General features: G+C 32.7%; 46 protein-coding genes, 1 pseudogene and 2 riboswitches (1 of these 49 running past the window's edge). Of the genes and pseudogenes, 36 read left to right on the top strand and 11 right to left on the bottom strand.

Going from position 1 to position 57,671, the window contains the following annotated elements:
• The 9 genes from JCM14822_RS02480 to JCM14822_RS23450 form a co-directional block, all read left to right on the top strand.
• Window positions 1-4,827, top strand: the 3' portion of a protein-coding gene (locus tag JCM14822_RS02480) for a non-ribosomal peptide synthetase (protein WP_054739337.1). 306 nt of this gene lie to the left of the window's left edge; the window shows 4,827 of its 5,133 coding nt (coding positions 307-5,133); the start codon falls outside the window, past its left edge; the stop codon is at window positions 4,825-4,827.
• 24 nt (window positions 4,828-4,851) lie between these two features.
• Window positions 4,852-8,073, top strand: coding sequence for a non-ribosomal peptide synthetase (locus JCM14822_RS02475; protein ID WP_054739335.1), 3,222 nt, complete (start codon window positions 4,852-4,854; stop codon window positions 8,071-8,073).
• Window positions 8,074-8,076: 3 nt separating this feature from the next.
• Window positions 8,077-12,543, top strand: a complete 4,467-nt coding sequence (locus JCM14822_RS02470) for a type I polyketide synthase (RefSeq protein ID WP_054739334.1) — start codon at window positions 8,077-8,079, stop codon at window positions 12,541-12,543.
• 2 nt (window positions 12,544-12,545) lie between these two features.
• On the top strand, window positions 12,546-15,185 hold the full coding sequence (locus JCM14822_RS02465) for a condensation domain-containing protein (protein ID WP_054739331.1): 2,640 nt from the start codon (window positions 12,546-12,548) through the stop codon (window positions 15,183-15,185).
• Window positions 15,186-15,188: 3 nt separating this feature from the next.
• Entirely contained in the window at window positions 15,189-16,340 is a 1,152-nt protein-coding gene (locus JCM14822_RS02460; RefSeq protein ID WP_054739329.1) for an HlyD family secretion protein, read from the top strand.
• Window positions 16,341-16,374: 34 nt separating this feature from the next.
• Complete coding sequence (locus JCM14822_RS02455; RefSeq protein WP_054739327.1) at window positions 16,375-16,923, top strand: hypothetical protein; 549 nt, start codon at window positions 16,375-16,377, stop codon at window positions 16,921-16,923.
• Entirely contained in the window at window positions 16,923-18,848 is a 1,926-nt protein-coding gene (locus tag JCM14822_RS02450; protein WP_054739325.1) for an ABC transporter permease, read from the top strand. Before JCM14822_RS02455 ends, JCM14822_RS02450 begins: the two co-directional genes overlap by 1 nt.
• Window positions 18,849-18,860: 12 nt before the next feature.
• Window positions 18,861-19,028: an ATP-binding cassette domain-containing protein gene (locus JCM14822_RS23455; protein WP_330377252.1), complete on the top strand. Its 168-nt coding sequence runs from the start codon at window positions 18,861-18,863 to the stop codon at window positions 19,026-19,028.
• 226 nt (window positions 19,029-19,254) lie between these two features.
• Entirely contained in the window at window positions 19,255-19,557 is a 303-nt protein-coding gene (locus JCM14822_RS23450; RefSeq protein ID WP_334291636.1) for an ATP-binding cassette domain-containing protein, read from the top strand.
• Between the two features lie 83 nt (window positions 19,558-19,640).
• Here JCM14822_RS23450 and thiT read toward each other — a convergent pair whose 3' ends face one another.
• On the bottom strand, window positions 19,641-20,330 hold the full coding sequence (gene thiT / locus JCM14822_RS02440) for an energy-coupled thiamine transporter ThiT (protein WP_054739323.1): 690 nt from the start codon (window positions 20,328-20,330) through the stop codon (window positions 19,641-19,643).
• A 745-nt stretch (window positions 20,331-21,075) separates the two neighbouring features.
• Between thiT and JCM14822_RS02435 the strand changes: the two genes are divergently transcribed.
• On the top strand, window positions 21,076-22,788 hold the full coding sequence (locus JCM14822_RS02435; RefSeq protein ID WP_054739321.1) for a proline--tRNA ligase: 1,713 nt from the start codon (window positions 21,076-21,078) through the stop codon (window positions 22,786-22,788).
• Window positions 22,789-23,176: 388 nt separating this feature from the next.
• On the opposite strand, the gene JCM14822_RS02430 is transcribed toward JCM14822_RS02435, so the two are convergent.
• On the bottom strand, window positions 23,177-24,157 hold the full coding sequence (locus tag JCM14822_RS02430; RefSeq protein ID WP_054739320.1) for a patatin-like phospholipase family protein: 981 nt from the start codon (window positions 24,155-24,157) through the stop codon (window positions 23,177-23,179).
• A 195-nt stretch (window positions 24,158-24,352) separates the two neighbouring features.
• A complete protein-coding gene (locus JCM14822_RS02425) occupies window positions 24,353-24,700 on the bottom strand; it encodes a winged helix-turn-helix transcriptional regulator (RefSeq protein WP_054739319.1) in 348 nt (115 codons plus the stop codon).
• Between the two features lie 137 nt (window positions 24,701-24,837).
• Here JCM14822_RS02425 and JCM14822_RS02420 point away from each other — a divergent pair, with 137 nt between their 5' ends.
• A complete protein-coding gene (locus tag JCM14822_RS02420) occupies window positions 24,838-25,233 on the top strand; it encodes a pyridoxamine 5'-phosphate oxidase family protein (protein WP_054739318.1) in 396 nt (131 codons plus the stop codon).
• A gap of 160 nt (window positions 25,234-25,393) precedes the next feature.
• Here JCM14822_RS02420 and asd read toward each other — a convergent pair whose 3' ends face one another.
• Window positions 25,394-26,479 (bottom strand): aspartate-semialdehyde dehydrogenase, encoded by a 1,086-nt coding sequence (gene asd / locus JCM14822_RS02415; protein WP_054739317.1) that lies wholly within the window; start codon window positions 26,477-26,479, stop codon window positions 25,394-25,396.
• A gap of 261 nt (window positions 26,480-26,740) precedes the next feature.
• Here asd and JCM14822_RS02410 point away from each other — a divergent pair, with 261 nt between their 5' ends.
• The 3 genes from JCM14822_RS02410 to JCM14822_RS19900 all read left to right on the top strand — a co-directional run bounded on the left by JCM14822_RS02410 (window position 26,741) and on the right by JCM14822_RS19900 (window position 29,301).
• Window positions 26,741-27,193: a DUF6882 domain-containing protein gene (locus JCM14822_RS02410; RefSeq protein WP_054739316.1), complete on the top strand. Its 453-nt coding sequence runs from the start codon at window positions 26,741-26,743 to the stop codon at window positions 27,191-27,193.
• Window positions 27,194-27,295: 102 nt separating this feature from the next.
• A complete protein-coding gene (locus JCM14822_RS02405) occupies window positions 27,296-29,071 on the top strand; it encodes a M3 family oligoendopeptidase (RefSeq protein ID WP_054739314.1) in 1,776 nt (591 codons plus the stop codon).
• Window positions 29,072-29,157: 86 nt separating this feature from the next.
• Window positions 29,158-29,301 carry a hypothetical protein gene (locus JCM14822_RS19900; protein WP_157047594.1) on the top strand — a complete coding sequence of 48 codons (144 nt, stop codon included), beginning with the start codon at window positions 29,158-29,160 and terminating at the stop codon, window positions 29,299-29,301.
• Between the two features lie 54 nt (window positions 29,302-29,355).
• Here the strand turns inward: JCM14822_RS19900 and JCM14822_RS23445 are convergent, their stop codons facing one another.
• Window positions 29,356-29,640, bottom strand: a complete 285-nt coding sequence (locus JCM14822_RS23445) for an FAD-dependent oxidoreductase (protein WP_334291638.1) — start codon at window positions 29,638-29,640, stop codon at window positions 29,356-29,358.
• A gap of 62 nt (window positions 29,641-29,702) precedes the next feature.
• Window positions 29,703-30,593, bottom strand: coding sequence for an FAD-dependent oxidoreductase (locus tag JCM14822_RS02400; protein WP_330377249.1), 891 nt, complete (start codon window positions 30,591-30,593; stop codon window positions 29,703-29,705).
• 195 nt (window positions 30,594-30,788) lie between these two features.
• Between JCM14822_RS02400 and JCM14822_RS02395 the strand changes: the two genes are divergently transcribed.
• The 7 genes from JCM14822_RS02395 to JCM14822_RS02365 all read left to right on the top strand — a co-directional run bounded on the left by JCM14822_RS02395 (window position 30,789) and on the right by JCM14822_RS02365 (window position 36,534).
• Window positions 30,789-31,118 carry a hypothetical protein gene (locus JCM14822_RS02395; RefSeq protein ID WP_054739312.1) on the top strand — a complete coding sequence of 110 codons (330 nt, stop codon included), beginning with the start codon at window positions 30,789-30,791 and terminating at the stop codon, window positions 31,116-31,118.
• 100 nt (window positions 31,119-31,218) lie between these two features.
• The gene (locus JCM14822_RS02390) at window positions 31,219-32,103 is read left to right on the top strand and encodes a YitT family protein (protein WP_054739310.1); all 885 of its coding nucleotides are present in this window, start codon (window positions 31,219-31,221) and stop codon (window positions 32,101-32,103) included.
• Window positions 32,104-32,157: 54 nt separating this feature from the next.
• Window positions 32,158-32,406, top strand: coding sequence for a hypothetical protein (locus JCM14822_RS02385; protein WP_054739308.1), 249 nt, complete (start codon window positions 32,158-32,160; stop codon window positions 32,404-32,406).
• A gap of 267 nt (window positions 32,407-32,673) precedes the next feature.
• A complete protein-coding gene (locus tag JCM14822_RS02380; protein ID WP_054739306.1) occupies window positions 32,674-32,973 on the top strand; it encodes an ATP-dependent Clp protease adaptor ClpS in 300 nt (99 codons plus the stop codon).
• Between the two features lie 2 nt (window positions 32,974-32,975).
• A complete protein-coding gene (gene clpA, locus JCM14822_RS02375) occupies window positions 32,976-35,276 on the top strand; it encodes an ATP-dependent Clp protease ATP-binding subunit ClpA (RefSeq protein WP_054739304.1) in 2,301 nt (766 codons plus the stop codon).
• Window positions 35,277-35,317: 41 nt separating this feature from the next.
• Window positions 35,318-35,890, top strand: a complete 573-nt coding sequence (locus JCM14822_RS02370) for an NUDIX hydrolase (RefSeq protein ID WP_054739303.1) — start codon at window positions 35,318-35,320, stop codon at window positions 35,888-35,890.
• A 143-nt stretch (window positions 35,891-36,033) separates the two neighbouring features.
• Window positions 36,034-36,534: a GNAT family N-acetyltransferase gene (locus JCM14822_RS02365; protein ID WP_054739301.1), complete on the top strand. Its 501-nt coding sequence runs from the start codon at window positions 36,034-36,036 to the stop codon at window positions 36,532-36,534.
• Window positions 36,535-36,591: 57 nt separating this feature from the next.
• On the opposite strand, the gene JCM14822_RS02360 is transcribed toward JCM14822_RS02365, so the two are convergent.
• From JCM14822_RS02360 to JCM14822_RS02340, 5 genes and pseudogenes are all read right to left on the bottom strand, one after another.
• Entirely contained in the window at window positions 36,592-37,470 is an 879-nt protein-coding gene (locus JCM14822_RS02360) for a TPM domain-containing protein (protein ID WP_054739300.1), read from the bottom strand.
• Complete coding sequence (locus JCM14822_RS02355) at window positions 37,467-38,540, bottom strand: hypothetical protein (RefSeq protein WP_054739299.1); 1,074 nt, start codon at window positions 38,538-38,540, stop codon at window positions 37,467-37,469. Before JCM14822_RS02355 ends, JCM14822_RS02360 begins: the two co-directional genes overlap by 4 nt.
• 224 nt (window positions 38,541-38,764) lie before the next feature.
• Window positions 38,765-39,136: a class I SAM-dependent methyltransferase gene (locus tag JCM14822_RS02350; RefSeq protein ID WP_054739298.1), complete on the bottom strand. Its 372-nt coding sequence runs from the start codon at window positions 39,134-39,136 to the stop codon at window positions 38,765-38,767.
• 176 nt (window positions 39,137-39,312) lie between these two features.
• Window positions 39,313-39,873: pseudogene (locus tag JCM14822_RS18955) on the bottom strand (aminotransferase class I/II-fold pyridoxal phosphate-dependent enzyme).
• A 277-nt stretch (window positions 39,874-40,150) separates the two neighbouring features.
• Window positions 40,151-41,527 carry a hypothetical protein gene (locus JCM14822_RS02340; protein WP_054739289.1) on the bottom strand — a complete coding sequence of 459 codons (1,377 nt, stop codon included), beginning with the start codon at window positions 41,525-41,527 and terminating at the stop codon, window positions 40,151-40,153.
• A gap of 189 nt (window positions 41,528-41,716) precedes the next feature.
• Window positions 41,717-41,832: riboswitch (SAM riboswitch) on the top strand.
• 109 nt (window positions 41,833-41,941) lie between these two features.
• Here JCM14822_RS02340 and JCM14822_RS02335 point away from each other — a divergent pair.
• The 15 genes from JCM14822_RS02335 to JCM14822_RS02265 all read left to right on the top strand — a co-directional run bounded on the left by JCM14822_RS02335 (window position 41,942) and on the right by JCM14822_RS02265 (window position 57,620).
• The gene (locus tag JCM14822_RS02335) at window positions 41,942-43,099 is read left to right on the top strand and encodes a pyridoxal phosphate-dependent aminotransferase (RefSeq protein ID WP_054739287.1); all 1,158 of its coding nucleotides are present in this window, start codon (window positions 41,942-41,944) and stop codon (window positions 43,097-43,099) included.
• 17 nt (window positions 43,100-43,116) lie between these two features.
• Window positions 43,117-44,136 (top strand): methionine ABC transporter ATP-binding protein, encoded by a 1,020-nt coding sequence (locus JCM14822_RS02330; protein WP_054739285.1) that lies wholly within the window; start codon window positions 43,117-43,119, stop codon window positions 44,134-44,136.
• The gene (locus tag JCM14822_RS02325) at window positions 44,133-44,789 is read left to right on the top strand and encodes a methionine ABC transporter permease (RefSeq protein ID WP_054739284.1); all 657 of its coding nucleotides are present in this window, start codon (window positions 44,133-44,135) and stop codon (window positions 44,787-44,789) included. Before JCM14822_RS02330 ends, JCM14822_RS02325 begins: the two co-directional genes overlap by 4 nt.
• Before the next feature lie 55 nt (window positions 44,790-44,844).
• Window positions 44,845-45,729, top strand: coding sequence for a MetQ/NlpA family ABC transporter substrate-binding protein (locus JCM14822_RS02320; protein WP_054739283.1), 885 nt, complete (start codon window positions 44,845-44,847; stop codon window positions 45,727-45,729).
• 330 nt (window positions 45,730-46,059) lie between these two features.
• A complete protein-coding gene (locus tag JCM14822_RS02315; protein WP_054739282.1) occupies window positions 46,060-47,625 on the top strand; it encodes a nitrogenase component 1 in 1,566 nt (521 codons plus the stop codon).
• Window positions 47,625-48,989, top strand: coding sequence for a nitrogenase component 1 (locus tag JCM14822_RS02310; protein ID WP_054739281.1), 1,365 nt, complete (start codon window positions 47,625-47,627; stop codon window positions 48,987-48,989). Before JCM14822_RS02315 ends, JCM14822_RS02310 begins: the two co-directional genes overlap by 1 nt.
• Window positions 48,990-49,147: 158 nt before the next feature.
• Window positions 49,148-49,275: riboswitch (SAM riboswitch) on the top strand.
• A gap of 95 nt (window positions 49,276-49,370) precedes the next feature.
• The gene (locus JCM14822_RS02305; RefSeq protein WP_054739280.1) at window positions 49,371-50,687 is read left to right on the top strand and encodes a phenylacetate--CoA ligase family protein; all 1,317 of its coding nucleotides are present in this window, start codon (window positions 49,371-49,373) and stop codon (window positions 50,685-50,687) included.
• A gap of 3 nt (window positions 50,688-50,690) precedes the next feature.
• On the top strand, window positions 50,691-51,254 hold the full coding sequence (locus JCM14822_RS02300) for a 2-oxoacid:acceptor oxidoreductase family protein (protein ID WP_054739277.1): 564 nt from the start codon (window positions 50,691-50,693) through the stop codon (window positions 51,252-51,254).
• Window positions 51,255-51,557, top strand: coding sequence for a 4Fe-4S binding protein (locus JCM14822_RS02295; RefSeq protein WP_054739274.1), 303 nt, complete (start codon window positions 51,255-51,257; stop codon window positions 51,555-51,557).
• Window positions 51,554-52,762, top strand: a complete 1,209-nt coding sequence (porA, locus tag JCM14822_RS02290; protein WP_083461222.1) for a pyruvate ferredoxin oxidoreductase — start codon at window positions 51,554-51,556, stop codon at window positions 52,760-52,762. Before JCM14822_RS02295 ends, porA begins: the two co-directional genes overlap by 4 nt.
• Before the next feature lie 2 nt (window positions 52,763-52,764).
• The gene (locus JCM14822_RS02285; RefSeq protein WP_054739273.1) at window positions 52,765-53,649 is read left to right on the top strand and encodes a thiamine pyrophosphate-dependent enzyme; all 885 of its coding nucleotides are present in this window, start codon (window positions 52,765-52,767) and stop codon (window positions 53,647-53,649) included.
• A gap of 226 nt (window positions 53,650-53,875) precedes the next feature.
• Window positions 53,876-55,072 (top strand): class I SAM-dependent rRNA methyltransferase, encoded by a 1,197-nt coding sequence (locus JCM14822_RS02280; RefSeq protein ID WP_054739272.1) that lies wholly within the window; start codon window positions 53,876-53,878, stop codon window positions 55,070-55,072.
• Window positions 55,073-55,331: 259 nt separating this feature from the next.
• A complete protein-coding gene (locus tag JCM14822_RS02275; protein ID WP_054739271.1) occupies window positions 55,332-56,156 on the top strand; it encodes an amino acid ABC transporter substrate-binding protein in 825 nt (274 codons plus the stop codon).
• Window positions 56,157-56,214: 58 nt separating this feature from the next.
• Window positions 56,215-56,919, top strand: coding sequence for an amino acid ABC transporter permease (locus JCM14822_RS02270; protein WP_330377246.1), 705 nt, complete (start codon window positions 56,215-56,217; stop codon window positions 56,917-56,919).
• An 11-nt stretch (window positions 56,920-56,930) separates the two neighbouring features.
• The gene (locus tag JCM14822_RS02265) at window positions 56,931-57,620 is read left to right on the top strand and encodes an amino acid ABC transporter ATP-binding protein (protein ID WP_054739270.1); all 690 of its coding nucleotides are present in this window, start codon (window positions 56,931-56,933) and stop codon (window positions 57,618-57,620) included.
• Window positions 57,621-57,671: the final 51 nt, after the last annotated feature.

Below are 57,671 nucleotides of genomic sequence, written 5' to 3'. Positions count from 1 at the left end.
ATAAAAGAATTTGAAAAAGCAAAACCTAGATTGGTTGCTGAAGATCATAAACAAGATGAATTAACATTATTTGTTGCATGGTTATGGTCAGAGACATTAGGATATGAAGAAATTAAACTTGAAGATGATTTCTATATGTTGGGTGGGGATTCGATTAATGGAATTAAGATTTTACAAATACTTAATTGTGTTTGTGAAGTTGATGTACCGTATTCACTAATATTAACATCGACAGTATTTAAGGATTTTGTTGAAGTATTACGTACGCAATATGGATTAAAAGAAATACTTAATAAGAAGGATGAAGTTAAAAGTGAGCTTGTTAATATAAATAAATATGAAAAAGATATTGTAGTACCATTAACTTCATCACAAAAGAGTATGCTTTTATCTTCAAGTATTATGAAAACTTCAGTTGCTTATAACATCACAGGAATTATAAAAAATGAAGAGCAACAAACTATTGAGGAAGTAGAAAATATTGTAAGAGAATTAATTGCACGTCATCAAAGCTTAAGAACTTCATTCCATTTTGAAAATGGGAATATGGTACAAAGGATTCATCCAAAAGTAGAGTTTAATGCAGAAAGCTATTATTATAAAAATCTCTTAGATGATGAAGTAAGACAACAAGCAATAGAAAAGTTTGTTAGACCGTTTGATTTAGAAAAAGCACCTCTCATACGTGTAGGATATCTATACGATGAAGAAATTTCATATATTGTGTTAGATATGCATCACATTATTTCCGATGGAACTTCAATGGGTGTATTAATTGAAGAATACTTAGCAAAATCTAATCATAAGAGATTAGCACCACTTTCTTATCAATATGTAGATGCAGTAAAGTGGATTAATGAGCAAGTATCAAAACAAGCTTATGCAACACATAGAGAATGGTGGCTTAATCAATTTAGAGATGAAATACCAGTTTTAAACTTATATACAGATAGGCCAAGAAAGAAAGGTAATACTTATAAAGGTTCACGTTTCTTCCGCATTGTTCCAAATGAATTATATAAGAAGGTTAAACTTTTAGCACAAGCTACAAAGACAACACCATTTACAGTATTGATTGGAGCTTTATATATTGCCTTAGCAAAATTAAGTGGAGAACAAGAGGTAGTGATAGGAACACCTACTGCAGGACGAGCACGTTTAGAAATGCAAAAATTAATAGGTATGTTTGTAAATACATTAGCAATACCTATGAAGATAGATATGGAAAAAAGCTTCTTAGCATTTCTAGAGATTTTAAAGAATCAAGTAATTGATGCATTTGACCATGCAGAATTTACTTATGAGAATTTAGTTGATGAATTAAATTTAGAGAGAATAAATGGCAGAAATCCATTATTTGATGTGTACTTTGTATTCCAAAATGTAGATTTAGGATTAGGAAAGGATACTAGTCGATTAGTACCATTTGATTCACATACTGCTAAGTTTGACTTAACAATTATAGCACGAGAAGTTGAAGAAGGACTCTTAATGGAATGGGAATATTCACAGATGTTATATGACCATGAAACAGTAGAACGAATTGCAGATCGCTATGAGACATTGTTAGGGGAAATGATAAAGGACACTCAAGTATCTTTAAAAGAATTAGAAATAATGAATGCTTCTGAGAAAATGCAATTAGTAGATGTATGGAATAGATTAAGTACAGATTATCCAGGTGATAAAGGAATTGCTAAGTTATTTGAAGAGTATGCTGAGCAGACACCTAATAAGATTGCACTTAGAATGGAAAATAAGGAACTAACTTTCAAAGAATTAAATGAAAAGGCTAATCAAGTGGCTAGAATTATTGTAAAAAATGGCATAAGGGCTAATGAACCAGTAGCATTGTTATTTGAACGTTCTTTTGAAATGATTATAGCAATATTAGGTACATTAAAAGCAGGTGGTTATTATATTGCTCTAGATCCAGAAAATCCTAAGGAGCGATTGATGGGATTTTTAAGACAGACAAATGTACACATAGTACTTACACATGGAAATTTAGAAGAACTCATTAAAGATGATAGTAATACAGCATTAAATATCGTACATGTGAATCAAATTGATGAAGATATGGATAAGGAGAATTTATCTATATCAACAAGTGGTGATAATTTTGCATATATGATTTACACATCAGGTAGTACAGGAAAACCAAAAGGAGTACTAGTCCGTCAACGAAGCGTTATTCGTGTTGTAAAGGATACAAATTATGTAAGTTTAACACCAAATGACATATTTTTAGAGTTATCAAGTTATTGTTTCGATGGTTCAGTTTATGATATCTTTGGCGCATTATTAAATGGTGCGACACTTGTAATTGCACCTAAAGAAGTTGTTATGGATATTACAAAGTTAGCTAATTATATTAGAGATTATAAAGTAACAACCTTTTTTATAACAGCAGCATTATTTAATGCCTTAGTAGATTATGACATAAATTGTTTAAGGGATACACGTAAGGTATTATTTGGGGGAGAAGCAGCATCAGCTTATCATGTAAAGAAAGCATTTGAAGTATTAGGGCCTAATAGACTTATAAATGGATATGGACCAACTGAAACTACAGTTTTTGCTGTAACTTATGTAGTGGATTGCTTACCAACAGGTGACACTATCCCTATTGGAACAGGTATATCTAATACAACATTGTATATTTTTAATAATGATATGAAGCTTCAACCGATAGATGTACCAGGAGAATTATATATTGGAGGAGCAGGAGTTGCAGCTGGATATTTTGCCAATGAAGCATTAACTAAAGAACGCTTTATAGAAAATCCTTATAAACCTGGGGAAGTTTTATATAAAACAGGAGATTTAGTTGTAAGAAGATCTAATGGATTAATTTATTATTTAGGGCGATTGGATAATCAAGTTAAACTTCGTGGTTTTAGAATAGAGTTAGGAGAAATAGAAGCAGCTGTACTTAGACAAGACAATATTAAAGAAGCTTATGTAAATATATATACAGATGAGCAAAATCACAAGAATCTTTGTTTATGGTTTGTGCCAGATAGTAACACACAAGAAGTAAATCAAAAGCTATTAAAAGATGCACTTAGTAATGTATTACCAGCTTATATGATTCCAAACTTTATGGTGCCTATAGAAAAAATGCCATTAAATAGAAATGGAAAGATTAATAGAAAATTGCTGCCAGATCCTATTATTAGTCATGAAGATATCATTAGTGCACGAAATGAAAAAGAAGCATGTTTAGAAAAAGTATGGTCAGAAGTTTTAGGTATTTCTAATATTAGTATGGATGATAATTTCTTTGCTTTAGGTGGAGATTCCATTAAGGCAATACAGATTATTGCTAAACTTCAACAATTCAACAATATTATTAGTGTAACAGATATATTTGAATATCAGACAATAGAAAAATTAGCTGAAAAACTTGAAGATCAAAGTAAGATTGTTAAGGTCACTGCAGAACAGGGAGAAATTTCTGGCAAGTGTGAAATGAGTACTATTCAACAATGGTTTTTAAAAGATGAAATCAATAGAAATAAGCGCTTTACCCAAGCTATGATGATTTCTAATGATGAATACTTTAATAAACAACAGATTGAAAGTGCATTAGAAAAACTTTGTGCACATCATGATATGTTAAGAGTAGCAGCAACAGAAGGAGAAGGGCTTTATATAAGAAAAATAAATGAAGGTAATTTCTATGAAGTAAGAGAAGCAACAGAGAATCTTAAAAGGGAAGAACTAGAACGTTATTTAATTAAAGCTCAAGAATCAATTGATTTATTTGGAGGACCTCTCATAGTAGCTGTTACAGGACTTGGTGATAATAGAAAACAAATATTTATAGCTATTCATCATATAGCAGTAGATGTTGTTTCTTGGCATATTATTTTAGAAGATTTAATATCACTCTTGAAAGATGGTAATACCAAATTACCAATGAAAACAACAGCCTTTACAGACTGGATAAGTTTAATGAAGGAATGGATTAAAGCAGGTAATTTGAAAGAGGATTTAGCTTATTGGCGTAACTTATCAAGAAAAGTATCTGAAAAGGATATTGCTTCTAGTGATAGGCGTTACTGTCAAAAGGATAGAAAAGTTATTTCATGTTGGATTGCAGGTGAAGAAGCAACAGCATTAAAAGAACAGGTTCATAGAGCTTATCATACAAAAGTAGTACATATATTACTAAGCATTTTAACAAAGGCAATTAGTGAATGGTTAGGAAAATCATCGATTTTAGTAAATATGGAAGGACATGGTAGAGAAATATTCGATGAATCTATAGATATTGTAAGGACAGTAGGATGGTTTACTAGTACATTCCCTGTTTTATTTGAGCTAGCAGGAGAAACTGGTGAAAATATTAAAAGGGTGAAGGAATCAGTAAATGGGGTACCAAGGAATGGTATAGGCTTTGAATTGCTAAAACGATTTGATCAGACGCTAAGTATAGATGATCGTATGCTTTTAGAACAAGTGAAACCTGAATTTAGTTTTAATTATATTGGTAAGCAAGAGGGAATTAATAAAGATGGAATAGGTGTACAAAGTGTAGGATCAGTAATCACAGTAGATGAGACATATGAGAGCAGTTGGCTTTTGGATATAGTAGCTTATGAAGAAAACAGTAAATTCTGTGTAGAAATTAATTATCCTATTCCATTATTTGAAGATAGTATAGATAGTTTACTTGATTTAATTAGAAAGCATACAACAGAAGTAATTTCACATTGTTTGCATTGTAAAGGTGAAGAGCGAACAGCATCAGATTTTGATGTAACAAAGATAGAGCAAGATGAATTAGAAGATATATTTGATGATTTAATGATTGAATAATAAACAAGTATAAGGGGATATTATATGGTCAATAAAGAAAATGTACAAGATATTTATGGTTTATCAGCAATGCAAAAAGGAATGTTAATAAATTATGCCCTAGATCCATCATCTGTGGCTTATGTGGAACAGTTTTCTTTTAAGATAAGAGGCAATGTAGTACCAGAACGTATGGCAGAGGCATTAAAGAAAGTGTCTCAAAGTTATAGTATACTGAGAAGTATTTTTTCGTATAAAAAGACAAATCAACCAAGACAAGTAGTATTAAAAAAATGGGATCCACAGCTTATTATAAAGGATTTTAGAAATCAAGAAAATGCTAATGAGTTAGTAGAAACTTTTAAGAAAGAAGATAAAGAGAAAGGATTTGATTTATCAAAAGATGTATTAATAAGAGGTGCATTATTACAAGTAGAGGATCAAGTCTGGCAATTTGTATTAACCTTCCATCATATTTTAATGGATGGATGGTCATTATCACCTATATTTAGAGATATAATTAGCTATTATTCTGCTTCATCTGAAGCAGAAATAGCAAAGGAACGTTATCCATATAAGGAGTATATACGTTGGTACGAAAAACAACCTACACAGGAAGCCGCTGATTATTGGAAAAAGTATTTAAGTGATTATGAAAAAAGTGCAGTCGTTCCAGCTTTAGCTGATCATACAATAAGTGGTCATGATAGACATATTTTTTGCTTATCATCAGAAATTATTGAAGGAATGAAAGAACTTGCAAAACAAATGCATGTTACTATAAATACTATATTTATAGTAGCATGGGGTATTTTATTACAAAGATATAATTATACAACAGATGTAGTATTTGGAAATGTTGTATCTGGGCGACCAGCAGAATTAAAAGGTGTAGAAAGTATGGTAGGTGTATTTATTAATACACAGCCTGTTAGAGTAAAAACAGAAGAGCAAGATGACTTTGAAACATTATGTCAAAGAGTACAAGAAGAAAATACACAAGCTAAACCTTATGAGTATTATCCACTTTTTGAGGTACAGAGTCAGAGTAAATTAAAGAATAAGTTAATCAATCATGTGATTGCTTTTGAAAACTATCCGCTAGATGAACAGTTAAAATTAGAAGGACAAAAGTCAGGTCAGGAATTATGTTTTGAGGAAGTTGAAATTTTTGAACAAGCGAACTATGACTTTGATGTAATTGTTAATCCAGGTGAAACGTTTAAGGTGACTTTTGGATATGAATCTAGTAAGTACACAAAGGAAACGATGGAATATCTAGAGAGAAGCCTTGAAACTATATTAAAAGCAGTATGCCAAAATCCACATCAATTGGTAAATGAAATACCAGTTTGTTCAGAAGTAGATAGAGAGAAAATTATAGAGCATTTTAATAATAGAACATATAGTTATCCTAAAGATGATACAGTAGATGGTGTATTTAATAAGGTTGTTCAAGAGTATAAGGATAAAGTGGCTATTAACTTTAATGAAGAGAATATTACATATGGTGAATTGGACGAATGGTCTAATGTTATAGCTAAGCAATTGCAAGAGAATAAAGTAAGAACAGGTGATATTGTTGGCTTATTTATGAAACGTTCGCCTGAGATGATAGCAACTATTATTGCAATTCTAAAGAGTGGTGCAGCATATATGCCACTTGATATTAAAAATAGTAAAGAACGTTTGGATTTTCTGATTAAAGATGGTGGTGTAAAAGTAATTTGTACAACATCTGATATAGACGGAGATTTACTAGAAGTAGCAGCAAACCTAATATTAATAGATGAGCTAGAAAGAATTCAAAGAGAGGAAGCTAAATTAGCTAATCATGGGCCATTAGATTTAGCTTACTTAATGTATACATCAGGGTCAACAGGATTACCTAAAGGATGCTGCATTACACATCAAAATATACTTAGATTGATATTTAGTGAGGATTATTTACCATATGGACCAGAACAAGTTATTTTGTTAAGTAGTGCGATTGCTTTTGATGGTAGTACAGTTGAAATATGGGGTGCATTACTTCATGGTAGTAAGCTAGTGTTAGCAAATGAAGGGGATCAAAGTGAAGTATTAGATGATAAACGATTAAATAGATTAATACAAGAACAAGGAATAACTTGTATGGCACTTACTACATCATTATTTAATAGAATAAGTGATCAAAATCCTAATACCTTTGAGAATTTACGTGCTTTAATTGTGGCAGGAGATGTCTTATCAGTAAAACATATTAGCCGTGTTAAGAAAGCTATTCCTAAGTTACGTTTATTAAACTGCTATGGACCTACAGAAAATACTACTATTTCAAGTACTCATGTTATACAAATGAAAGATTTAGATAAGGATAGGATTCCAATAGGAAAGCCACTTACAAATTCAATGGTATATGTAGTAGATCAACAACTAAATTTATTACCTGTAGGCGCAATAGGTGAATTATGTGTTGCTGGTGATGGTGTGGCAAGAGGATATCATAAAAGGGCAGAATTAACAGAAGAGAAGTTTTTAGATAACCCATATAAAGAAGGAACACGACTTTACAGGACAGGAGATTTAGGTTGTTGGTTACCAGATGGGACTATAGACTTTTTAGGAAGATTTGATTCACAAGTTAAAATTAGAGGATACCGTGTAGAACTTGGAGAAATTGAACGTGTGATGTCAGACTTACCAGGTATAAAAGAGGTAACTGTACAGGTAAAAGAAATCAATGAAGATAAGCAGATTTGTGCTTATTATATACCAAATCAAGAAGTGGATATTAAAGTATATAGAGATATGTTAGGTAAGAAACTACCTAAGTATATGGTGCCTACATTCTTTATAGCATTAGAAAAAATGCCACTTACTCAAAATGGGAAAGTAGATAAGAAAGCACTACCTAATCCAACTTATAAACCTGATAAAGAGGAAAATCAAAATGTACCTCTTAATGCTATGGAAAAAATAGTAAAAGAAATTGCGATAGAGGTGTTAGGTATAGAGAATGTAGGAGTTAATGATAATTTCTTTGAAGTAGGGGGAAATTCATTAAATTTAATAACAATTAATAATCGCCTTCAGAAGAAATTAGATCAAGATATTCCACTTACCGCATTATTTGAACATACAACAGTAGCAAGTTTAGCTGAATATTTACAGTCTGATGAAGAGGTAGAGATGGCTAAATTAGAAGAAGAGGAAAATGAGAGTGAGGATATGAAAAATACCTTGCTAAGAACAACATCATTAATGATGCAATTAGAGGAGGAGTAGTGTATGAAAATAGAGACACAATATACAGGACTTGAAATTGCAGTTATAGGAATGTCGGGGCGTTTTCCAGGAGCTAATGATTTAAGAGAATTTTGGGAGAACCTAGTTGATGGTATAGAGAGTATATCTTTTTTTACAGAAGAAGAACTCCTTGAGGCAGGCGTAGACCCAGAACAGTTAAGCAAGCCTAATTATGTTAAAGCAAAAGGTGTCTTTCCAAACGTGGAATATTTTGATTCAGATTTCTTTAACTATACACCTAAAGATGCACAAACTATTGATCCTCAAGTGCGTGTTTTACATGAAGAGGTATATCATGCATTAGAGGATGCAGGTTATGCATCAGAACAATATAGAGGAAGTATAGGTGTATTTTTAGGGGCGGCTAATAATATTGCATGGGAAACGCAGACATTAAAAACAACAATTGATGATGGTGGATATGGTGTAGCTACATTACAACTTAATGATAAGGATCATGCAGCTACAAGAATTGCTTATAGTTTAAATTTACATGGTCCATCTACAACAAGTTATAGTGCATGTTCGACAAGTTTGTATGCAGTAGATTTAGCTTGTAGAAACATTTTAACAGGTTCATGTCATATCGCAGTAGCTGGTGGAAGTAATTTAACATTACCAAGTAAAAACGGATATTTATATGATGAAGGTATGATTAAGTCGCCAGATGGTCATTGCAGAGCATTTGACCATTTGGCAAAAGGAACTGTAGAAGGCAATGGTGTAGGTGTAGTAGTTCTCAAAGGATTACAACAGGCTATTAAAGATGGAGATCATATTTATAGCATTATTAAAGGAACAGCAGTTAATAATGACGGAAATCGTAAAGTTGGTTATACAGCGCCTAGTATTGAAGGACAAACTGAAGTAATACGTAGAGCGTTAAAAATGGGAGGTGTACAAGCTAATAGTGTTTCTTATATTGAATCCCATGGAACAGGAACAGTATTAGGTGACCCTATAGAATTTACAGCTTTAAAAAAGGTATATGAAGTGGATAATAATATACAGCAAGTGGGAATTGGTGCATTAAAGCCTAATATTGGACATCTTGATGTGGCAGCCGGCATTGCTTCTTTTATAAAGACATCATTATCTTTAGCCCATAAGCAAATTCCAGCTACTATTAATTTTTCTAAGATTAATGAGAATATAGATATTGATAATAGCAATTTTTATATAGTTGATCAAACTAAGCCATGGGAAAGAACAAAAGTACCAAATAAGGAACAATGTTACATGCCACTTAGAGCAGGAATAAGTTCTTTTGGTATAGGTGGAACCAATGTACATATGATACTGGAAGAAGCACCAATTCAAAAATATGAGACACAGCAAAGAGGCACACATTTATTATGCTTATCTGCTAAAACGGAAACAGCTCTTATAAATATGAAGAAGAGTTATTTAGAATATTTGAACCAAGAAGGGGAAAATATTAACCCTGCTCATTTGGCTTGGAGTGTACATACAGGATTAAGAAGTTTCAATAAACGTTATTCTACTATATACCATACAATTAGTGAACTTAAAGATATTTTAGAAGAAGACTTGGAGCATATGGAGAAATCTACTTCAACTATACCTAATGGTAAACCTACTGTTTACTTTTTATTCCCAGGACAAGGTTCACAATATTCAGGTATGGCAAAAGGATTATATGAAACACAAGCTACTTTTAGAAAAGTTGTAGATGAATGTTTATTAGAAGTTGAGGCTAATGGTATAGATAATTTAAGAGAAATATTATTCGAGCATTCAGCAGAAAATAATAAGTTATTACAAGAGACAGATATGGCTCAGATTTCATTATTCATTATTGAGTACGCATTAGCGCAATTATTGATAAGTTGGGGAATACAACCTAAAGGAATGACAGGACATAGTTTAGGAGAATATGTAGCTGCTGCTTTGGCTGGAGTATTTACATTAAAAGATGGTATAAGAATCATATGCCAAAGAGGAGTCATTATGAAGAAAATGCCTGAAGGCGCAATGCTAGGGGTAAATGCTTCAGAGGAACAAGTCTTAGCTTTATTAGGAGAAAATGTTTCAATAGCAGCTGTAAATGGAGAAAACCAATGTACTGTCTCAGGAAGTAATGAAGCAATAAAAAGTTTTGAGGAGAAATGTAAAAGAAAGAAAATTATAACAAGAAAATTACATACTAGTCATGCATTTCATTCAGAACTTATGCAAGATGCAGTAGAACCTTTTGAGACAGTATTAAGAGATGTAGAATTACAATCACCTAAGATCCCGTATATCTCAAATTTAACAGGTACATGGATAAAAAATGAAGAAGCTACAGATGCAACGTATTATACAAAACACTTAAAACAAACAGTTCACTTTAAGCAAGGAATCGAGCAGATGATGTTAGATGAGCGTGTTGTGGTTATAGAAGTAGGACCAGGACATACATTAAGTACATTTGCAAGACAAATAGGAAGAGAACATTTAACAGGGGCAGTTAATTTAATACATCATCCTAAAGAAGAAGTTAGTGATGAAGATTATTTAACTCAAAGTATAGGTAAGTTATGGGGATTTGGCGTTGTACCAGAGTGGAAATCTTATTATAAAGATGAAAAACACACACGTATAAAATTACCTTTATATCCTTTTGAAAAAAAGAAATATCCAATAAGTGTAGATGCCTTTTATGGACTCTTAGGAAATAATAATGTAGCACAATATAGAAAAGTAGAAGTAGCTCCTAATCAAGAAGAAGAGGATGATTTGGTTGCACAAGAGAACTGGGAAAAGGTATTACGAGTTAAAGCAAATGCTACTGATGAACAGAGAGTTTGTTTGGTACTAACGGATAATATAGAACGAATCGAGGCATTAAGTGAAAGACTTCCTAGATGGAGAATGATCATATTTGAAAGTGGTGACCAATATACATTTAGAGATTCATTAGGGGGTTATATAAGAAGTGGGAATGCATTAGATTTATATCTATTGTGTTATGAACTTAGAGAATACGCATTATTGCCAGATGAAATTATACTATCTTATAAGGATGAAGAAAGTACATATAGTAATTTAAGTGAGTTAATGCAAATATTAAGGAATGAATATAAGGAGAAGCTGCCAGAGGTAGTTGTTCTAAGCCCATATTCACCGCTTATGAATTATCCAAGATTAGTGGCAAAAGTACAGAGTGAATTAGCGACACAAGAAGAATTAAGTTTACGCCTTATTGATGCAGGAACTCAAAATCAAGAACAACTTTCAGTTTGGGCAGAAATAATTCAAAAGGAGATTACAGCAGAAAATAATCCTTATCCTGTAGTAATGTATTTAAATGGAGAACGCTTGGTACCAAAGCTAAGCATATTGGATAAAAATGAGTTAGTAAATAATAATTATTTCAGTGAAAGAAATATTTTAGTAGTATGTAATGAAGAAAATGTGGATCAGGTAAAAGTAAGATTTTATCAAGAAGAATATACAGATAAATTGAAAGTTTTACCTTATAAGTTAGTAGATGAAGGATATAAAAGAGGCATATTAAAAGAAATAGTAAGTGAATTAAGTCAGCAACAAAAGTCTTACTTAGAGCAATATGGTATACCTGATATGAGTGAGGCACATAAATTGATGGATGAATATACTATTAGGTTGGTTTTTGAGTATATAAATGGCTTAATGACATTGAATGTAGGAACACGTTTTAGCCAAGAAGAAATGATAGAAGCACTTAGAATTGAGCCGACTTTTGAAAAGTATGTAGACTATTTTATTCATATATTTAAAGAAGATGGTTTGATTAAACCTCTTGAAGATGGTATGCAGTATATTGTAACAGAGGCCATAAAGTATTTAAGAAATAAAGAGGTTATTAAATGTGATTTGCAGAAGTTAACTAATTTATTTGATGGACAATTAGAGTTATTAGAACATTGTGTGAGTCACTTTGAGAAGGCTTTAAGTGGAGAGGAGTCAGCATTAGGCGTATTATATCCACCTGAGCAGAAGGATTTATTAATTAAAACTTATGCAGGTACTTATCAAGAGAAGGAAGATGAATTGATACGTAGTATCTTTGCAAAGCTTGTTGAAAGATTAATACAAGAAAAAGGGAAGATTAGAATTTTAGAAGTAGGTGGGGGATATGGTACTATACCACGATATATTGCCACACTATTAAAGGATACAGAGGTTGAGTACTATTTTACTGATGTAGGAAAAACTTATATTGAAGATTTTAAAAAATTTGCTGTACAGGAAGACTTAAAATGTTTTAGTTACGGATTATTTGATGTTAGTAAGTCACCTAAGGAACAGGGGTTAGAAGAAGAAAGTTTTGACCTTGTCTTTGCTTACAATGTTATTCATGCTACTTATCAATTGCAAACTAGTTTAAATAATATGCAGCAAATATTGAAACCTGGCGGCGTAATGTGTGTATTGGAACGTACCTGCCTAGAAGGTTTATAGATATGATTTGGGGGCTTGCAGAGGGTTGGTGGTATTTTGATCATAATGAAAGAAGTTTATCACCACTTAGCAGTACGCAAAAATGGCAGGAACAGTTTGAAGCAGTTGGTTTAGAAGAAGTCATTGCTTATCCTAATAATGAAACATTAAGTAATCAATTGGATGCAGGTATTATTATTGGACAAAGGAAGTTAAAAGAAGTAGGAAAAGAAAATAAGAAGGCATCTAATGTGCAAGTATTACCTAGTATAATCTCTAAAAAAGAAGAAGTACTCATAGCAAAGATTAGAAGTTATATTAGTAATATGCAAAGCCTTGACCACATTATATTATGGACAGACTTAGTAGCTGAAGAAGAAAAATTTAAAACACTTTGTTCAAAAGTAAATAAGCAAAATGAGTTATTTACTCAGATTGGTCATGTTTTAAGTAATGTTGCCAATAATTATGAAAAAAATTTAAGTATAATTTGGAATATTACAGGCGAAAATAAATGGTTACCACAACTCACAGATGGATTTGTAAGTTATCATATAAAACAAGCTGGAAATAGAACATATAATATATGTTTAAGAGAAACACCAAATGTCTTAAAAATAGATTATTTAGCTTTAGTAGGAGGCATGATTGAATCAGGATTACACCAAGCTGTTGTAGGGTATCAATTAATAGCACCTTATACCGTGAAGATTATCAAGAAAAAATCGACTATAAGCTCAAATGAATTGACAGAAATTGAAGAAATTATTAAAAAAGCCTGGTGTAAATTATTTGGTCATGAAGAGATTGATTTAGATCAAGATTTCTTTGAGCTAGGTGGAGACTCTTTTAAAATCATACAAATGACAGTGGACTTAGAAAATAAGGGGTATAAGGTTTTAGCTAATGAAGTATATAAGTATCCTACTATTCGTTTATTAGCTAACTATTTAAGAGAACAAAGCGGACAAAATGAGGTAGAAATAAAGAGTGGCGAAGAATTATCAGAATATTTATTTAAAACAACTCGGGTATATGTTATATTTAGGGTAGTGGTAAAAGACCAAGATCAGAAAATAAATTTAATGTTTATTGATGATAGCATTGAAAATGCATATGAAATCATAAAGAATCAATTAAGAACAAAGAGAATACCTAGTGAATATTTACCACACTATATATTACCTATGTCACTGTACAAAAAGTTGCCTGAACAAATAGCGTTAGAGAGCCTTAAAGAGCAGGCTATTTTAACTGAGTATAATGAAGATACTATAAGTACATTTATAGGACAAATGAGAGAACAACAATGTGAATTTAATAAACAGATATTGAGCCAAAGAATTATCTCAAGATATGGTTTAACTACTATACAACGTATGCACTTTAAGGGTGAGGTAAGATTACAACTGTATTTAATTGCATTTGATGAAATGGTGGATGAAGGGTTATTAGAACAAGCATTTTGTAATATAGTATCAAGTCATGGTGTGTTACGTAGTTGTTTAGAGAAACGTTTAATAGGGTATAGTTGGCGTGAATATGCATCACCAATGAAGCTAGATTTGCCTAAATTAGATTTATCTGGATTAACACCTTCTAGCCAAGAAAAGGTTATGGATTATCTTATCAAGGAACAATGGCAGTCTGATTTTAAAATAGTAGGTAGTCCAATGTATCATGTTGTTTTAATCAAGTTTAATGAGTGCAAGTATCAGTTGCTTTTCCAATTTGATCACTCTATATTTGATGTGACATCAGGACAAATCTTACGTATGCATATTTTAAGACGTTATAAGGAACTTCAAAGAGGCGTAAAAAGGGCAATGGATGTTTCAGGAAATTATAAGGCCTATATCGATCAAATTAAGAGAGGGCCTATAAATACAACACCAGCTGAACTTATTAAGATGCTTAATATGAAGACATATGGTGAAAAATTAAAGCTTATTAATGAGAAGATAAAGGCGAAAGGTGTTGGAAAGACTCAAATGGTACATCATACTGTTGATTTAAATGCATTTCAATATAATCAAGGGGAGGGTGCAGGTTCTTTTGAGTTAGCATTACAAATATATATTTTAGTATTAGCAGAGTTATTACAATTAGACTATATTGCCTTTGACTTATTATTCCAAAATCGTAAGTATGAAAATCAGAATTTCTCTGATACAATGGGTGTATTTATGGATACAATTCCTGTTGTAATTAAGGTAGATAAGGTTGCACCTTCAAAAATGCTTGATAAGATTTATGAGGTTATGGCAATGGTTTCAAAACACCATGTTAGCTTCTTGAATTTAGTATGGAACCTTCCTTCAGCATTGAAATGGGGAGAAGTTATGAATGCTTTCCAAAAAACACATGGAGGTAACTTTAAAGCAACATGTTTATTAAATTATGCAGGTAATGCAGAAGAAGAGTATGACCAAATTAGTGAATATACATTAGGTCAGCTTGAAGGAGAAGGCACAGAAAAATTAGACTATGCAAATTATTATGGACTTGTAAAAGTAGTAGGTAATCAATTAGATATTATTTTATTGTGTGACTTTATTAAAGATAAGCAAAAGGTTCAGCAAGTGTTTAGCGAAACAACTGAGTATTTATTAAAACTAAGAATGGAAGAAATAGAGGATTACCATAAACAAGTGGGGAGATAAGATATGAATAAATATGTTGTTTTATTAGGTGTATTATGTGCTAGTATGTTAACCGGTTGTGGTAGTGGAGAGGCTGTAGAAACTAAACCAGAAGAAGAAGTAAAAGTTGAGAAGAATGATGAAATCTTAGAAGTTGATGGAATTGTAAAGGTAGATAAGAGCAAAGAAATATCAGTACTCTTTCCTATGATTATAAAGGAGGTAAATGTGAAAGAAGGACAAGTTGTTAATAAGGGAGATGTTATTTTTCGCTTTAGTAATGAAGAGTATTTAGAGACTATATTAGAGAAAGAATCAGAAATAAAGATGATTCAAGCTGATATTGAAAATCTACAAGCACAGATAAGTCCTTTAGTAGTAGAAATTAATACGATAAGAGATCAGTTAGCACTTAAGGAAGGTTATGCGGCAAATAATAGTGATCCTGAAGTGAAGATATTACAAGGTAAGTTAAAAGGAATACAGCAGGAGCTTAGTACATTAGAAAGAAATTATAATGAAACTAAAACAATAGTTGAAGCGGGTGGCATGGCAGAAGAAGAACTTCGAATAATAGGTGAGAAGATCAAGCAAAAAGAAATTGAAGAAGAAAATATTTTAGTTAATATAGATCAAATCAAAAAAGAAAATCAAGTAAGCATAAATGATTTGAGGAACCAAATAGAAAGTAGCCAATTACAGATTTCAGAAACAGATAAACAAAAAAATGCACAAATTAAGGGACTAGAAATTAAAAAACAACTTGCTCAAAATCAATTAAGATATCTAAAAGAAAAACTAAATAAGCCATATATAAAGGATGATGCAATAATTGCAACAGAGGATAATACATTAGTCTATGATATTGGATGTGTTGCAGGAAGCCAAATAGGAACTAGTAATGAAGTTTTAGCAAAACAAATGGCTGTTGATTCAATGATTGTTGAAGTGAGTGTGCCTGTTGAAAGCTTAATGGATATTAAGCTGGGAGGCAAAGTAGTTATAGATGCTTATACAAAGCAAACGGAAGAAATTTCAGGAACAATTACTAGAATTCCAGACTATGCAGTAGAGGATGACGGAGATACAGTTATTAATGTAGATGTAACTATTGATAAAGGAAAAGAATTGTTAAAAATAGGTTCAGAAGTAGATGCAAAAGTGTATGTTAGTTAGAATGGCACAAAAAGGGGGTAGGTGAGAAGATAGTATGTTTATATTCCTTAAATATATATTGAAAAGTATGTGGGAAAAGAAAGGGAGAAGCATACTTTTACTAGTAGCTATTTCACTAAGTACAGGATTATTAGTTGGTAGTTTAGGAATAGTAGATATTGCAATTGATATTTTTTCTAAAACACAACTTGAACAGGCTGAACATAAAGAGATTTATATTATCTCGGATACAAGTGAACCTTATTTTAAGATTAGTAATTTGCATCAAGAAGGTATTATTAATATAGTGCCGCAAATTGCTTTAGATGCTAGCTATGATATTAATAAAGATGAAATGGCAGCTATTAGTGTAATAGCTAGAGAGAACGAGTATATTGATGAAAGTATATTGCTAGACAATAGTAATTTAAAAGGATTTAGTGGCAATAAGTGTATTATTTCAAAACGAGTAAGTGAAGAATTAGGATTAGAAATTGGTAGTCAATTTGAAATAACAATAGATCAAAAGGATTTAAAGTTTGAAGTTTATGCAATTGCTAGTAACCGAGGAGCTTTTATTCTGATCAGAAGTCAAATTTTGTAATGATGACGCCATATAAATTTACGGCAAACGAATTTAATGCAAGAGGGAAATATAATTATATAGCCGCTAATAAAAGCGAAGAAAAGGTTAGTGGATCAGTAGACTTATTTAATGATACGAATAATAAATTTAAGGCATATGAATTATATAGTGAATCAACAGTAATGATGGCAATAAGTATGATTGCAGGTATTTTATATATGATGTTTGCTATTATTGTGGGTATGAGTATGATTATTATTTATAGCTCTTTTAAACTTATTATTACAGAACGTTTAAAGGTAATTGGTACTTTTTTAAGTCAAGGATCTACTAAAAAAACAATAAAAAGAATCTTAAAATTAGAAGGTATAGGATATGGTATATTAGGTGGTATATTAGGAGATATCATAGGATGCATTATTATTTATATAGGTAACTATGAGATGTCACCGATGCATAAATATGGTATTGTAGAAGAATTAAATATTCCTCCGGAATATTTAATTGCAGGTTTTATATTTGCATTAATACTTCCAGTAATATCTGCAAGTATACCTATAAGAAAGATTAATGAGTTAGAAGTTAAAGAACTTATTTTGAATACACCAAGTATGGTAGAGGGTGGCGGATGGCTAAAATTCATTATTGGTGTGTTATTTGTGGGAATCGCTATTTTATATACGTTATTTGGTAATATTCAGGTGTTAGTTATGGCACCAGTTGTATTGTTACTATCTATTATTGGTGTTATAAATATAGCCCCTAAATGCATTGCATTCATATCTAATAAAATTTTTAAGTATACCAAAGGTACATTTCCAGTTGTAAGTATTGCACTTAACAATGTAGGAACTTCAAAAGTTTTATTAGGAAATATTAATCTTATGCTAATTGCCATGTTAACGGTTGTATTAATTAATTCAACGAGTATAAGTATGGAAAAAGCTATTCGTGCAGGGTACAGTGATTTGAATTATGATTTAAAGATTACAGTTACTAGAAATGAAGACTTAATTATGGGTATATTACGAGGAGAAAAAAGTATTGATAAGAAAACAGTACAAAAAATGTATACAGCTAATACAGAGTTAAATGGATTAGACTTTTATACACTTGGTATTGATGAAGATAAATATACATCATATGATAAATACTTTAATTGGGAACAAGAGGAATATGGCACAGCATATGAAAACTTTAAATCTGGACCGTATAATAGTACGATAATTTCACAGAAGGTAGCAGATACATTAAAGTTGAAGGTTGGAGATAAAATTGAAGTAGAAGTTAATGAAAAGACACAGCCTCTTATAGTAGAAGGTATCATAGAAGGTAAACTTTATTACAATTCATTATTTATCATGGTAAAGAATGTGGTATTTACAGATAGATTTAGAGTGAAATTTGCTGATACGATTGTTTGTAATACTAGTAAAGATCCAGCCGAAGTTAAGAATAAAATCAGTGAAGACCTTCATAAATGTGGTGGTAGTGTAAGTACATATCCTGAGACAATAGAAATTAATGTACAACAAATAGGTCAGCTTATTAGTATCTTGAATATTTTCTCTTATATAGCTATTATTATTAGTTCGTTAGGTGTTATTAATAATATTAGTATTAGTTTTATTCAAAGAAAGAAGAGCATAGTTGTATTAAGTTCTGTTGGAATGGCATATAACCAATTTAAAAAGATGCTGATAGTTGAATCTTTATTTACAATTATATGGCCAGCTGTAATCATTACGCTATATTCTACTATGGGAATGAAATTAGTATCAGGAACAACAAAACTGATGGGATTAGCTTTGGATATAAAGTTTAATATGAGTATTCTTCCTAGTTTATTAGTTGTTTCATCTATTATTGTAGTAGTTGCAACGATACCAGCGCTATTTATGAATAAAAAGATGAAAATAGTAGATGAGTTGAAATATGAATAGGAGGATGGCAAAATGTATGCAATAGAAGTTGAACATCTTAACAAGAGCTTTGCAGTTGGAAAAGAGCAAGTTCAAGTATTAAAAGACTTAAGCTTTGGGGTAGAAAAAGAAGACTTTTTATCTATAATGGGTCCTTCGGGATGTGGGAAATCTACGTTATTATATCTTTTGGGTGGCTAGATAAGCCAACTAGTGGTGTCGTAAAAGTAAATGATCAAGACATTAATAAAATAAATGAAAAAAAGAAGAGTGTTATGAGACGTAGGGATATAGGGTTTGTTTTTCAATTTTATAACTTAGTACCCAATCTATCAGTAGAAGATAATATACTCTTACCACTTATCTTGGATAAAAAAATCTTCATAAATATGAAAAGAAGCTAGTAGATATCTTAGATATTATTGAAATGTCACATAAACGCAAAAACACTCCTAGAGAATTATCAGGTGGACAACAACAAAGGGTAGCTATAGCTAGGGCGCTGATTTTTGAACCAGAGATTATTTTAGCGGACGAACCTATTGGTAACTTGGACTCTAAAACAGGTATAGAGATTATGAAGCTCTTTAGAAACATAAATGAAGATTTTAAAACAACCATTGTTCAAGTTACTCACTCATTAGAAGCATCTTATTATGGTAAAAGTGTTATTAATTTAAAAGATGGTGTAATTGTTTCTAGAGAAACATATAATACGGCAATGATATAATACAGTGTATATAAAATACCTTTTAAGGGTAAAAAATCGTTTGTGAAAATATTAATCACAAACGATTTTTTATTCAAATACTTTTAGTTAATGGCTGCTTTTCGCATTGCACTATAAATAGGTGTTGAAACAAGTACTAGTGCTAAAATAAGTGTAATAATTGCTTCAGGCACGATATATAGTGCATTATAAATAAATGAATAATAAATAGGGTTCATCCCTTCAGGAGCATAATCCGCGAAGAAAACAACACCTGAAATAAAATGCATTAAACCACGACCTAATATAGCAATAGGAATAGCAAGGCAAAGACGGACTTGAATACTTTTAATAAAGCGAGGTGCCATGCCAGCTAGACCTAAACAGCCATAAGCTAAAGGATAATCAAATAAAAGCTGTGCCCAGTTAAGTACCCATGCATCTTGAATGAGTTGTAAGAAACCATAAGCGACGCCTGCGATAATCCCTGGAATAGGACCAAAAATAATTGCGTATAAAATAATAGGAAACATACTTGCTAAAGTGATTGAACCACCATAAGGCATTTTATAAAGTCTGATATAAGATAAAACAAAGGCAATTGCAATACACATACCACCATAAACTAATTGTTTAGTATGTAATCGGGAAGAAGCCTTTTTATAAGAAGACTTGGGTTTGATAATTAGTACACCTACTCCGAAAAGTGAACCAACTAAAAGAACTGCGATAATAAGCCAAACTAAAGGTGAAATCTCGCTTAACTTAGCAAGAATATCAGAAAGATTATTCATTTTAAAACCTCCATAAATTTAAATTTGGCTAGGAAAGTTATATTAAATTGCTTTCTTGCAGCAGCATTATCTGTAAGCAAGTTTGAGGGTCTGCACCACATGCACTCTCAGCGTAAAAGCTCCCCTAGCTGTTTTAGTTAGATAGTTCATAAATATAAACTATAAGGTAAGTATAGTGTTAGATGTAATAATAGTCAAATGGAATTATAGATAAGTCACTACTTGACAAGGCTTACTGATTTGACTATGCTTAATAATAGGAATATTATTATGTAATATTTTCTAAAAGATAAATGTAAGTTTAAGATTTTAATACAGATTAAAATGGCGATGATGAGAAATCAGTATGATGTATATGTTTTTGAAAGAGAGGAAATCCACCGGGTGAAAGGTTTCTAGAAACATTTCGTATTGTCCAAGCTCTAAGCACTACGTGAAATCATAAGCGTAGCGGTATCTCACCGTTATAAGAGAACTGAGATATACAAGTTTAAGCGATAGGCATTTATAATATATGCCTATGAGTGGCCTTATATGTGAACGTGAAACTAAGGCATATATTGGGACTAGTAAATGTTTGAATAGTTTAAGCATGTATAAATTAGGGTGGTACCGCCGATAATATATGGCCCCTATGCAGCGCAAGTTGCATAGGGGCTTTTTTGATTCTATTAAAATCTGATGATTAAGGTTTTTATTATAAGTTAAAAATATAAATATACTAAAGAAAAGGATGAACTGCGATATGTTAATGAGCAAGCTTTTAGGCGAAAGATTTAAAGAAAAACCAGGCGAAGCAACTAGTATTAGCCATATTTATTTATTAAGAGGTGGATATGTAAGACAAGTAACTAATGGTATTTACTCTTTATTACCACCAGCAAAAAGAATTACAGCTAAAATCGAAAACATTATCCGCCAAGAAATGGATAAAATCGATGGACAAGAAGTTCTCTTCCCAGTAGCACTTCCAGGAGATCTTTGGAAAGAATCTGGACGTTTCGAAGCTGTAGGAAGTGAGCTTGTACGTTTCAAAGATCGTGCTGGTAAAGATATGGTTCTTGGTATGACACATGAAGAAGCTGCTGTACACTTAGCTAGAACAGAAGCTAAATCATACAATGATTACCCATTCATGATTTACCAAATCCAAACTAAATTTAGAGATGAGCCAAGAGCTAGAGGTGGTCTTATCCGTGTTCGTGAGTTCACAATGAAAGATGCTTACTCTTTCCATACATCTCAAGAAGACTTAGAACAATACTACAATCAATGTTTAGAAGCATACAACAGAATCTTTGCTAGAGCTGGTGTACCAGAAGTTGTTTGTGTTAAATCTGATACAGGTATGATGGGTGGTAAAGTTGCTCATGAATTCATGCTTCTTACAGATATCGGTGAAGATACAATTATCATTTGTGATAGCTGTGACTATCAATCAAACATGGAAGTTGCAACAGGAAAATTACCAGTAGCAACAACTGTAGAAGGTGAAATCGAAGAAGTTCACACACCAAATTGCAAAACAATTGAAGATGTAGCTAAATTCGTAGGTGTAACACCAGATCAAACATTAAAAGCATGTGTATTCGAAATGGAAGGACATAAAGAACCTCTTATCGTATTCATCAGAGGAGATCTTCAAGTAAATGAAGCGAAACTTCAAAAAGTAGTTAAAACTGCTGTGACACCATTCGAAAGATACGAAGAAACACCTAACCTTTGCTTCGGATTTATGGGACCATTCAACTTAGACGCACAAGATGCTAGAGTAATCTTTGATGAATCACTTAGAAATGAGAAAAACCTTGTAGTAGGTGGTAATAAAGTTGATTATCACATTAAAGGTATCAGTGTATCTAGAGATATTAAAGATGCTGAGTTCTTTGATGTAGCTGAAGTATTAGAAGGTCAAGAATGTCCATGCTGTCATGGTAAGCTTCAATTCAAACGTGGGGTTGAAGTAGGTAATATCTTCCAACTTGGTACAAGATATTCAGAAAGCATGGGTATGACATATGTTGATAAAGATGGTAAAGCTAAAACTCCTATCATGGGATGCTATGGTATTGGTGTAGGAAGACTTCTTGCTTGTATCATTGAAGCACGTCACGATGAATGGGGGCCAATCTGGCCAATGTCAGTTGCTCCATGGCAAGTACACATTTGTGTACTTAAGAGCAAAAAAACAGATATGGATTCAGTAGGATTCGATATCTACAACAAACTTAACGATAAATTCGAAGTAATCATGGACGATAGAAATGTAGGAGCCGGTGTACAATTTGCTGATGCCGATTTACTTGGTATCCCAGTAAGAGTTGTAGTCGGTGAGAAAAACCTTAAAGAAGGTAAAGTAGAAATCGTAACTCGTGATAAGAGCATCAAAAAACTCGTTAATATCGAAGATGTAGAGGCTGAAGTAGCAGCAGTAGTTGCAGAGCTTTCTAATAGATAGCAATATATTATATTGTGAAGTATAGTAATTAGCTTTTTAATCATTAATGGCCAATGAATTGCGAAAGATAGATTAAGAAATAACATAAGATAGAAAAGTGTTTATAAAAGACTAGGGAGTATCGTAACAATTGTAGTTTTACGATACTCCCTTTTTAAGTAATTATATAGGAAAATTATTTTTAGTAAGCAGTTAAGTTAACTAGTGTTTTTGAACCAATTATACTGTCAACACATTTTATAACTGACTTCTCAGAATAGCAGTGAGATCTTTTACTAAGTAATTAGCATTTGAATTAGTTATTTTAATAGATTCAACTTGGCCTTTTGAATTAAAGTAAAGTTTAATGAAAAAATGGGTAAAAATACAAGATGTAAGAGAATGTATATTACAGGATTATAAATTTTGAAGAAAAAATTTCAGTAGTAGTATAACCTTGATTATAAAGATAATTATAAGTAGAATCTCTCGGTTTAATGTTAAAATCCATAGTAGAAATTTGACCAGTGTTAATTTCAATGGTACGGGAAGTTGCAGACGGGTCATCTTGATATATTTTATATTGCAGAGAAGTAGCACAAATAATTATGCTAGAAATAAAATCTATAATATTATTAATAGATTTGGGACGAGAATCGCTTTTAACAAGACATCCAAGTGTAGCTTCAAGAGGATCTTCTTTATCAAACAAATTAATGGGATAAGTATAGAGTAAACCACCATCTGAGTAAATATGAGATGAAGTTTTAGGTGAAGCAGCAGCACTAGAAGATTGAATGCATTCAAAGAATAAAGGAATAGACATAGAAATACGTACAGCCTCAGCTACTTCCATAGTAGGTGTCGTTTCATAGGAAAATATAGAATACGAACCATTTGTAATATCTGTTCCAATCATATAAAGATCTTTGAAAGGACGTTCATCTTTATGAAGTTGTGTATCTTTGAAATCTGCAAATGTATAAGGAGGAAGTTTAAGAAGTGGATTAAATTGATTAGCAATTTGGGCTTTAATCCAGTTATAAAAATAATTCGAAGAATACCAGCCATAATGTTTAAGAAAACGGTAAACGCAATCAAAATTATCAAAAAAGCGGTCAGGTTCTTTAACGGAATTAGAGAAAATTTTCTCCCCGTCAGAAGCATCTTTTAAAGGAATATTGGTATAGTCTAGAGAATCAGCTAAAGATTTAAGTTCATCAAAAGATAGATTAAAGCTAGTTAAACAGGCTGTAATAGCTCCAGCAGAAGTACCAGCAACTCGCTGAATATCTTCTATAATATGGTGTTCATATAAAGAATGTAATAAGCCAATATAAGCAATACCTAATACGCCACCACCTGAAAAAACTAAATTCTTAAAAGACATAGATTTACTACCTCGAGGGGTTAATTCTAATAAAGTATATTCTAGAATATACTTTATTAGAATTTTACATAGCATTGACGTAAAAATAAGCCCTATGATAAGATGAGTTAAAAGATTATTCTGAAATGATTGATATTTAAAGCGAATGAAAGATATAAAAGGACGAGAAGCAAAATTTACTTCTCGTCCTTTTTATTAAATATTATTGTGTTGTTCATGAAAATACTCTATATATTCATTTCCCCATACTTCTAATACGTCTAGAACTTTTTTAAACTTCTCTCCAATATCGCTGAGAGAGTACTCAACTTTAGGTGGAATCTGAGTATATTCTTTACGGAGAATTAACCCTTCTTTTTCAAGAGATTTTAATTGTCTTGATAGTGTTGTGTGTGTTATTTCTTCAGGCATGAGACGTTGAAGTTCATTAAATCTTACAGGGCCATCTGCTAATAAATACATAATGTACATAGACCATTTCCCTGTTAGAACTTTTTGAGAAGTAACGAATGGACAGAGTCCAAATAATTCTTTCTTAGCCATAGTGGTATCTCCTTTGATACTGGTATCGTATTTGACAGTGATATCCTAAAATATCGTACTTGTATTAGTAAACCTAATTGATATAATAATACCAAGAGCGCAAGAAAGCGTCAAATCTGTGGAAAGGAGTTATAATTATGAGTAAAGCATATGAATATCTAAAAGAAGTAGGGACATTTTTCCTTGCTACAACTGAATCAAATGGACAACCTCGCCTTCGTCCTTTTGGTGCCGTTGCAGAATTCGAAAACAAATTATACATTGTAACTAATAATCAAAAAGAAGTTTATAAACAACTTCTTGCCAATCCAAAAGCAGAAATCTGTGCAATGAAAAATAACACATGGATTCGTGTATGCGGCCAGTTAAAAGAAGACTTACGTCGTGAGGCACGCGAAGCTATGATGAACGCAAATGAATTTCTAAGTAGCATGTATAATGTAGACGACAACCTAATGGCAGTGTTCTACTTTGAAACAGCTACAGCAATTACATATTCTTTCACAGAAGCACCTGTAGTTGAAAACCTATAAAAATAAAAAAACTATCTAACCCAAAGAAGCGCCTGCTCACATCACCTCTAATATGTGACCAAGCGCTTCTATCTTTTACACAAATAAATCTAGCGATGTACAAACAACCATGCACCCAAACAAAAAAGGATTCTGCACATCGTACAGAATCCCATCAAGCCTATTTAGCTGTAATATATCCTTCAGCTGTTAATAACTCTGCGATAAGTACAGCGCCACCAGCAGCTCCTCTTAATGTATTGTGAGAAAGACCTACAAATTTGTAATCATAAACTGTATCTTCTCTAAGGCGTCCAACTGATACAGCCATACCACCTTCAAGGTTACGATCAATATTAGTTTGAGGTCTATTATCTTCTTCAAAGTAGTGAATGAATTGTTTTGGTGCACTTGGAAGATTTAATGTTTGTGGTTTACCACTGTAGTTTTTCCAAGCTTCAAGAATTTGTTCTTTAGTTGGTTTCTTTTTGAATGAAACGAATACTGTTGCGAGATGACCATCTAATACAGGCACACGGATACATTGTGTTGTAATAACTGGACCAGCTGCTTTAACGATTTGTCCATCTTCAACTTTACCCCAAATACGAAGAGGTTCTTGTTCACTTTTTTCTTCTTCTCCACCGATATAAGGAATAACGTTATCAATCATTTCTGGCCATTCTTTGAATGTTTTACCTGCACCAGAAATAGCTTGGTAAGTAGAAGCTACAACTGTTGTTGGTTCAAATTCTAATAATGCAGAAAGCATTGGTACATAACTTTGGATAGAACAGTTAGGTTTAACTGCGATGAAACCTCTTGTTGTACCAAGACGTTTTTTCTGAGCTTCAATAACTTCTAAGTGAGCATCATTGATTTCTGGAATAACCATTGGTACATCTGGTGTCCATCTATTAGCTGAGTTGTTAGATACAACTGGTGTTTCAGCTTTAGCATAAGCTTCTTCAAGAGCTTTGATTTCATCTTTTTTCATATCAACTGCACAGAATACGAAGTCTACTTGTGAAGCAACTTCTTCAACTTTTGCAGCATCCATAACTACCATTGTTTTAACAGCTTCAGGGATTGGAGCCTCCATTTTCCATCTACCTTCAACTGCTTTTTCATAAGTTTGACCAGCAGAACGACTACTAGCAGCAATTACTTTAACCTCGAAGAAAGGATGGTTTTCAAGTAATGTTATAAAACGTTGTCCTACCATACCAGTACCACCAACGATACCAACTTTTAATTTTTTATCCATCTTATAATCACCTCTACCTTTGATATAGTATCCCATAGTTACTCTATTGTACTAAGTAAAATAGAGAAAAACAATATCTATTAAAATTTTTGCTGAAATAGACGAAAAAAATACAAAAAACAATAAAAAGTTATACAAAATAATGACAATTCAATTTGATGTCGGACAAGATAGAAATGTGTATAATGGTGTATGGAATAAAATAGGTAACAAATACTAAAATATATTATTAAAGAAGCTAAAGCAGATAAGGAGCACGCAATGACAGAAAAAGAATTTGAAGGATTTTTAAATGAATGCTGTAAAGAAGTACAAGACAAACAAAAGGAGCTTGTAGAAAAATATAATTTAAAAGCATACACAAAGTATATTTTCCATCAAACAGATAAATCACTAGAATTTACAAATGAAGCTGGTAAGAATTTAATTTTTGATATCGCATGTATTGGTTCTTGGGACTATACAGAAAAAGTATGGGTATGGGCTTGGGCGAATGAAAACCTTTCAAAAGAAATTCGTGATGAAGCTAAAGAACTTAAAAAACTTGCAGATACAACAGGTTATGAAATTTTTGAAAAAGAAGGGTTTGACTGCGAAGAAATCGTAGCAAGAGACTTAGCATATATTGGTGTACATGCATTGAAAGGAATCGGAGTATATCGTATTCAAGCAGAAGAAAGTTACGTATTTGTAGTTTTAAAAGCAGTAAAATAAGTCCCGTGAAGTTTATTGTCTTTTGTATTTAAAATGTATAAGTTTAGAAAAGTTTATGCTAAAATACTTATAAAATAGTATTATCGGAAGGAAGCGTATAGTATGGATTTTAATTGGGATTTAAGACGTCTATATGAATCATTTTCAAGTGATGAATTTAAAAATGATTTAGTAAGATTAGATAAACTAATTGCAGATTTAAATAAAATGAGTAAAGTAATGACTGAAACTCATGAAAATGAAGGCCGTAAATTAGAAGACTACATTACTTTAAGTGAAGAATTAGCTACAACATTTGAGAAATTAGGTGTATTTTCTTCTCTTACAACAAGTGTAAATGCCAAAGATGAAGAAGGTACAAAATATGAGGCAATCGTAGATCAAAAACTTAGTGAAACAGCAGAAGCAGAGACACGTATTAGCCACTGGATTAGTGAAATCAAAGACTTAGATAGCATTATTACTGCATCAGAAAGATTAAAAGAATTTGATTTCTACCTTAAAGAAAAAGTTGAACAAAACAAACACTTATTAAGTGAAAGAGAAGAAGCTATGCTTGCAAGGCTTAAAAATACAGGTTCAACAGCATGGACAAACTATAAAAACTTACTTATTGCTAGCCATAAAGTAGATATCGAAATGGATGGCAAAATGGAATCATTACCACTTACAGTAGTTTTAAACATGGCATACGACTCTGATAAAGAGCTTAGAAAACGTGCTTATGAAGCAGAGATTGCATCTTATGCCAAAATCGAAGATGGCATTGCGGCAGCCCTTAACGGCATTAAAGGAGAAGTTATCACAGTAGCAGAACTTAGAGGATATAAGTCACCACTTGATATGACTTTAGAAGATTCTCGTATGGATAGAGCTACATTAGATGCTATGCTTGAGGCTATGAAAGAAAATATGCCTATCTTTAGAAAATATTTAAGAAGAAAAGCTGAAATGCTAGGTTATAGCAACGGTTTACCATTCTATGAAATGTATGCACCTGTAGTTGAAAAAGAAATGAAATATGACTATGAACAAGGTAAAGCTTTTGTAGAAAAGCAATTTAGAACATTTGATGAAAGCTTAGGTGATTATGCGAGAACTGCATTTGATAATCACTGGATTGATGTATTTCCTAAAGAAGGTAAAGTAGGCGGTGCATTCTGCTGTAATATTCAAAGCATTGGGGAAAGTAGATTCTTATTAAATTATGGTGATAACTTCGGAGATACAATCACAATGGCGCATGAATTAGGACATGGATTCCATGGAGAGTGTCTCAAAAATGAAAGTATTTTAAATACAAATTATCCAATGCCACTGGCAGAAACAGCATCTACTTTCTGTGAAACAATCGTTAAAAAGGCAGCCATCAAAGAAGGTTCAAGAGAAGAAGCACTTTCTATCTTAGAAACTGAAATCAGCGATGCAACACAAGTTATCGTAGATATTTATTCTCGTTACTTATTTGAAACAGCTGTATTTGAAAATAGAAAAGATAGTCCTCTTACTGTAGAAGAAATTAAAAACCTTATGCTAGATGCTCAAAGAGAAGCTTATGGTGATGGATTAGATCCAGAATACTTACATCCATATATGTGGACATGGAAATCTCATTACTACTATGCAGATGCTAACTTCTATAACTTCCCATATGCATTCGGATTATTATTTGCAAAAGGCTTATATGCAGAATACCTTAGTAAAGGACATGAATTCGTACATGATTATAAGAAACTTCTGTCTGTAACAGGTAAATTAAAAATTTCTGATGTTACAAGAACAGTAGGAATCGATGTCACAACACCAGAATTCTGGAGAAAATCTTTAAGCATTGTTGCTGAAGATATTGAAGAATTTATTAAACTTAGCCAAGAATAGTAATCTAGTCTGATATACATAGACATAGATGAAAAAGGGCACACTTCTAATGTAGATTTTTTTTGAACACGAGAAGAGGAACCAATATGTCGAAGTATAAATTTTTAGATGCGAAAATTCAAAGCCAAATTGATAATCAAAAGTCAGCTGTGAACTCAGTAAGTGGCTTCAAAAATACAATGAGTTTAGGAACAAATGGTGCTGGCGATAGTTTAAGAAATAAAAGATAAGAAAAACGCTACAACCGATCATTAGATGGTTGCAGCGTTTTTTATTTAAGCTAATTATTTTGTAGGAAGGATTTGGCAGTATTCATCCATACTTTCAGTTACAATTTTAGCTGCTGCTACAGCATTGATCACTGTTTTGGCACCATCTACAACGTCACCACAAGCAAATACACCTTTTTTAGTTGTGTGCCCCTTTTCATCAGTTACAAGGAGACCATATTTTGTTTCAAGGGTAGGGCTTGTTGCAACGATATTACTTTGAGGTACTTGGCTGACAGCAATAATCACTGAGTCACATGGGAAGAGTTCTTCTGAACCTTCTATTGTTTTGAGACTTATAGAGCCATCTTCACGTGTTACTTTACGTGTTGTAGCGAAGATAACGCCCTCATCAGTAATTTCTACTGGGCTCTTAAATAAATCAAAGATAACCCTTCTTCTTTGGCATCAGCAATTTCCACTTTAGTTGCAGTCATATCTTCTTCACCGCGGCGATAGCAGATTGTTACATTTGGTGAGCCATAGTATTTCGCACTTCTAGCAGCATCCATAGCTACGTTACCTGCACCAATGACACATACGCGTTCACCTAATGTATAACTTGAAGGATTTTTGAGATAATCAATGGCATAAAGTGCATGAGGTAATGTTTCGCCTTTGATATTAAGGGTTTTAGGATTCCATACACCTGTTCCAATGAAAATCGCATCATAACCATCTAAGAATAATTTATCTAAAGTGATAATTGGACCTACAATTGTATTTGTTTTAATTGTTACACCAAGTTCACGAAGTTTCTTTTCAAGATTTGCCACAAGAGTTCTTGGTAGTCTAAATTCTGGAATACCATAAGTTAGTACGCCACCAATACGGTCATGAAGCTCAAACATAGTTATTTGATAACCTTTTTGTGCTAATAAGATAGCGGCTGTAATACCAGCTGGACCAGAACCAACAATAGCAATTTTGTGTTGATTACTAGGTGCTTTATGAAGTACTAAATCTTCAAGGTATTTCTCAGAAACAAAGCGTTCAATATCACAAAAGCTTACAGGTTCACTTTTTATACCTTTAATGCAAAAACCTTTACATTGATCTTCATGAGGACAGACGATTGCACAAATAGCAGAAAGTGGATTGTTTTCAAATAACATCTTACCTGCTTCCTGAAGTTTGTTTTCTTGGAAAAGAGTAATAACTTCAGGAATAGGTGTTGCAATAGGACAGTGTTGTTTACATCTTGGATTTTTACACTTTAAGCAACGGTCTGCTTCGTTTAATAAATATTCCATAGTTAACCTCCGATAGTCAATTTAATTAATGTCAGTAATACTTATTATAGAGGATATAGGTGGGTAACTCAACAATTAATAACTAAATATACAATATATGGTAAATTAAAGAGTGGATTTAAATGATTAACTAATGAGATGAATAAGTAGATATAGTACAATAAGTAGAGTACAATGAGAGAAAGAGGAAGAGCAATGGATACCGATAAAATCATAACGAATTTAGAATACCGCATTATAGATCGAGAAGGAGATAAAGATTATTTCATTGAAACAGATATGTATACAGTCAATATGGAATTAAATATTCCCGATATGTCACGTTTTCAATTTCCTTTATCTAGAGCAATCTTAGTTAGAACAACACCACATAGTGAGTGGATTACTATTCATGTATTGAGAGATGTAGATTTGTTTTCAAGTTATGTAAATTTTGAAGTAAATTTAACTGGGAAAAAATTATGTGTTATGAAGGAAGAAGGGTATATTAAACTGGATATACAAAAGCTTCCAAATGCGTTATAATGAAATGAAATAAAAGGGGAAAAGCTGCTTATACTAATAACAGCTTTTTCTTTTTGCCTACATACTAGAACGCATAACATTATAGAAGTAAGGAGAAAAAATGAATAAGTTATTAATTAAGAAGAATGAATTTATACAAATCCTTTTAGGGGTAACACTATTAGCATTAGGGATTAATTGGTTTACTTCACCGCTTGGACTTGTAACAGGTGGAATTTCGGGGATTACAATTATCGTTAAGGCATTATCTGTTAAATACTTAGGTTTTGAAATTCCATTATGGATTACAAACTTTGCACTTAACGTGCCTTTATTCGTAGTAAGTATTAAACAACGTGGTTTTGAATTTGCTAAGAAATCATTATGGTCAGTAGTATTATTAAGTTGTGCATTATGGTATACAGATTTCCTTCCAAACATTTTTGAGGTAAATGGTGATTTACTTTTAGGTGGAGTATTTGGGGCCATCTTTATTGGACTTGGTGTAGGAATTGTCCTTCGTACAGGAGCTACAACAGGGGGAACAGATATGTTTGCAGCAATTATCCGTTTCATTAATCCTAAGTTCCCAATTGCAAAAGTAATGCTTGGTATTGATAGTTTAATCATTTTAGCTGGGCTTATGGTATTTGGTTCTAATAAAGCCATGTATGCAATTATTGCTGTATATATTACATCTAAGATTATTACAAACGTACTTGAAGGTGTAAATTATGCGAAAGCAGTCTTCATTATGTCAGATAAGAATGATATTATTGCCCAAGAAATAATGCAAAAAATCCCTAGAGGGGTAACTGGTATTAAAGCTAATGGTAAATATACAGGAAATGATAAAGAAATGTTATTTGTAGTTGTATCACAAAAAGAAATTACAAAATTAAGAAATCTCATCAGAAATGTTGATGAACAAGCCTTCGTTACAATTGCTGATGTACGTGAGGTATTAGGAGAAGGTTTCATTGAGGACTATACAGCTACATTATAATAGTTAGCATAAATATAAATAATGTTGTGATATTACTTGAATTACTTGAGGGAAATGGCGAAAAAGAACTTTATTATTGGACTTGTGACATTTGTGGTCATAGCAAGTCTTTGGTCTAAGGATTGTATTAGAACAATAAGTATACTTATTATATGGATTGCATTTTATTTTACATGGATATCGATTAAAGAAATTGAGATTACAGACAGTCAGATTATTATTAAAAGATTTATGCACCAAGTTGTTATTAACAAATGGAATATTACAGTAGTGGACTTGAAAAAGTATACAATCATTATATAAGGGAAACTATTAAGGTATAAACTTCCATAAGAATCAAATTCAAAAAGCAAAATTTATCTAAGCTTATGGAGTGCTTATCAAAGTATACATATTTTAAGTAAATTACTAAGGTATAAATAAGAAGAAAATAGCATAAGTAATAGTATGAGATAAATTATAAAAAGGTGAGTTTTATTCGTAAGCATATGAGTGAAACACGCCTTTTTTATTACTTTGTGCTACAATAAAGATAGAATGAGTAAGTAAGGAAGGAAGTAAGGAAGGAATATGGAACCAAAACACATAGTAAGTCAGAAGAATAAGGCAAAGATTAAAAAGCCTAAACAGTATAAGGTTGTAATGTATAATGACGACTATACGACTATGGAATTTGTCATAGAGGTACTGACACAAATCTTTAATAAAAAACTAGAGGATGCTAACAAAGTTATGTTAGAAGTACATCAGAAAGGAAGTGGGATTGCAGGTATTTATTCTTATGACATTGCCATGACTAAAGCTGGGACAGCAATGGCTTGGGCAAAAGAAGAAGGTTTCCCATTTAAACTTAGCGTAGAAGAGGTGTAAATATGTATATATCAGCATTAGTAGGCAAGATTATTGCAAAAGCTAACGAGTTAGCAGCTAAATTAGGTCACGAATATATTACACCAGAACATATTATTTTAGTAATGTGTGGGCAAAAGATTTTCAAAGAAGCATTTGAAAGCTGTGGTGGAGATATTAGTCTTTTAAGGAGTAATATCGCAGCTTATTTAGATGAGACAATGGAGAAATTTGAAGAGATAGAACCTATTGAAAGTTTCAGTGTTCAGCAAGCACTTTTAAGAGCTTCAGAACAAGTACTTAACAGTGGTAAAAATCAAATAGAAGTAGATCATTTATTAGCAGGAATTATGGACTTACCTGAAAACTACGGTGTGTATTATATCTTAGAACAAGGTGTAACAAAGCGTGATTTATTATTTGAATTATGTCATTTAGAAGATGAAGAAAAAGGACATAGTTTAATCAAGACAAGTAAAGGTGAATTAGCTAAATCTACAGCAGCTCAGTATGTTGAAGAAGAAGCGGCTCAAGATGAGGAAGAAGAGGAAGGTATGCCTTCAGGCTTTGAGCAGTATATTACAAATTTAAATAAAGAAGCGGAAAAAGCAGATGAACCACTTGTAGGAAGAGAAGATTTAATCATTCGAACAATCCAAGTGCTTTGTAGAAAACAAAAAAATAATCCAATTCATGTAGGTGAACCTGGCGTTGGTAAAACTAAGCTTACATTAGGTCTTGCGAAATACATTAATGAAGGCAAAGTGCCTGATTTATTAAAGGGTGCACAAATTTATTCTTTAGATTTAGGAAGTGTACTTGCGGGAACACAATATCGTGGTGATTTTGAGAAACGGCTCAAGAAGATATTAGATAGTCTTAAAAAGTTAGATAAACCTATCGTTTATATTGATGAGATTCATAACATAGTAGGTGCAGGAGCTTTAGGCGGCGGTTCTTTAGATGCCTCAAATCTTCTCAAACCGTATTTAACAGATGGACAGATTAAATTTATAGGTGCTACAACTTACGAAGAGTACAAAAAGTACTTTGAAAAAGATAAAGGTTTAGTAAGACGTTTCCAAACAGTAGAAGTTAAAGAACCAACAGTAGAAGAAACAATACAGATTTTACAAGGACTTAAGCCACATTATGAAAAATATCATGGTGTAACTTATACAGATGAAGCGATTAAGGCGGCTGCTGAATTAAGTCAGCAGTATATTAATGATAGATTTTTACCTGATAAGGCGATTGACCTTATTGATGAGACAGGTGCTTGCAATACGGTTAAAGGCAAAAAAGGTAAGAAGAAAGTTATTGATTTAGATATGATTCAAGAGACACTTTCTAAGATTTGTCATATTCCTAAGCAAACAGTAGAGAAGAAAGAAGTAACAGCACTTAAACAACTTGAAGGAGTCCTTAAAGGACAAATCTTCGGGCAAGATCAGGCCATTAAACAAATCGTTAAATCTATTAAACTATCTAGAGCAGGACTTAGCGATGGCAATAAATCAGTAGCTAACTTCCTATTTGTAGGACCTACTGGTGTAGGTAAAACAGAGATTGCAAAATGTTTAGCTAAAGAGTTAGGTGTAAAACTGATTCGATTTGATATGAGTGAGTACACAGAGAAACATACCGCATCTAAACTTATCGGTTCACCACCAGGCTATGTAGGTTATGAAGAAGGTGGACTTCTAACAGATGCCATTCGTAAGACACCATACTGTGTCCTTTTATTAGATGAAATCGAGAAAGCACACCAAGACATTTTTAATATTTTATTACAAGTCATGGATTATGCTACTCTTACAGACAATCAAGGTAGAAAGGCTGATTTTAGAAATGTTATTTTAATCATGACTTCTAATGCTGGAGCTTCTAGAATTGGTAAGAAACTTGTAGGTTTCGGTGAAAGAAGCATCACAGGAGATGCGATTCAAGATGAAGTGAAAAAGGTATTCACACCTGAATTTAGAAATAGATTAAGCAGTGTTGTGGTATTTAATCATATTGATTCAGCTATGGCAGATCTCATTGCGAAGAAAGAGTTAAATAAATTTAAGGAAATTCTTAAAGAGAAAAATATTACCCTTACATTTGATAAGAAGTGCGTCACATACATTGCTGAAAAAGGTATTTCTACAGAATTTGGTGCAAGGGAAATTGCAAGACTTATTGAAGATGAACTTAAACTACTTTTAGTAGATGAAATCTTATTCGGCAAGTTAGTTGATGGTGGAAGTTGCAAAGTAACAGTGGTAGATAAGGCATTTAAGTTAACGTTTAAAGAAAGTGCAAAGAAGGAAGAAGTATAAGGCAATTAATAAGAAACCAGTTATACAGAAGGAGAAAGCAAATGAACTATATTGATGCCATTAAAGCATACAATCCTGTTAATGAACAAGAAGCAGCAGAAAAACGAGTAATTTTAAAGTATATTGAAGACTACCCACATAACATTTTACTTAGAGAAAATGAACTTGGACATATGACAAGTTCTGGCTTTATTTTAAATAAATCATTAGATAAAACACTTATGGTACATCATAATATTTATAAAACATGGGCATGGACGGGTGGCCATGCTGATGGAGATGATGATTTACTTTATGTGGCAATGAAAGAAGCAAAAGAAGAAACTGGTGTTAAAAACATTGAGCCACTCATGTCAGACATTGCAAGTATAGACATTTTACCTGTATGGGGACACGTTAAAAAAGGCGCTTATGTGCCAACCCATATGCATCTTTCAGCAGCTTATATTTTAATTGCTGATGAAGAACAAGAGCTTTATATTAACGAAGTAGAAAATAGTGGTGTAAGATGGATACCTATAGATGAGATTGAGAAATATAGTAATGAACCACAAATTATAGAAGTATATAAAAAGCTCATTAAAAAAGCACATGAGTATGTAGCCAATAAATAAGTATCTTCAAATAGAGATAAAACCAATAGAAATAAAAGCCATCTATAGATTAGCAGAAGATAGGTCTAATCCATAGGTGATTTTTTATATACAGATACTGCATAAAGGTATATAATTACAAAAAATATAAAGAGGAAAAATAGATGAATTATAAAATACGAGAGATGAAAAGAGAAGATTGGAATAGAGTAAGAGCAATTTATTTACAAGGCATTGCAACTAAGAAAGCAACCTTTCAAACTGAAGCACCAGAATATGAAGCTTGGGATCAAGGCCATTTAAAGGAATGTAGATTCGTTGCAGTAGATGAAGAAGATAGAGTCATGGGATGGATTGCATTAAGTCCTACAAGTAGTAGATATGTTTATAGAGGTGTAGTTGAAGTGAGTATTTATGTGGCAGAAGAAGCAAGGGGCAATCAAATAGGCTACTTACTTATGATGAAGACTATTGAAGAAACAGAAAAATTAGACATATGGACATTATACTCTGTAATCCTTGAAGTTAATGAGGTGAGTCTTGCTTTACATAAAAAATGCGGCTTTCGAGAAATTGGAACGAGAGAACGTATTGCTCAAGACGCAGATGGTATTTGGAGAGATACAGTAGTTATGGAGCGCAGAAGTAAAATCGCTGGTAAATAAAAAGGAGTGTTACGAAATTGATAAACTATTTCGTGACACTCCTTTTAGTTTATTATCTTATAAATGTAAAATCTTTTGTAATACAGCTTTAAAGAATCTAGAAGCTTCCACCACCGCCACCAAATGTACCACCACCACTAGAGCTATGGTAGAACTTCCGCCACCGCCAGAATCATGAGTATCATTTTTTTGAAGGCGAATCTTAGTGGTGTGACTATGCATAAACCTATCTTGTTTCTCTGTGTAATTGACTGAACTGCGATCTGGAGTAGTAACAGGTTGTGTAAATTTAGGATGTGTATAACTATGACATATACTGAAATAAGTAATCAGTGAAACGATAAATGCAATAAGTGCAGAAATGCCACCTCGCATTAAATAATCTGTAGCTGTCAGTTTTGCTTTAGGTAGTGAAGTTTGTTCAGAAGAACTTACAGGAATAGGTGAAGAAACAATCAGCTCAACTTTATTTAAGAACAACTTACTAGCATCATAATATTCGCCATCACTAAGTTTTGATCTAACCTTTTCATAAATCAATTGAATACGTGCGTCTGTAAAATATGAAATAGCAGAACCTGAAGAAGACATCCATACTTGGCGATTATCCATATCAATAAGCATTAATATACCATTAGCTTTAGCATTACCATAGCCTAAATCAAAGAAAAAATCATCAGCAAATGCCATACTTGTTTTACCTTGCGCATCATCTGTGGTTAAAATGAAAGCATCCATATGATATGTGGCACGAATTTCATTGATTTGAGTTTGAAGACTTTGAACTTCCTCATCAGTAAACAAAGCAGCATAATCATAAATGCTTTGATTTGGTAAAGCTGCTTTAAGAGGCATTGGTATAAGCATCAAAAGACATAATAATAAACTCATTAATCCCATTAAAGGATGACTTAAAGTACATTTTAAATTTCTCATATAAGTAACCCCCCTATGAAACAAACAATAAATGTAATAAAGAAGATTAGTATAGAGAAACGAAATACTTTGCCTTTGTCTAATGGTAAGCGACCATATAATTTACCGGTTTGTCCATTCATAGCAAAGAGATAAGTTTCACCTTTATAGAGATAAGTCAGCATCCATATAGGCATTAAAGTATAGTGAAAGCGTGACCTATGAATTTGGGTATGCGTGTTTTTCACACTAACAGTAGAATAGCCTTGAACAGATTCACGTAAAGTAACGGCTACAGCTTTTTCAACACGACTTTTAATCTCAGGGAAAACATCATCCTTGGTGACATCATATTTTTCAGCTAAGAAGCCTGAAAGATAAGTAGATGAGTAAGGTGCAAGGTCATCAAAGTTAAAAGGTCCAATGCTATCCATAACCTGATCATCAGCTTTACTTGAAGCATCATGAGCAATATTATAAAAGTCCATATCAGCTGAGCGATGTACAGCATAAATATCTGTCTTAGTATATTGATAATCTCCACTAATCCAAGTAGAAATATTACGGCCCTCTGCATTCAAACTGCCTGAAGTATCACAGTCTACAAGCCAATAAGGAATGTAGAGTCCAGCCATTTTTTCAAGTTGAGATGGTGATGAAAAGTCGCTAGGTAAGAACTTTTTCCTTTTGCACCAACTTCTAAAATCATCTTCTGCACGTCGACGACTAAGTTTAAATGGAATAACTTTAGATGGTCTAAATTCACCTTCTAACTGCTTAGAAAATACAACTGGATTATGACAATAGCAACAAATCATAGCAGATGTAGTATGGTCTGTAATGATTTCAGCACCACAGCTAGGGCAAGTATAAAGTAAAGATGTACCTTCACTTTCGGATGTTTCTGTATAATCACCAGCATCTTCGATGACAGTTTTAGCATCTTCTGAATGGACTGCCTGATTATTAGCAGCTTGAAGTTCTGCTTCTGTAAATGTACTGTCACAGAAATCACATTTCGATTTTTGTGTCTCAGGATCAAAGCTTAGATGACCTCCACAGTTAGGACACTTATAAGTAATAACTGACAAATGATACCCCTCCTTTTAATAGCCTATAAATAAGAAAATTAGCTTATTTATAAGTTTATGAAATAAGCTAAAAAATAGGCATGTTTTATTAAAAAAGTATATCATACAAGTTTTTAATTGTTAATAAGTGGCAAGAAGATTTTGTAAATTTACAATAAACATATTAAATATTAGCGTTCAGCTGTAAGAAGCCATACAAATTTATTTTGTTTTTGAAAAGAAACTTAAAAGCCATTATCTGCAAAGGCTTTTCGAAGTACAGCGTGAGTTGTATAGAATTCAGTTTTTAGGTCATGTGTAAGAGAAGTAGCTCCCTTATCTAAACTATCTTGCAAGATATCTTCAGCAACTTCGTTAGTTTCATACATTGTATCTGTGATAATGATCTTATCTTGAGGTGTAAGCTTAGTTGTAAGAAGTTTAATTGATTTAGATTTTTTATCATCAGAAAGATGATAGAAAGCATAGCTAGAAATAATGGCATCAATACTATGATCAGGAATAGGTAGGGTTAAAAAGCTACTAGGATTAAAATATTTTAGTTTACCCAAAATATGAATATTTTTATCAGGAGAAATATTGTTGAGCTTCCACACCCTTTCTAAAAAATAAATCTTAATTATATAGCTATTTACAATAAAATCTTATTCAAGTGCTGGTTTGAAATCATTTATAAGATTATCCATGCTTTCGATATCAGAGATGTTCAGATTGCTCAGCAGTATCTAATTCAAAAGAAATCATAGCACCTATATTTGGATAATAAATACGTTTAACTTGAGGAAGTGTTTGAAGGAAAGCAACTATTTTGAGGACCTAAAATAGCCCCAATAGCATTTTGTAAAAAGGCAATACGTTCTTTGAGTTCAGGATTTGCAACAACAACGAGTCCAGCGATTACATCACTATGCCAACCTAAATATTTAGTTGCACTATGAACCACAATATTAATGCTAGACTTAATAGGGCGTTGTTAAAAAGTATTATCAACAACTGTAAGTAAACCGCGAAGTTTAGCCAGTTTGCTAATAGTAGAGAAATCAGTTAATTTCATAAGTGGATTAGTAGGTGTTTCAATGAAAATAGCTTTAGTTTCAGGTGTGATTGCATCTTTAACAGCTTCTAAATCGGAAGTATCAACCTGAGTATAAGTAATGCCAAGATTTACAAAAACCTTATCAACTACTCTAAAAGTACCACCGTATACATTATCAGAAATCAATATATGGGCACTAGATTTAAAAAGCATAAGTACTGTAGATAAAGCAGCAAGCCCAGAAGTAAAAGCAAAACCGGCAATACCATCATGAATAAGTTTAGAATTAAAGTTCATATATAAAGTCCTTTTGATATGGAAAATTGAATAGTTTTTAAATTTAGAAAGATTATACTCTTTATTTAAATAAAAGTAAATATATTATTTTACTAGGAATTAAAAATAAATAGTGCTATATGTAAAAGATTAGTATTATCAACGCTTGAAATGCAAAGAAATTTTTTGAAAAAATTTTTATAAGATAAATTAGATGGGATAAAACAAGAAAGGAGATAGGGCAAAGTAGGATTTTGCCATATCTCCTAGGTTAAATAGAAATAAATTAAAAAGCAAATTAAAGTGAAGAGGAGGGCGATGACTTAGAAGGAGTTGAGGTAGAGGGAATAATTTTAGAATCTGTAGTTGGAAAATAAAAAGTATTAACAAGTTCTTGGGAAGTGATTGTGGTGCAAGCTTTAAAGTGTTTTGTACTATGTGGTAGTTTAAACTCAGGAATTTGAAAGTTTTTGAGCTCTTTAAGTAAAGGACGGAAATTACAATGATTGGTATGCCAAGTTGTGATAAAGGAAGGCTCTAGGTTGAGAGAGGAATCTTTGGCTAAACCGGCATAAGTAAAACCAGCTCGAATTGAAGTAGAGGCAAGAGGTGTTAAAAAGAAAGCATTAAAGTAAAACATAGGGCTGCCATTGTTATTAGTAAGTCTTGTAATTAGGTTATTTACAAGTGCAATGGCATCTATAACAAGTTTGTTTTGCTTGCAAAAGGAAATAGAAGAACTATCAGAAAGGTTGGTAGCAGCCATGTTCGCCTCAGATTGGCCGTTAGAGCAACTCTTATTATCTGCATTTGCTTTAGAATGAGAAGAATTTTGATTAGCACCGATTGCCTCATTTAGTGTAGCACTCATATTAACGATACGGGTACTATTACCTAATGGGACAGTGGTTGAAGGAGAAATATTTGTATAATTGGCAGCACTAGTACCATTAGAAGAAGAATTTGTATTTGTACAGGAACTACCACAAGAAGAAGATTGATTGGTTGTTACTGTACGAGATTTATTATGTGCAACATTATTACCACAATTAAAATTGGATTGCTGAAATTGAGAAAGTGAATCAAAGAGGTTGATAAATGTATCAAGGCAATTTTTTGTTTCACTATTAGAAATAGGAGTTGCTAAAAGAAGTGTAATATAGTTTTCCGAAGGAAAAAGTGAGGAGAAATTTTGTAAAATAGATTTTGTATCAGTATAAGTATTATTAGGAATAACGATGGTTGATGTAATGGTAGATATATGCTCTAGGGAAAATAAGTTATTCAATAACGCTTTAGATTGATTACTATCATAAGCTGTTATTTTACTATTAGGAAATGTAGAAAGAAAACCTTGGTTAAAAATTTCAATAGCAGTGGGAGCAGAAGGCGCAATGCTTAAACCTATATAAAAGTTAAGTTTTTTTGGGGATCGTTCTAGAATAATCCCAATTGTAGTATTTAGTGAGGCAAGTGCATTAAAAACATAAGTAAAGTAATGAGCAGTAGTTGAAGTAGTAAAATTAGTTATTTTAAAAAGTAGAATTTGATTTTGTGATTTTTTATTAGTATAGAGTGTAGCACAATCTAGTGTATTTAAATAATCTTTTTGAACACAGCTATTGTATTGATGCAAGGTAGAAGAAAATTGTTGCTCAAGGGGATGTTTAAGCACTAGAATCAGTCCTTTAAGATAAACGACTAATATAATATATGCGTACTTCTATAAATTGTAAACCAGTAAAAATAATAGGAATATTTTAGAGAAAATAAAAATTTTATAAAATATATAAAAAATATTGACATTGATTGAGTAGAAATATATACTACTAATCATACTAGAAAACTTGGTTATAGAAAAAGGTTCTTATCTAGAGTGGCAAAGGGACTGGCCCAGTGAAGCCCGGCAACCTGAATAATTGTATAAATTATTTAAGGTGCTAATTCCAGCAAGATCTGTAGTGGTTTGAGAGATAAGAAAGTATATTTTAAGCCTGTTTGTGCTACTTTCTTACCTTAAGAAAGTAGCTTTTTCGATACAAATAGTAATTTCTTTTGATGCATTGATATATAAGGAGGAGAAAATAAAATGTTAGAGTTAAGTCATAGATTAGATGGATTTCAAGAATCAACAATTAGAAAGATGACACGTATTTCAAATCAATATGGTGCCATTAACTTATCACAAGGGTTCCCTGATTTTGCCCCACCTCCAGAAATTCTTGAAGAATTACAACGTGCAGCAATTGAGGGACCACACCAATATGCTATTACTTGGGGGGCACAAGATTTTAGAGAGGCTTTAGCGGAAAAACAAGAACGTTTCATGGGATTGAAGTTAGATCCTAATGAAAATATAGTAGTTACTTGTGGTAGTACAGAAGCAATGATGACAGCCATGATGTCTATTTGTGAAAGAGGAGATAAGGTGGCTATTTTCTCACCATTTTATGAGAATTATGCAGCAGATACTATTCTTTGTGGAGCACAGCCAATTTATATTCCATTAAAACCACCTACTTTTGATTTTGATAGAGAAGCTTTAGAAGATGCTTTTAAAGCAGGTGCAAAAGCATTAGTGCTTTGTAATCCTTCTAATCCAATAGGTAAAGTTTTTACTAGGGAAGAACTTTTAGATATTGCTAAAATCGTTGAAAAATATGATGCGTATGTCATTACAGATGAAGTATATGAACATATTGTTTATGCACCACATAAACATACTTATTTTGCATCATTACCTGAAATGTTTGAGCGTACTATCTCATGTAGTTCACTTTCAAAGACATATTCTATTACTGGCTGGCGACTTGGGTATGTTATTGCACCAAAAGAAATTATCAATCAATGTAAGAAGGTACATGACTTCTTAACAGTAGGTGCAGCAGCACCACTTCAAAGAGCAGCTATTGTAGGACTTAAGTTTGGTGATGATTATTATAATGAATTAACTAGGATGTACACTGAGAAAAGAGAACTTTTCTTAAATGGATTAGATCAAATAGGACTTCGTTATTTTAAACCAGAAGGTGCGTATTATGTTATGGTAGACATTAGTGAATTTGGTATAGCTTCTGATAATGAGTTTGCAGAAAAACTTATAAAAGAAGTAGGTGTAGCAGGGGTTCCAGGATCTAGTTTCTTCAAAGAAGACGTGAATCAATATATTCGTCTCCACTATGCTAAGAAGCCACAAACATTAGAAAAAGCATTAGAAAAATTACAGCATATTAGAAAACATTTTTAAGAGAAAGGGGAAAGGCTATGATTAAATTTGAAAATGTAAAAGTAGCTTTTAAACAAAAGAATGGAGAATTTGTAGCAGTTAAAGATGTTTCACTTCATATAGAAGCAGGGGATATTTATGGAATTGTAGGAGGCAGTGGCGCTGGGAAAAGTACATTAGTACGTACAATTAATGGATTACAACAGCCAACACAGGGACATATTTTTGTGGATAATGAAGATATAACACAATTAAATAATAGTCAGATTAGAGAACTTAGAAAAAAAGTAGGTATGATTTTTCAACACTTCAATTTAGTGTCTAGAAAAACAGTAGGACAAAATATAGAGCTTGCGCTTAAAATACAAGAATATCCTAAGGAAAAGCGTAAAGCTCGTGTTGAAGAGTTACTTGAACTTGTGGGATTAAAGGATAAGCTAAATGCTTATCCTGCAAGTTTAAGTGGTGGGCAAAAGCAACGTGTAGGGATTGCAAGAGCATTAGCCACTAATCCTAAAATCTTACTCTGCGACGAAGCAACATCTGCACTTGATGCACAGACAACTGTAGAAATTGTAGATATCTTAAAGCAAATTAATAGCTCACTGGGGATTACGATTGTTTTCATTACTCATCAAATGGAAGTGGCAAAAAACTTATTTACAAAAGTAGCAGTTATGAGTGAAGGAGAAATCATTGAACATGGGACAACTTATGAAGTATTTGCAAACCCACAGGCAGAATTGACAAAAAAATTGGTAGAAACTCAAATAGATATCCCAGATAAGATTATATCTAAAACACAAGGTAAGATTATTAAACTTACTTATAAAGGAAATAGGAGTGTTGAACCTATTGTTGCTTATGCTAATAAAAAATATGAAGTAGTCTTAAATATTTTACATGGGCGTATTGAATACATTACAGAAAAACCAATAGGAGTATTAGTTGTAAGTATTATAGGAGAAGCACATCAGATAGATAAAGCACTAGAATATATTAAGGCAAATACTGAAGGAATAGAAGTTATTAGAGAAAAGGGGAGTGAAGTAGCATGAGTATAAATGAATTAGTTGAAGCATTATGGAGCGCAACAAAGGAAACAAGTTTAATGGTAAGTATATCAATGCTGATTGCAATAGTAGTAGGAACATTTCTAGGACTTGTTTTATACATTACAGCATCGCCACTTTTATATCCTAATAAGGCAATAAATGCTGTTTCTGGATTAATAATAAATGTAATTCGTTCAATTCCATTTATTATTTTATTAGTTTTACTTTATCCTTTAACAAATCTTATATTAGGCACAACCATAGGAGCTACTGCAGTAACAGTTCCATTAACAGTAGCAGCTATAGCCTTTTTGGCAAGGCTTGTAGAAGGTGCCTTTTCTGAAATAGATAAAGGTGTAATTGAAGCATCATTAGCAATGGGAGCAAGTTTAAAAGACATTGTAGTGGATGTTCTTTTAGTAGAAGCATTACCAGGAATTATTAGGGCGATTACAGTAACGCTTATTAGCATTATAGGTTATTCATCAATGGCAGGAACTGTTGGTGGCGGAGGAATTGGAGACTTAGCGATTCGCTACGGTTATCAACGTTATCAAACAGATGTATTAATTATTACAGTGGTCATATTAGTTGTAGTAGTACAACTCATTCAAGTTATAGGAGAAAAAGCAGCTGTGAGTGTAACTAAGAAATAGAAGTTAGTATGAATATGGGTTATAAAAAAATAGATAGATTTAGGGAGGAAAGATTATGAGAAAAAGTTTAATTTATAAGTTAAGTTTATTAGCAGTAGTAGGATTTGGAATATTAACAGGATGCGGTTCACAGAATGCAAGTGGTGAGGATGTAAAAGATGTAGCTGCATCAGTAAATGAGGTGAGAGCAAAAGATACTATTAAGTTTGGGACTTGCCCTGGTCCTTATGGGGATATGATCCAATATGCTATTAAACCAGGATTAGAGGAAAAGGGTTACAAAGTGGATATCATTGAATTTAGTGATTATGTCCAACCTAATTTAGCATTAGGTAAGGGAGAAGTAGATGCCAATATGTTCCAACATAGTGTGTATCTTGAGAATTTCAAGACGGAACATAATTTAGAACTTAGTAATTTAATTAATATACCAACAGCGGGGCTTGGGATTTATTCAGATAAATACACAGATATTTCTAATATACCAGAAGGAGCAAGTCTTACAGTACCTAATGATGTTACTAATTTAAGACGTGCCTTAAAAGAAGCACAAAATGCAGGTCTATTAACCATCGATGAAACGACAGATGTTACAAGCTTTAGTGAGAAAAATGTAAAGGATAATCCTTTGAATTTAGTGATTACACCAGTAGAAGCAGCTCAGCTTCCTAGAACATTACAAAGCTCAGATTTAGCAGCTATACCAGGTAACTATGCTTTATCAGCAGGTATTGATTTAGATTCAGCTATTTATAAAGAAGTGCTGGCAGAAGAAATGAAAAATGTAATTGCAGTACAAACTAAAGATTTAGATAGCCAGTTTGTAAAAGACATTGTAGAAGTCGTAGAGTCTGAAGATTTTAAAGATGTTATAGAAAGTAGTGATTACGCATTTAGTAGTTTTCAAAAGCCAGATTGGTATACAGAAAAATGGAAATAGGGTAATTGAAAGTGCGCAAAGGTTACAAAGTGAATGTAACCTTTTATGTTGTAATCACTAGTGATAAGAAAAGGCTATAAGTCTAAAAAAACTGAAAATATTGACTTAGTAAATCTATAGGAATACAATGAGATAAATCAAATGAAAAGTATCCTAGAGATAAGGTTAAGTATAAAATTTAAAACCTCTCTTCTTAGTAAGGGAGGTTTTGTTTTATATAGTGCGGATAACTTTTGATTTAAAAATAAAATTTAGGGAGGAATGTGGATGGTAAGGAAGTAGTAGAAAAAATTTCACATGGCTAATAACTAATAAAGGGGAAAAAGATATATGGCAAAAAAAGTGAATTTAGATATTACAGCAGTACAAAGCCGTGAACAGCGGTTAGGAACAATTATTGCATGGCAAGGAAATGCAGAAGAACTTAATAAGCAATCTGGTTATGCATTAAGAGGACAAGGGGAAAAACGAGGTTGTAGGGGAAATGGTTGTAAGCTTTGTGAGCTAAAAGGACCATTTTCACAAGGATCAGTTTGTAGTGAACAAATGGTAGAATGTCAGGCTGGGAATGTAAGAAATGCAGTACTTATTCAACATGCGCCTATAGGATGTGGGGCAGGACAGGTACCTTACAATTCTATTTATAGAAATGGTCTTGCTATGAGAAATCATCAGGTTGAAAACATTAGGATTATTAATACAAACTTACAAGAAAGTGATATGGTATTTGGTGCATTAAAGAAGTTAAAACAATCTATAGATGATGCATGGGAAAGATATAAACCACAGGCAATATTTATTGGAACTTCTTGTGCGACTGGGATTATTGGTGAAGATATTGAGAGTGTGGCGGTAGAGAAGGAAGATGAATTAGGTATTCCAGTTATTCCATTAATGTGTGAAGGATTTCGCTCTAAACACTGGAGCACAGGATTTGATGCTACACAACATGGGATATTACGACAAATTGTAAAACGTAATCCTAAGAAACAAGAAGATTTAGTTAATGTAATTAATTTATGGGGTTCAGATGTCTTTACACCAATGTTAGCAGAGCTTAATCTGAGAGTTAATTATGTAGTAGATTTAGCATCAGTAGATGATTTAGCACAACTTTCTGAAGCGGCTGCAACAGTAGGATTCTGTTATACATTATCATCATATATGGCAGCAGGATTAGAAGAATCATTTGGTGTACCTGAAGTTAAGGCACCAATGCCTTATGGATTCCATGGTACAGATGAGTGGTTAAGAGAAATTGGAAGGGTAACACATAGAGAAGAATTAGCAGAGAAATATATTAAAAAAGAGCATGAACGCGTAAAACCTAGAATTGAAGAATTGAAAAAGAAATTGGCAGGATTAAAAGGATATGTAGCAACAGGATCAGCTTATGCCCATGGGCTTATTCAGGTGTTAAGAGAATTGGGAATTGAAGTAGAGAGTTCATTAGCTTTCCATCATGACCCTGTATATGATAGTGGAGATCCTAGAGAAGATTCTTTAGGACATTTAGTAGAACATTATGGAGATGTAAAATCCTTTAATATAAGTAATAGACAACAATATCAACTCTACACATTTTTAAAACAGACACCACCGGACTTCTTACTTATTAGACACAATGGATTAGCACCATTAGCATCTAAATTAGGTATCCCGGCAGCTCCACTTGGAGATGAGCATATTGCTATAGGATATCAAGGTATAATTAATTTAGGAGAAACAATATTAGAGGTTATAGCACATAAAAAATTCCATCAAGACATTAAGGAACATGTGAAATTACCATATAAAAAATGGTGGTTAGATCAAGATGATCCATATATATTAGCAAAACATCCTGAGTTAATAGAAGATTATTTAGAAGACTTTAAAAATGGGGGGACAGAGTGATGGCAGTAAAAAAAGATCATAATGGACAAACAAATTCAATTAATCAAATAAGATATGGATGTGCATTAGGGGCGTTACATAGCATAGTAGCAATTCCAGGAGCAATGCCTATTACGCATTGTGGACCAGGATGTGTGGATAAACAGTTTATGAGTATAGGATTTTACAATGGATTTCAAGGAGGTGGCTACGCAGGAGGTGCTGTTACACCAAGTGTAAATGCTACTGAAAATGAGGTTGTATTTGGTGGTTCAAAAAAATTAGAAGGACTTATAAAATCTACACTGAAAGTAATGGATGCAGATTTATATGTTGTATTAAATGGCTGTATAGGGGAATTAGTTGGAGATGATATAGGTTCTGTAGTTTCTAAATTTCAAAAGCAAGATATACCTATTGTGTTTGCAGATACAGGAGGATTTAAAGGGAATAACTTTGTAGGTCATGAATTAATTACGCAAGCTATTATTGATCAATATGTAGATAAGTTTGCTAAAAACAAAGATAACAAAGAAAAAGGGCTTATTAATGTATGGACTGAATTACCTTATCAAAATCCAATGTGGCGAGGAGACTTAAAGGAGATTAAACGTATATTGGAGGGTGCAGGATTTAAAGTGAATATATTATTTGGCCAAGGTTCAGAAGGTGTTAAGGAATGGCTTACTATTCCAAATGCACAATTTAACTTAGTGTTATCGCCTTGGTTAGGATTAAAGACAGCTGAGCATCTAAAGAAAAAATATAACCAACCTTATTTACATATTCCAGTATTACCAATAGGTGCAAAGGAAGTTGCTCGTTTTATTAGAGAAGTAGTAGAATTCGCAGCAATTGATAATAATGAAGCAGAAGAGTTTATTAAAAAAGAAGAAAAAGAATACTATTATTATCTAGAACAATTTACGGATTTCTATTCTGAATATTGGTGGGGGCTGCCAGCAACTTATGCAGTAGTTAGTGATAGTACATATAATTTAGCTATTAATAAGTTTTTGGTTAATCAATTAGGTTTAATTCCTAAGACACAAATTATTACAGATAATGCACCAGAAAAGTATAGAGAAGCAATTGCTAAGGAATATGAAAAATTAGCAGAAGACGTTTCGGCGAAGGTAGAATTCGTAGAAGACGGTTATATTGTAGGTAAAGTATTAAAAGAAGAAGACTATGGACATAAGCCACCTATTATATTAGGGTCTACTTGGGAGAGAGATACTGCAAAAGATTTAAATGGATATGTGGTTGAAGTAGCCTTTCCAACATCCTATGAAGTTGTAATTAATAGAACTTATGTAGGTTATACAGGGGCGTTAACTTTATTGGAAAAACTATTTACAGTTTCTATTAGTAAAAGTGCGTAATCGAGGAGTCATACATCTAAACTAGGTGTATGACTTTTTTAAATATATAAAATATATAAAACATATAAAAATAGTGGGAAATGTATTGACAATTCGGAATAATAAATATATACTTCTAAACATATAAAAGAACTAGGAATTAAAAATGAATAAACTATTTCTTATCTAGAGAGGCTGAGGGACTGGCCCTAAGAAGCCCAGCAACCAGAATTATAGACATATAATTCAAAGGTGCTAATTCCTACAAATTATTTATGGGGTTCATAGATGATTTGAAAGATGAGAAAGCATAGCCGATATTTAAGACTGCTTTCTTATCAAGAAAGCAGTTTTTTCGTTTATTCCTAAAAAATACTGACTTTATTAATTGGAGGGATTTTTATGAGTAAAAAATATTGGAATGAAGAAATAGAAACTATACCAAGAGAAGAATTAGAAGCTTATCAACTTGAACAACTTAAAGTGCAAATTACAGAGGCTTATGAGCACTCACCTTATTATAGAAAAAGATTTGAGGAGGCAGGTGTCACACCAGATGATTTACAATCATTAGAGGATCTTCTTAAATTCCCTATTTTAACAAAACATGATGTACGTGAAAGACAAGATGCAGTACCTATCATTGGAGACTTATGTGTGAGATCAGAAAAAGATGTAGTATTTATTTCATCTTCAAGTGGTTCAACTGGGGCGCCTACAGCAAGTCCATTTAGTAAAAGAGATTTTGATGAATTTCAAAATATAGAAAGTAGGCTTTTCTGGCAAGCTGGTATGAGACCAAATGACCGTTATATTCATGCTTTAAATTTCTCACTTTTCGTAGGAGGACCTGATGTAATAGGTGCACAAAATCTTGGGGCCTTATGTATTTGGGGTGGTACACTTCCAGCAGAACGTCTATTATTTATTATTCAGCAATATCAACCAACAGTTATTTGGACTACACCATCTTATGCATGGTATTTAGGAGAAGCGGCTAAACAAAAAGGTATTAATCCAGCCACAGATTTAGCTATTAATCGTATCATTGTAGCTGGTGAGCCTGGAGGATCTATTCCAGCTACAAGACAAGCGATTGAAGAACTTTGGGATGCAGAAGTATTTGACTTCTATGGTATTTCAGATATATTTGGAGCTTGTGGTGCACAATGTGAAGAACATGATGGTATTCACATTGCCGAAGATCAAGTTTTAGTTGAAGTTGTAGATCAAGAAACAGGATTACCTGTTAAAGAAGGAGAAAGAGGAGAAATGCTCCTTACAACACTTCGTAAAGAAGTAAGGCCAATGATTCGCTTTAGAACAGGGGATATTGTAACTTATACTAACGAGAAATGTGCATGCGGTCGTACTTTAAAACGTATCAAAGTTGTTGGTCGTATTGATGATATGTTTATAGCTGGTGGTGTAAATGTATTCCCAAGTGACATTGAACACGTAATTCGTAAGTTTGATACTCTAACAGGTGAATATCGTGTAAACATTGTGGAAGATAGACATATTACTAAATTCACAGTAGAAGTAGAAAGACGTGAAGGTGTAGATATTGAAAAAGCACAATTAAGAGAACAAGTGATTTACGAAATCAAAATGAAATTAGGCGTTAAACCTAAAGACGTCATCATATTAGAAGATGGAGAATTACCAAGAGCAACTCATAAGGCAAAACGTTTAGTAGATTTAAGAGAAGGGGCATAAATCATGATAGATGTTATATTTTTAGGAAGAGGTGGGCAAGGTGCCTTCACCTCTTCTCGAATATTAGGGATTGCAGCAAGTTTATATGGTAAGAAACATAGTTTAAGTTTTCCAAGCTTCGGGCCTGAAAGAAGAGGTGCACCTGTATTTGCTTATACGAAAATTAACGATGTGCCTATTCGTGATAGAAGTCAAAGTGTAAAGGCAGATTATTTTGTTGTATTAGATGAGAGTTTATACACACCTAACTTACTTGAACGACTTAAAGAAGACGGCAAGTTATTACTTAATACAGCAATACCTGAAAAATATAAGGTATTAGAAGATGGCAGTATTAATGAAAAGATTATTACTTTTGATGCAGAACCTGTGGCACGTCAATATCTAGGAAGACCGATTATGAATACAACTATGTTAGCAGCATTGGTTGTAAAAAGTGGGTTAGTGACATTAGAGAATTTAAAGGCTGCAATACATTATGATTTGGCAACTAAAATTGCACAAAAAAATGAGGCACTCATCACATATTTTGAAAGCAATGATAGTTTAGAGGGAGGAGGAAAATAAATGAACAGACCAGAGGTAAATAAGGATTTTAAAATTAAAAGTAGTAAGGAATTACCTTGTGGTACTTATGGGCAGGCTATGTTACTTACTGAAACAATGGAAGGGTGGAGAAGTGAGAGACCTGTTATTCATAATGAGCAGTGTATTCATTGTAATTGGTGCTATATGGTCTGTCCTGAAGGGGTTATTTATAAAGAAGGAAATGAGATGAAGATTGATTATAGATTTTGTAAAGGTTGTGGCATCTGTCAGAAGGAATGTAAGAAAGGCTGCATTGAACTTATATTAGAGGGGGGCGAATGACAATGACTAATACATCAGAAAATCAAAAGGAATATCAATTTGTTTCAGGAGATGAAGCTGTAGCAATTGGTGTGAAATTAGCGCAGCCATTAGTTGTTGCTGCCTATCCTATTACACCACAAACTATCGTTGTTGAACGTTTAGCTGAAATGGTGGAAAAAGGTGAACTTAATGCAGAATATATGTATGTAGAATCAGAGCATTCAGCCTTATCAGCTGTAATGGGGGCAAGTGTGATGGGTGCCAGAACTTTTACAGCGACTTCTTCTCAAGGATTACTTTATATGGCTGAAGTTTTACATTATGCCAGTGGTGGGCGTGTGCCACTTGTGATGATGAATGCTAATAGAAGTGTAGCTCTACCTTGGAATATATTTGGTGACCAGAGGGACTCACTTTCTTTGTTAGATAGTGGATGGATTCAAGTTTATGTGGAAGATGCCCAAGAAAGTTTAGATATGACTTTAGCGGCTTATGCTTTAGCAGAACATCCAGAAGTTTTAACACCAGTTATGGTGAATTTAGATGGTTTTGTGCTAACTCATACTTATCAAAGCGTGGAAGTTCCTAGTCAGGAGCAGGTTACAGAATTTTTACCACCATTTAATTTAAAACATAAGATGGATTTAAAAGCACCTAAAAATTTATTTTTCACTGCTTCTCCACAACATAATTTAGGTTTCAAATATGAACAGCAACAAGCTATGTTAAAAGCTAAAGAGGTCATTGAAACTATAGATCAAACTTATGGAGAAATTACAGGTAGAAAATATGGTGGTTTAATCGAAGCTTATAAATGTGAAGATGCAGAGCGCATTATTGTGACATTAGGTAGTATTACAGGATTAGTAAGAGATGTGGTAGATGAATTAAGAGAGCAGGGAGAAAAAGTAGGATTACTTAAAATTCGTTATATGAGACCATTCCCTGGAGATGAAATTGCAGCTGTTTTAAAAGACGCAAAAGCAGGCTCTGTACTAGAAAAGGATATTTCTTTCGGTGCAGAAGGTACCGTATTTACAAATGTAGTTTCTGCCACTTATGGCATCAATACAAAATTAACAAATTACATTGGAGGGTTTGGAGGTAAAGATATCAAGAAAGAAGAAGTCGTACAGATTTTTAAAGACTTAGAAGAGATTATTAAAAAAGATATTCACCCAAGTTATGCTGAGCGTGTGAAATATATAGGATTGGAGGGATAGACATGGCAGTAGCATTAGATGAAAAAGAATATTTTTATGGACATAAAGGCTGTGCAGGATGCGGAGGTTCTTTAGCTGTACGTTTAGCGCTTAAAACATTAGGTGAAAATACTTTTGTAGTTGTACCGGCTGGATGTATGTCAGCTGTTGGCTTTGTTTATCCTCAGCTTTGCTTTGGTGTGAATGCACTCATTTCGCCTTTTGCAAGTACAGGTGCAATGCTTTCTGGCGTAGCAGTAGCAGCTAAAGCATTGGGATTCGATGATGTAAATGTAGTAGGATTTGCAGGAGATGGTGGAACGGCGGATATTGGACTTCAAGCTTTATCAGGTGCCATCGATCGAGATGATAATATTATTTATATTTGTTATGACAATGAAGCCTATATGAACACAGGAATTCAACAAAGTTCTCTAACACCTTATGGCACCAAGACAACGACTTCACCAGCAGGAGAACATATTCATGGAAGTCAAAATGTAAAGAAGGATATGTTTGATATTATTGCTGCACATAAAATCAAATATGCAGCTACAGCAAGTATTGGAAATATTCCTGATTATATTCGTAAGGTAGAAAAAGCTAGTAAAGTAAAAGGAGCAGCATATATTCATGTGGCTGCGCCTTGTCCAACGGGCTGGGGTATTGCCAGCAGTGATACAATCGCCATTGCTAGAGAAGCTATAGAATGTGGTTTATGGTATTTAGCAGAATATGAAAATGATGAGTATACCTTAAATAAACCTGTGAAGAACTTTTCAAGTATCGAGATGTATCTTAAAAAACAAGCACGATTTAAACATTTAACAGATGAAGATATTCAAACCATTACACAGTTAAGAGACCGTAAATGGGAAGAACTTGAACGTAGAATTAATAGAGGATAAAACAAAAGCTGGATTAATAAGAAATTTATAAGATAGTATTAAAAATAGGCGTTAAGTATTGTAGGCTAATATGATTTTAGGAATATATGATATAATAAATTTAGATAAGGAGCATATCTCAATTTATAAAATGAAAAGGCCTAAATTTAAGAGATAAGAATACTTCATTTTAAAGAAGGAAAATACTTAATTAATAGATACTATATTAAATATAAAGGATGAAAATATGAGACAGGAAATAAAGCTTAAGATTAAGCCAGCATTTGCAAGAGAAATTAGACAAGGTTATCCGTTAATTGCTAAAGATGCAATTGCTAATATTGAAGTGTTAAAAAAAGAAGATGTCATTGTAAATTTATTCGATGAAAAAAATAAATTCATAGCAAAAGGTTACTACGGGAAACAAAACAAAGGTTATGGCTGGGTATTAAGTTATAAAGAAAATGAAAAAATCGATCAAAGCTTCTTTGCTAAGAAGATTAAAGCAGCTATGAACTATCGTAAAGATTTATATGAAAGCACTGAAACAACAGCCTTCCGTGTATTTAATGGAGAAGGTGATGGAGTTGGCGGCTTAACGATAGATTACTTTGCAGGATATTATCTTGTAACTTGGTATAGTGAAGGAATTTATAGTTTCAAAGATGAAGTCATTAATGCTTTACTTGAAGTAGCAGATGTAAGAGGGATTTATCAAAAGAAAAGATTTGATAATGAAGGAAAATACATTGAAGACCATGACTATGTCATGGGTGAAGTGCCTGAGTGGCCACTTATCGTTAAAGAAAGCAGACAACAATTTGCGATTTACTTAGATGATGGCGCTATGGTTGGTATTTTCTTAGATCAAAGAGATGTAAGAAAACGCATCCGTGATTACTATGCAAAAGGTAAAACAGTGCTTAATACATTTTCATACACAGGTGGATTCTCAGTGTTTGCAGCAGCAGGCGGGGCAAGCAAAACTACTAGTGTGGATCTTGCAAATCGTAGCTTAAGCAAAACAAGAGAACAATTTAGTGTAAATGATATTGATTATACAAAACAAGATATCATTGTAGAAGATGTATTCAAATACTTTAAATATGCAGTTAAAAAAGAACTTAAGTTTGATATGGTCATTTTAGATCCACCAAGTTTTGCACGTTCAAAGAAGTTCACTTTTAGTGCTTCTAAAGATTACACAAATCTTTTAAAAGAAGCTATCGCTATTACAGAAGATGGTGGAACAATCGTAGCTTCTACAAACTGTAGTGCCTTTAATATGAAGAAGTTTAAAACTTTCATTAATACAGCTTTTAAACAAATGGGGCATCGTTATACAATTTTAGAAGAATATAGTTTACCAAAAGACTTTAAAACAATTGAGAGCTTTAAAGAAGGGAACTACCTTAAAGTAGTGTTTGTCAAGAAAAATAAATAGAGTTAATTTTATGTAGCTTAGTTAAAAAATAAAAAAGACTTATGTAATGATTTTATTACATAAGTCTTTTTTATTTAACAGAAAAGTGATATGTTTAAAGATAGAAAAATTGCATAATTCAGACTTGTAAATATTGATACATATACAGAAAAATAGTTGAATAAGATTGAAGTAGCGTAAAAAAAATGATTGACTTTATCGCTTTAGCACGCTAAAATGATAAGTAATTAGTGAAAATATTTAAATAGGAGGAAAGTAAATGAAATTAAGAAAGTTATGTAAATATATGATTGTATTTTCTATGGTAAGCAGTATGGCATTTGGTATGGTAGGTTGTGAAGATAGTGTAGCAAATGCAAGTGATAGTGAAGCAACAGCTTTAAATAAAGACGTACTTGTTGTAGGACTTGATGACAATTTTCCTCCAATGGGTTATAGAGATGAAAATGGGGACATCGTAGGATTTGATGTTGATTTTGCAAAAGCTTTTGGGGAAAAGATTGGCAAAGAAATTGAATTCCAAACAATCGATTGGACTATGAAAGAAGCAGAATTAGATGCTGGTAATATTGATTTTATCTGGAATGGCTATAGCATCAATGATGAAAGAAAAGTACAAGTTGACTTTAGTGTGCCATATTTAAAAAATCAACAAATCATCATTACTTTAGCTGATTCAGCGATTAACACAAAGGCAGATTTAGCAGGTAAAGTGGTAGGAGCACAAGCCGGATCAACAGCTGTAGAAGCAGTAGAAGATCAGCCAGAGGTCATGGAAACATTTAAAGATGGCAAAGTTGTAACTTATGAAAATAACAATGATGCTTTAATGGATCTAGAAGCAGGACGTTTAGAAGCTGTAGTAGCTGATGAAGTTTTAGTTAACTATTACATAAGTAAAAAAGGCGAAGGCAAATTTAAAATACTTACAGAAAACTTCGGAGAAGAAGAATATGGTGTAGGTATGAAAAAAGGCGATACAGAATTAGTAGAAGCACTTAATAACACATATAAAGAACTTAAAGAAGATGGTACAATGGCTGAAATCTCAGAGAAATGGTTTGGTGAAGACATCACACAATAGGCTCAATAAGCGGCCTGTGAGTAATGTCATTGGTAACAAAAAAGAGGAGGAAATTAGCGTGGACATAATAGTTGCAGCGTTTCAAAAAATCGCAGCATTCATAAGTAGTATTCTAGGCATCTTTGAATACACTAAAATGATGATGCCACAGATTATGGATGGACTGGGTGTCACATTACAAGTATTTTTATTAACTTTAGTATTATCTATTCCATTAGGGATATTAGTAGCAGTATGTCGTTTATCTAAAAGCACGATTATTAGTAAGATTACGGAGTGCTACACATTGATTATGAGAGGAACACCTCTTTTACTTCAAATCATATTTATTTTCTTTGGTTTTCCAATCATAGGAATCAAAATTCCACGCTTACCTTCTGTTATATTGGCATTTACTTTAAACTATGGTGCTTACTTTGCTGAAATTTTTAGAGCAGGAATTAATTCTATAGATGAAGGGCAATATGAAGGTGCTGAAGTTTTAGGATTATCTAAAGTAGATACATTCTTTAGAATCATTCTGCCACAAGCTTTAAAACGTGTTATTCCACCAGTTGGAAATGAAATTATCAATCTGATTAAAGACACAGCTTTAGTATATGCCGTAGGATTTGATGACTTATTAAAAATAGGAAAAACAGCAACGAATAGAGATGCTACACTATTACCACTAGTAATAGTAGCAGTTATGTACTTATTATTAATTTTCGTGCTTACTAAAGTGATGGCATGGATTGAGAAAAAATACGATTACTACAGATAGGAGGATTTGACATGTTAAAGGTAGAAGGATTATATAAAAGTTACGGAAAAACACAAGTTTTAAAAGGTGCAAATTTACATGTTAAACCAGGAGAAGTAGTTGTCGTAGTAGGTGCTTCAGGTGGAGGTAAAACTACTTTTCTAAGAAGTGTCAATTACTTAGAAAAATGTCAAACGGGAAGTATTCAAATTGGTGGTAAATATTTATTAAAAGATGGTGTATATGCTTCTAAAGAGGAAATTAGAGAGATTAGACGTAATATTGGCCTTGTTTTCCAAGGATTCAACTTATTTCCACACAAGAATGTATTAGAAAATCTAATAGAAGCACCTATTCGTGTGCTGAAATATTCACCTGAAAGGGCTAAGGATGAAGCAATGCAAATTCTTACTTTTTTAAACTTAGCGGATAAGGCAGATAGCTATCCATGTGAATTATCTGGTGGACAAAAGCAGCGTGTGGCCATTGGACGTGCGTTGGCACTTAAACCAGAATTAATGTGCTTTGATGAACCGACATCAGCACTTGATCCTGCTTTAACAGGAGAAGTGGCAAAGGTCATTAAAAGTTTAAGTGGTGAGGGAATGGCTATGCTCATTATCACTCACGATATGCAATTTGCAAAACAAGTTGCAGACCGCATTGTCTCTATGGAAGATGGATGCATTGTTGAAGAACACATTTATGCGAATGCAGATTAGTAATATGCTAAAAATCTAGACCTTACAAAGAAAGAGTGCCACAAAATTATA

Source organism: Cellulosilyticum ruminicola JCM 14822 (assembly GCF_001311925.1).
GTDB lineage: Bacteria > Bacillota > Clostridia > Lachnospirales > Cellulosilyticaceae > Cellulosilyticum > Cellulosilyticum ruminicola.
This window is presented reverse-complemented; position numbering and strand designations above follow the sequence as displayed.

Excerpts from the sequence above, each read along its gene's own strand:
- JCM14822_RS02475 (WP_054739335.1), top strand. The coding sequence starts at position 4,852 with ATGGTCAATAAAGAAAATGTACAAGATATTTATGGTTTATCAGCAATG.
- JCM14822_RS02470 (WP_054739334.1), top strand. The coding sequence starts at position 8,077 with ATGAAAATAGAGACACAATATACAGGACTTGAAATTGCAGTTATAGGA.
- JCM14822_RS02465 (WP_054739331.1), top strand. The coding sequence starts at position 12,546 with ATGATTTGGGGGCTTGCAGAGGGTTGGTGGTATTTTGATCATAATGAA.
- JCM14822_RS02460 (WP_054739329.1), top strand. The coding sequence starts at position 15,189 with ATGAATAAATATGTTGTTTTATTAGGTGTATTATGTGCTAGTATGTTA.
- JCM14822_RS02455 (WP_054739327.1), top strand. The coding sequence starts at position 16,375 with ATGTTTATATTCCTTAAATATATATTGAAAAGTATGTGGGAAAAGAAA.
- JCM14822_RS02450 (WP_054739325.1), top strand. The coding sequence starts at position 16,923 with ATGATGACGCCATATAAATTTACGGCAAACGAATTTAATGCAAGAGGG.
- JCM14822_RS23455 (WP_330377252.1), top strand. The coding sequence starts at position 18,861 with ATGTATGCAATAGAAGTTGAACATCTTAACAAGAGCTTTGCAGTTGGA.
- JCM14822_RS23450 (WP_334291636.1), top strand. The coding sequence starts at position 19,255 with ATGTCACATAAACGCAAAAACACTCCTAGAGAATTATCAGGTGGACAA.
- thiT (WP_054739323.1), bottom strand. The coding sequence starts at position 20,330 with ATGAATAATCTTTCTGATATTCTTGCTAAGTTAAGCGAGATTTCACCT.
- JCM14822_RS02435 (WP_054739321.1), top strand. The coding sequence starts at position 21,076 with ATGTTAATGAGCAAGCTTTTAGGCGAAAGATTTAAAGAAAAACCAGGC.
- JCM14822_RS02430 (WP_054739320.1), bottom strand. The coding sequence starts at position 24,157 with ATGTCTTTTAAGAATTTAGTTTTTTCAGGTGGTGGCGTATTAGGTATT.
- JCM14822_RS02425 (WP_054739319.1), bottom strand. The coding sequence starts at position 24,700 with ATGGCTAAGAAAGAATTATTTGGACTCTGTCCATTCGTTACTTCTCAA.
- JCM14822_RS02420 (WP_054739318.1), top strand. The coding sequence starts at position 24,838 with ATGAGTAAAGCATATGAATATCTAAAAGAAGTAGGGACATTTTTCCTT.
- asd (WP_054739317.1), bottom strand. The coding sequence starts at position 26,479 with ATGGATAAAAAATTAAAAGTTGGTATCGTTGGTGGTACTGGTATGGTA.
- JCM14822_RS02410 (WP_054739316.1), top strand. The coding sequence starts at position 26,741 with ATGACAGAAAAAGAATTTGAAGGATTTTTAAATGAATGCTGTAAAGAA.
- JCM14822_RS02405 (WP_054739314.1), top strand. The coding sequence starts at position 27,296 with ATGGATTTTAATTGGGATTTAAGACGTCTATATGAATCATTTTCAAGT.
- JCM14822_RS19900 (WP_157047594.1), top strand. The coding sequence starts at position 29,158 with ATGTCGAAGTATAAATTTTTAGATGCGAAAATTCAAAGCCAAATTGAT.
- JCM14822_RS02400 (WP_330377249.1), bottom strand. The coding sequence starts at position 30,593 with ATGGAATATTTATTAAACGAAGCAGACCGTTGCTTAAAGTGTAAAAAT.
- JCM14822_RS02395 (WP_054739312.1), top strand. The coding sequence starts at position 30,789 with ATGGATACCGATAAAATCATAACGAATTTAGAATACCGCATTATAGAT.
- JCM14822_RS02390 (WP_054739310.1), top strand. The coding sequence starts at position 31,219 with ATGAATAAGTTATTAATTAAGAAGAATGAATTTATACAAATCCTTTTA.
- JCM14822_RS02385 (WP_054739308.1), top strand. The coding sequence starts at position 32,158 with ATGGCGAAAAAGAACTTTATTATTGGACTTGTGACATTTGTGGTCATA.
- JCM14822_RS02380 (WP_054739306.1), top strand. The coding sequence starts at position 32,674 with ATGGAACCAAAACACATAGTAAGTCAGAAGAATAAGGCAAAGATTAAA.
- clpA (WP_054739304.1), top strand. The coding sequence starts at position 32,976 with ATGTATATATCAGCATTAGTAGGCAAGATTATTGCAAAAGCTAACGAG.
- JCM14822_RS02370 (WP_054739303.1), top strand. The coding sequence starts at position 35,318 with ATGAACTATATTGATGCCATTAAAGCATACAATCCTGTTAATGAACAA.
- JCM14822_RS02365 (WP_054739301.1), top strand. The coding sequence starts at position 36,034 with ATGAATTATAAAATACGAGAGATGAAAAGAGAAGATTGGAATAGAGTA.
- JCM14822_RS02360 (WP_054739300.1), bottom strand. The coding sequence starts at position 37,470 with ATGAGAAATTTAAAATGTACTTTAAGTCATCCTTTAATGGGATTAATG.
- JCM14822_RS02335 (WP_054739287.1), top strand. The coding sequence starts at position 41,942 with ATGTTAGAGTTAAGTCATAGATTAGATGGATTTCAAGAATCAACAATT.
- JCM14822_RS02330 (WP_054739285.1), top strand. The coding sequence starts at position 43,117 with ATGATTAAATTTGAAAATGTAAAAGTAGCTTTTAAACAAAAGAATGGA.
- JCM14822_RS02325 (WP_054739284.1), top strand. The coding sequence starts at position 44,133 with ATGAGTATAAATGAATTAGTTGAAGCATTATGGAGCGCAACAAAGGAA.
- JCM14822_RS02320 (WP_054739283.1), top strand. The coding sequence starts at position 44,845 with ATGAGAAAAAGTTTAATTTATAAGTTAAGTTTATTAGCAGTAGTAGGA.
- JCM14822_RS02315 (WP_054739282.1), top strand. The coding sequence starts at position 46,060 with ATGGCAAAAAAAGTGAATTTAGATATTACAGCAGTACAAAGCCGTGAA.
- JCM14822_RS02310 (WP_054739281.1), top strand. The coding sequence starts at position 47,625 with ATGGCAGTAAAAAAAGATCATAATGGACAAACAAATTCAATTAATCAA.
- JCM14822_RS02305 (WP_054739280.1), top strand. The coding sequence starts at position 49,371 with ATGAGTAAAAAATATTGGAATGAAGAAATAGAAACTATACCAAGAGAA.
- JCM14822_RS02300 (WP_054739277.1), top strand. The coding sequence starts at position 50,691 with ATGATAGATGTTATATTTTTAGGAAGAGGTGGGCAAGGTGCCTTCACC.
- JCM14822_RS02295 (WP_054739274.1), top strand. The coding sequence starts at position 51,255 with ATGAACAGACCAGAGGTAAATAAGGATTTTAAAATTAAAAGTAGTAAG.
- porA (WP_083461222.1), top strand. The coding sequence starts at position 51,554 with ATGACAATGACTAATACATCAGAAAATCAAAAGGAATATCAATTTGTT.
- JCM14822_RS02285 (WP_054739273.1), top strand. The coding sequence starts at position 52,765 with ATGGCAGTAGCATTAGATGAAAAAGAATATTTTTATGGACATAAAGGC.
- JCM14822_RS02280 (WP_054739272.1), top strand. The coding sequence starts at position 53,876 with ATGAGACAGGAAATAAAGCTTAAGATTAAGCCAGCATTTGCAAGAGAA.
- JCM14822_RS02275 (WP_054739271.1), top strand. The coding sequence starts at position 55,332 with ATGAAATTAAGAAAGTTATGTAAATATATGATTGTATTTTCTATGGTA.
- JCM14822_RS02265 (WP_054739270.1), top strand. The coding sequence starts at position 56,931 with ATGTTAAAGGTAGAAGGATTATATAAAAGTTACGGAAAAACACAAGTT.